We start from the raw sequence: 55,675 nt of genomic DNA, 5'->3' as shown, positions 1-55,675 counted from the left end.
CCGACGACGACGCGGTGCAACGGACCGTGCCGGTCTGGGAGGGCGACCGGCGGCGGGACGCGCCCCCCGTGGTCTGGCGGACCGGGCCCCGCTCCACCGAGCCCCACCTGCTCGCCGTCGGCCGGCCCGGCAGCGGCACCACCTCGCTGCTGCGCTCCATCGCGCTCCAGGCCCTGCAACACGGTGACGTGCTGATCGTCGACGGCAGCGGAACCGGTGAGTACGCCTGTCTCACCGGGCGCGCCGGTGTGCTGTCCGTCGAATGCGGGCTCTCGGGGGCCCTGTCGAGCCTGGAGTGGGCGGCCCACGAGACCGAACGGCGGCTGATCGCGGCCAACCGCGCCCGGCAGGCGGGGCGACCGGTGCCCGACGACACCAAGCGGCCGCTGTGGATCCTCGTGGACCGGCCCTGCGTCTTCGGGCACCTGGCGGCGGCCGACGGGCGCATGGACCCGCAGGAACTGCTCCAGGTGCCGCTGCGGCACGGCCGGGCCGCCCAGGTGACGGTCGTCGTGGCCGAGCAGTTCGACAGCGTGGACGCGCTCAGCGAGGCCGTACGCGCGCACACGCGCGCCCGTGTCGTCCTCGGGCCGGTCACCCCGGCGCAGGCGGAGGCGATCCTCGGGACCGCCCCCCACACGACACCCACGCCGACGATGCCGCCGGGGCGCGGGTACGCACGACTCGGCACGGGGCCGGTGCTCAGGCTCCAGGTACCGGTGACGCCGGACCCGTACGACGAGGAGGCGGCCGAGGCGCACCGGCAGGCCGTGCTCGACCTGCTCCCCGAGCCGCAGACGGCGGCGGACACGCAGCGCCTGGACCGCGCGACGGCCACGCGCCGGCCGACGGCGACCGGCGGCGGGCAGCTCGCCCCGGGCTGACGACCGGTGCCCGGGCGCGGGTGCCACCCATGAGCGGGGGCCGGGCGCTCCGGGCACGGGTGCGTGTGCGGCGCGTGGTCGTCGGGCGGAGTTACGCCACGAACGTCCGCGGCGTCTCCGTGCCCGTGCCCGTCCCCCCGGTCGTGCCGGACTCCACCAGGCGGGCCGCCGCGGCGAGGCGGACCGCGGCCTCGTCGGCCACCGGGCCGCCGACGGTGAACGGCAGCCGTACGTACCCCTCGAAGGCGCCGTCCACGCCGAAGCGGGGGCCCGAGGGCACCCGTACGCCCACCCGTTCGCCCACTTCGGCGAGGCGCGAGCCGGACAGCCCGCCCGTGCGCACCCACAGGGTGAGGCCGCCGCGCGGGACCTCGAACTCCCAGCCGGGCAGCTCCCGGCGCACCGCCGCGACGAGGGCGTCACGGTTCTCGCGGGCCTGGGCGCGCCGCAGACCGACCGCCTCCTCCCAGCCGCCCGTGCTCATGAGCCAGTTGACGGCGAGCTGTTCCAGCACCGGCGTGCCGAGATCGGCGTACGCGCGGGCGGCGACGAGGGAGCGGATCACGTCGGGCGCCGCGCGGACCCAGCCGATGCGCATGCCGGCCCAGAAGGCCTTGCTGGCGGAGCCGACGGTGATGACGGTGCTGCCGGCCGGGTCGAAGGCGCACACCCGCCGGGGCATCTCCAGGTCGTCGTCCAGGTACAGCTCGGTCATGGTCTCGTCGACGACGAGCACGGTCCCGGCCGAGCGGGCGGCGTCCACCAGCTGCCGGCGCTGGTCCTCGTCCGCCAGCGCGCCGGTCGGGTTGTGGAAGTCGGCGACGACGTACGCGAGCCGGGGTCCGGCGTCGCGGAACACCTGCCGCCAGCGGGGCAGGTCCCAGCCGGTCAGCCCCTCGGCCATCGCGATGGGCACCAGCCGGGCGCCGGCCTCGCGCATCAGCTGCAGGATGTTGGCGTACGAGGGCGACTCGACGGCGATCCGCTCGCCGCGCCCGGCGAACAGGTGGCAGATGGCGTCGATCGCGCCCATCGCCCCGGTCGTCACCATGATCTGTTCCGGCATCGTCGGGATGCCGCACGCCGTGTACCGGTCGGCGAGCATCTGCCGCAGCGCGGGCAGCCCGGCCGGGTAGTCGCCGTGCGTGTGGGCGTAGGGCGGCAGCTCCACCAGCGCGCCCTGGACGGCCCGGGTGAGCCAGGGTTCGGGTGCCGGGAGGGAGGCGCAACCGAGGTCGATCATGGAGCCGAGGGACTCGGGCGGCAGCGGTTCGAGGCCGCGGGCGGGCAGCGGGTTGCCCGCGGGCACGGCGGTCCAGCTCCCGGCGCCGCGCCGGGACTCCAGAAAGCCCTCGGCGCGCAGCGCCTCGTACGCCGCCGCGACGGTCGTGCGGCTCACGGAGAGCGCCAGGGCCAGTTCGCGCTCGGCGGGCAGGCGGGCGGCGACCGGGACGCGGCCCTCGAGTACCAGGACCCGGATGCCGTCGGCGAGCGCGCGGTAGGCGGGCGGCTTGCGGGTGCCGGGGCCGGCCGGCCGGGGCTGCTGGGTGTTCAGCTGCCGGGCCAGCTGGGCCGCACCGACCGCGGAAGTCCACTCGGTCATGGAAATCGGTCCACCTTCCTGGAATTGGCCATGGTTGAAGTCCAATTCCCCGCCCCAGAGTGACATGAGCCAGTCCACCACCACCACATCGGGGGGCACAACTTGTCCATCACTTCGGATGGCTCCGGATCCCGGCGCCGGCTGAGTCGCCGCCTGCTCCAGCTGTACGTGGGCCTGGCCCTGTACGGCGTGAGCTCCGCCCTGCTCGTGCGCGGTGGACTCGGCCTGGAACCGTGGGGCGTCCTGCACCAGGGTCTCGCGGAGCTGTCCGGACTCACGATCGGCGTCGTGTCGATCATCGTCGGCGCGGTCGTGCTCCTGCTGTGGATCCCGCTCAGGCAGAAGCCGGGCCTGGGCACCGTCTCCAACGTCTTCGTGGTCGGAGTCGCGATGGACGGCACCCTGGCCGTTGTCCCGGACGCCCCCGGCCTGGCGGCGCAGATCCCGGTCATGGTCGCCGGCATCGTGCTCAACGGCGTCGCCACCGGCCTCTACATCGCGGCCCGGTTCGGCCCCGGCCCCAGGGACGGCCTGATGACGGGTCTGCACCGCGTGACGGGCCGGTCCATCCGGCTCGTGCGGACGGCGATCGAGGTGGCCGTCGTCCTCACCGGCTTCCTGCTGGGCGGCTCCCTGGGTGTCGGCACGGTGGTCTACGCCCTGTCGATCGGGCCGCTCGCCCAGCTCTTCCTGAGGGTCTTCGCCATCCCCGCTCCCGGCGAGGGAAGCACGGTGGTCGCCGGGCGGACACCGGAGCAGGCGATACTTCGCCGGTGACTCGCGTACGCCACCCCTACCTGGACCACCCCGCCCTCATACCCTTCGCCCACCGCGGCGGGGCGGCGGACGGGCTGGAGAACACCGTGGCGGCCTTCCGGCGCGCCGCCACAGCCGGTTACCGCTACTTCGAGACCGATGTACACGCCACCGCCGACGGCCGGCTGGTCGCCTTCCACGACGCGACGCTGGACCGGGTGACCGACGCGCGGGGGCGGATCGGGGCGCTGCCCTGGAGCGTGGTGCGCGAGGCGCGCGTGGCGGGCGAGGAGCCGCTGCCGCTCTTCGAGGAGTTGCTGGAGGAGTTCCCGGAGGCGCGCTGGAACGTGGACATCAAGGCGGAGGCCGCGCTGGCTCCGCTGGTGGAGCTGGTCCGCAGGACGGGCGCCTGGCACCGGGTGTGCGTCGGTTCCTTCAACGAGGGCCGGGTCATCAGGGCGCTGCGCCTGGCGGGGCCGCGCCTGGCCACGTCCTACGGGGTGCGCGGGGTGCTGGGGCTGCGGCTGCGCTCGTACGGCATCCCGGCGGCGGTGCGCCGCGGTGCGGTGGCGGCACAGGTGCCGGAGAGCCGGAGCGGGGTGCGGGTGGTGGACCGCCGGTTCATCAGGGCCGCGCACCAGCGCGGCCTTCAGGTGCATGTGTGGACGGTGAACGACCCCGACCGGATGGCCGCTCTCCTCGATCTCGGGGTGGATGGCATCATGACCGATCATCTGGAGACGCTGCGCACGGTACTGACCGACCGGGGAGTGTGGGTCTGAGGCCGGCCGGGGAAGAACGAGGGGGCGGTCGTGACCGCGGAAACCGCCGGCCGGACCGCCGGGACACCGGAGCGCCGCCGCGAGCAACGGGGCTGGTATTTCTACGACTTCGCGTGCTCCGTCTACTCGACGAGTGTGCTGACGGTCTTCGTGGGCCCCTATCTGACGTCGGTCGCCAAGGCGGCGGCCGACGCCGACGGTTTCGTCCATCCGCTCGGTGTCCCGGTCCGCGCGGGTTCGGTCTTCGCGTACGCGGTGTCCCTCTCGGTCGTCCTGGCCCTCCTGGTGATGCCGCCGGCCGGTGCGGTGGCCGACCGTACGGGGCGGAAGAAGCCGCTGCTGGCCGTCTCCGCGTACGTGGGAGCGGCGGCGACGGCGGGGCTGTTCTTCCTGGAGGGCGAGCGCTATCTGCTGGGGGCGTTCCTGCTGATCGTGGCGAACGCCTCCCTGGCCGTCTCCATGATGCTCTACAACGCCTATCTGCCCCAGATAGCCGAGCCCAAGGAGCGGGACGCGGTCTCCTCCCGCGGGTGGGCCTTCGGCTACACGTCCGGCGCGCTGGTCCTGGTCCTCGACCTCGTCCTGTACACGGGCCACGACTCCTTCGGACTGTCGGAGGGGGAGGCGGTTCGGATCTGTCTGGCGTCGGCCGGTCTGTGGTGGGGGGCCTTCACCGTCGTGCCGCTGCGGAGGCTGCGCGACCGGGGCGTCACGCCGGGCGGCGAGGGCGCCGTCGGGTCGGGCCGGCGGCAGCTGATGGCGACCCTGCGGGACATGCGGCGCCACCCGCTGACGCTCTCCTTCCTGCTGGCGTACCTCGTGTACAACGACGGCGTGCAGACCGTGATCTCCCAGGCGTCGGTCTACGGCTCGGAGGAGCTGGGCCTGGACCAGACGACGCTGATCACGGCGGTCCTGCTGGTGCAGGTGCTGGCGGTGGCCGGGGCGCTGGGCATGGGGCGGCTGGCGCGTTCGTACGGGGCGAAACGGACCATTCTCGGCTCGCTGGCCGTGTGGACGCTGATCCTGACGGCCGGATACTTCCTTCCCGCCGGGGCGCCAGTCTGGTTCTTCGCGCTGGCCGCCGCGATCGGGCTGGTGCTCGGCGGCAGCCAGGCGCTGTCGCGCTCCCTCTTCTCGCATCTGGTGCCGCGCGGCAAGGAGGCCGAGTACTTCTCGGCGTACGAGATGAGCGACCGGGGGCTGAGCTGGCTCGGGCCGCTGGTGTTCGGGCTCGCGTACCAGCTGACCGGCAGTTATCGCGACGCGATCATCTCGTTGGCGATCTTCTTCGGGCTGGGTTTCGCGCTCCTGGCCCGGGTACCCGTACGGCGTGCGGTGGCAGCGGCGGGGAACCCCGTGCCGGACCGGATTTAGACGTGGAAGTCAAAGGCCGGTAGTGTACGCCTTTGGCCTGCCAGGCGGACCGTTACTGCGCGCCGAAGAAGTGAAGACGCTGGGTGACATCTTCTGCCAGATGTGACAAACCGGTCACTGGTGGGTACAACAAGGGGCGGCACGACGGGCGACGCATGACCCGCAACGGGAATCTTTACCGCCGACCGGACGTTGACCGGATGACGACGACAGCGACACCTGTCCTGTGGGCGACAAGCCCGGGAGGCACGATTCATGAGTGAGCGAGCTCTTCGCGGCACGCGCCTCGTGGTGACCAGCTACGAGACCGACCGCGGCATCGATCTGGCCCCGCGCCAGGCGGTGGAGTACGCATGCGAGAAGGGGCATCGTTTCGAGATGCCCTTCTCGGTGGAGGCGGAGATCCCGCCGGAGTGGGAGTGCAAGGTCTGCGGAAGCCAGGCACTTCTGGTGGACGGGGACGGCCCCGAGGAGAAGAAGGGCAAGCCGGCGCGTACGCACTGGGACATGCTCATGGAGCGGCGTACCCGTGAGGAGCTCGAGGAGGTGCTGGCCGAGAGGCTGGCGGTCCTGCGCTCCGGCGCCATGAACATCGCGGTGCACCCGCGCGACAGCCGGAAGTCCGCCTGAGCGCGTAACAGCGCCGGAGCCGATTCCGGAGCAATGAGCAAGAGCCGCGGGGCGGCGGTACATCACATGTGTACCGCCGCCCCGCGGCTCTTGGCGTCCGGCGACGGACGCCTACGGCGGCGGATCAGCGTGTCAGCGGCGGGCGCGGGCCCTCGTCGTCGTGCCGGCGCGAACGCTCCGGTGCGTCCTCTCGGATGACCTCGCCCTGCACCACCTTGCCGTCCGGGCGGTGGATGCGGGCCTGCTGGAAGGCGTCTCCCAGGGAGCCGTGCACGGCGGCCCTCATCCGGCGGTCCAGCGCCCGCTCCGCGTACCGGCCCACCGCCGCGCGCACGGGAGGAACGAGCAGCAGCAGGCCTACAACGTCCGAGGTGAACCCGGGCAGCATCAGCAGCAGGCCGCCGAGCATGAGGAAGCCGTTTCCGGGGCTCCCTGGGTCCGGGTCGGGAGCGGCGCCCGCCTGCTGCTGCTGGAGCGTCTCGGTGAGCGTCCGGAAGGCGCGGCGCCCGGCGCGCTTGACCACGGCGGCGCCGAGGACTCCGGCGCCGACCAGCAGGGCGAGCACGGTGAGTCCACCGGCCGCGCCGGCCACGAGGGTCAGCAGCCAGACCTCCAGCACCAGCCAGGCGACGATGCCGAGGGGCACGAGCGTACGGGCGCGTGAGCGCTTACGGGCGAGGGGAGGCGGTGCGCCGGTCGTCATGGTCCCAGTGTGCCCGGAGGCGTGCCAGGACGGCGTAAAGGGGTGGGCAGCCGGTGGTCAGGAGGGCTTGCGGCCGAGGAGACGCTCGGCCCGGGAGCCGACCCCCCACGCGGTGACCCGCCACAGCGCCTCGACGACGATGTCCCGGCTCATCTTGGAGTCGCCGTGCTCGCGCTCGACGAAGGTGATGGGCACCTCGACGACGTGGAACCCGGCGGCGACGGCCCGGCGGGCGAGGTCGACCTGGAAGCAGTATCCCTGCGAGGCCACGTCGTCCAGGCCGATGCCCTCCAGGGTCTCCCGGCGGAAGGCCCGGTAGCCACCGGTGACGTCGCGGAGGGGGACGTCGAGGAGGAGCCGCGAGTAGGTGCTGCCGCCGCGGGAGAGGAACTCCCGGGACTTGGGCCAGTTGACCACCCGGCCGCCGGGCACCCAGCGGGAGCCGAGCACCAGGTCGGCTCCCTTCAGGGCGGTGAGCAGGCGCGGGAGTTCCTCGGGCTGGTGGGAGCCGTCGGCGTCCATCTCGACGAGGACGCCGTAGTCGTGTTCGATGCCCCAGCGGAAGCCCGCCAGGTACGCCGCGCCCAGGCCTTCCTTGCCCTTGCGGTGCAGGACGTGGACGTGGTCGTCCCCGGCGGCCAGTTCGTCGGCCAGCTTGCCGGTGCCGTCCGGGCTGTTGTCGTCGGCGACGAGGACGTGGGCGTCGGGCACGGCGGCGCGGACCCGGGCGACGATCGACCGGATGTTCTCGGCCTCGTTGTAGGTCGGGATGATCACCAGGGCCTTGCCGAGCGGACCGTATCGCCGCTGACCGCTCCGACCACTCTGACCACCGTCGTTCACTGCTGCCCCTTACGTCCTGTGCGCTGGACCCCACCATAGCGAGCCGGGAGCGGGACAGGGATGCGGCAGGGGGCGCGGATCGGGACCCGGAGTCCTTCGGGCCGACCTTGGGGCCCGCTGGCTGCGGGTCGACCGAGAGCCGTTGTCTACTGAACGTCCGGGCCCCACCCGGGTCGCACTCCCCGACTCCCGGGGGAGCAGGGGGGACACCCGGCCGGGCGGACCTTCCCTCGTCCCCGAGGCGCGGACGCTGCATCTGGCTCCCAGTGGTGGTGCGCCGGTGCGGCACACCACCCCATGACCCAGCGGCCTTCGACGATGGCGGAGAGGTCGACCGGTCGGGCGTCCTGTGGTGGACCCGGCCGAACCTACCGGCCGCCGACCGTTCGCTGTCAACACCCCTTCGACCTGCGGCGTTTGAACGAACGGCCAGGTCAGCGACGAAGATCCGCAGGTGAAGGACGAGCGCGGCGGCGGGCGACCGGTGTACGAAATGTCCCTATGTCACTCGTTCGGTCGCACGAAGACCGTCCGGCCGGCGACGACCGTGCGCAGACAGAGCGGCAGCTCCACGCCGGGGGTCATGTCGGGCAGCCCGGGCGTCCCCGAGCGCGGGTCGGTCGACCAGCGGGCGACGCGGTCGTCGGGCGCCTGGACGACGAGGTTCTCGGTGCGCCAGACCGCGTAGTCGGCGGGCGCGCCCGGAACCAGCACCCCCGCGTCGTCCCGGCCCGTCGCCCGCCACCCGCCGCGTGTGTGGGCGGTGAAGGCGGCGCGCACCGAGATCCGGTGCTCGGGCGTGCGATGGAACGCGGCGGCGCGGACGGTGCCCCACGGGTCCAGCGGAGTGACCGGGCTGTCGGAGCCGAAGGCGAGCGGCACGCCGGCGCGCAGGAGCGCGGCGTACGGGTTGAGGGTACGGGCCCGCTCGGCCCCCAGGCGCTGGGCGTACATGCCGTCCTCGCCGCCCCAGGCCGCGTCGAAGGCCGGCTGCACGGAGGCGGTGAGACCGAGCTCGGCGAAGGCGGCGATGGTCTCGGGGGTGAGCATCTCGGCGTGCTCGACGCGGTGCCGGGCCGCACGCACGCGTGCCAGGCCCACCGCCTCGGAGGCCGCCCGTACGCCCTCGACCACGGCGCTGACGGCCGCGTCTCCGATGGCGTGGAACCCCGCCTGGAGGCCTGCCTCGGTGCAGGCGGTCACATGGGCGGCGACGGCGGCGGCGTCGAGGTGGGCGGTGCCCGTGTGGGCCGCATCGGCGTACGGCTCGTGGAGGCAGGCCGTGTGGGACCCCAGTGAGCCGTCGACGAAGAGGTCGCCGGCCGCTCCGACGGCGCCGAGTTCGCGTACGCGCCGGGCGTCCTTCTCGCCGCTCACGGCCTCGGCCCAGTACCCGACGACGCGGGGCCCCGGCTCGTCGGCGGCGAGCGCCAGCAGGGCCGTGAAGTCCTCCTCGTCGGAGATCTCGGGGCCCGCGCACTCGTGGACGGTGCCGATGCCGAGGGACGCGGCGTGGCGCAGTGCGGCGCGCTGTGCCCCGGCGCGCTGGCCGGGGGTGACGGCGGCGTGCGCGGCGGCGCGGACGGCGTGGTGGGCGGCGGCGGTGAGCGGCCGGTCGGGGTGGTAGCCGGCCAGATCGGTGACGCCGGGCACGAGGTCGAGCAACGCGCTTGTGACGACGGCCGAGTGGACGTCGACGCGCGGCAGGTACAGCGGGCGCCCGCCGGTGGCCTCGTCGAGTTCCCTGCGGGACGGGGGGCGCCGCTCGGGCCAGCGGGCGGCGTCCCATCCGTGGCCGAGGAGGACCCGGTCCTCGGGGCGTGCGGCGCTGTGCGCCCGTACGAGATCGAGGGCGTCGGCGAGCGTACGGGCGCCGGACAGGTCGAGGCCGGTGAGGGCGAGGCCGGTGGCCGTGGTGTGGACGTGCGCGTCGGTGAAGGCGGGGGTCACCAGGGCGCCTTCGAGGTCGATCACCTCGTCCACGCCGGAGGCGAAGGCGTCGGCGGCGCCCTCGGACCCCACCCAGGCGACATGCCCCCGTTCGACGACCATCGCGGTGGCGAAGGGGTCGGCGGGGCTGTGGACGTCTCCACCGCGCAGGAGCACGGTGCGGTGTTCGCTCTCGGTCATGGTGACCAGCCTAGAAGCGCGGTCACACGCGGGGCGGCCGGGCCTCGTACGGGGTGGAGAGGACCACGGTCGTACGGGTGGAGACGCCGGACTGGGAACGGATCCGGGTGAGGAGGTGCTCGAGTTCCAGCGGGGTCGAGACGCGCACCTTGAGGATGTAGTTCTCGTCGCCCGCGACGCTGTGGCAGGCCTCGATCTCCGGGATGTCGGAGAGCCGGTCCGCGATGTCGTCGGGGGCGCTGGGGTCGAAGGGTTTCACCGAGATGAACGCCGTGAGCGGCAGGCCGACCGCTTCGGGGTCGACGACCGCCGCGTAGCCGCGGATGACTCCGCGCTGCTCCAGACGGCGGACGCGCTGATGCACCGCCGAGGTGGACAGGCCGGTGGCCTTGCCCAGGTCGGTGTAGCTCATGCGCCCGTCCTTGACCAGCAACTCGACGATCTGACGATCCAGCTCCTCCATGCGGTCAACCTATTGCCCCGGGTGCCCTGCGGCACAGTCGGCGGCACCCCGGAAGGGCACCTGCGGGCGGCATGTGACGAAAGCCACAGGTTTGGGGTGCGGGTCGTTCGTGACCGGATGGTTATCCGGTTGCCCGGAAGGGAATTGGTTGCTGTGGTCGAGGCCGCAAGAGCCTGGTCGGCCCACCCAAGGGGGAGATTCTCCATGCAGGAGCCTGTTGATTCCGTTGAGCCCGAAGAGCTCGACGCCTATGACACTTTCGAGATGGTCCGGGTGATCTGCCAGGACTGCGCGCAGCCGATCGCGCTCCTGGCGGACGAGGACGTCCTGCCGGAGCACGCGCTGTGTCCCACACCCTGGAACCCGTTCGTCCTGTCGGTGTGTTCCGGTACGGGCCGGGCGGCGTCGGAGGCGCGTCCCGCCGATGAGTCGCTGGACCTCCAGGAGCAGGACACCGGTCTGCTGTTGACCCTGCCGCAGGGGCTGGACTGGCGGACGCAACCGTTCTCGCACGTGGGCGGCCCCGGCTCGCGTCCGATCAAGGTGCCGCCCAGGGCCGAGGTGCCGCAGATGCGGCGTGCCGCCTGACGTCCGCTCTCCGTTGCACCCGTACCGCTCCCGCACCATCGCCCCGAGCGCGGCGTGGTGCGGGAGCGGGCCGCCCCTCCTGGTCCGCGCGGGAGTTGACGACGCGGCAGCTGCGGCGCCCGGGGCGCGCCCCCACCGGCGGGTAGGCCGCGAACTGGCGCACGATTGCGTCCGGCGGTGACCGGGCCGGGCCGGGCCGCGTTGGCCGGGCATGACGCTGTACTCGACGTACCCCACGAGCGGCTACGGCGTGAGCCGATGGGCGACGCTGTCCGAAGAATCGGTTCCGCACCCGGCCGCCGACCCGCCCATCTACCGCGCCCTGGTCCGCCACTGGGCCGGCAGCGGCCGGACGGTGCCGGGCCGCCACGACCAGGAGTGGACGAGGCTCACGGCGGCGCCGGCCTGGCCCCTTCCCGGGAGCCCCGGCACGCCCGGCACGCCACGGTGACCCCTGGGGCCGGGACAGCGGGGCCGGGCGTACCCGGCGCCACGGGACTCAGCGGCTCTCGGGACCCGCGAGGTGCCGGGCGATGACCATGCGCTGGATCTGGTTGGTGCCCTCGACGATCTGGAGGACCTTGGCCTCGCGCATGTAGCGCTCGGCCGGGAAGTCGGCGGTGTAGCCGTAGCCGCCGAGCACCTGGACCGCGTCCGTGGTGACCCTCATCGCCGTGTCCGTGCAGAACAGCTTGGCCATCGCCGCCTCCCGCGAGAAGGGGCGGCCCGCGTCGCGCAGCCGTGCCGCGGCGAGGTACAGCGCCCGGCCGGCCTCGACACCGGTGGCCATGTCGGCGAGCAGGAACCGCAGGCCCTGGAAGTCCGCGATGGGGCGGCCGAACTGCTGCCGCTGCGTGGCGTACGCGACGGCCTCGTCCAGCGCCGCCTGCGCGACGCCGATGGCGCACGCCGCGATGCCCAGACGGCCGGAGTCCAGCGCGGACAGGGCGATGGCGAAACCCTGACCCTCCTCGCCGACGCGCCGCGCGTCCGGGACGCGTACGCCGTCGAAGTGGAGCTGGGCCGTGGGCGAACCCTTCATGCCCATCTTCTTCTCGGGCGCCGCCGCGCTCAGCCCCTCCGCGTCCCCGGGCACCAGGAACGCGGTGATGCCGCGCGCCCCCTCGCCCCCGGTGCGGGCCATGACCGTGTAGAAGTCGGCGACCCCGCCGTGGGTGATCCACGCCTTGGTGCCGGTGATGACCCAGTCGTCGCCGTCCCGGACCGCCTTGGTGCGCAGTGAGGCGGCGTCCGAGCCGGAGGACGGCTCGGAGAGGCAGTACGCCCCCAGGAGGCCGCCGCCGAGCATGGCGGGAAGGTGCTCGGTGCGCTGTTCCTTGGTGCCGTAGCAGGCAAGGGCGTGGCAGGAGAGCGAGTGCACGCTGACGCCGAGGCCGACGGTCAGCCGGGCGGCGGCGAGCTCTTCGAGCACCTGGAGGTAGACCTCGTACGGCTGGTCCCCGCCGCCGAAGTCGGAGTCGTACGCCAGGCCGAGCAGGCCGGACGCGGAGAGGAGGGAGAAGATCTCGCGCGGGAAGCGGCCGGCGTCCTCCTCCTCGGCCGCGCGGGGAGCGATCTCCCGCTGGACGATGTCGCGTACCAGGGCGATGAGATCCCTGGATTCCTCGGTGGGCAGCTGACGTTCCACCGGCTGCGGGGCGCGGTCGGGCATGGCGGCGCTCTCCTCCCTGTCGGGCGCTGCGGCGGGCGCGCGCGACTGGGTGGGCGGCGCCGCCGGATCTCACTGCCTCACCGATGCTGCCCTTCCGGGTCGCGGAAAGGGGCTGGCCAGCGGCTGTGGCGCGTTGAGTATGCCCGATCAGCGGCCTGGCGTCACGGGGTGGCAGAGATCATTCGGCTCGGCGGTCCCGGGGGTGTCCCGCGGCGCCCCGGGACGGGGGCGGGAAGGCCGGGACGCGCCGCGCGCCGGTCGGTGGCGCGGGGAGGTCGGGCGGTCCTGGGCGCCCGTGCGCGACGGTGGCGATCAGTGCCTCGCGCGCCGCGCGTCCCGGACGGCCCGCGCGGGGGCGTCCACCGACGGGCGTCGCGACAGTGGGCGGCGACGGCGGTCGATGTCCGGCGCGGCGGGGCGAGTTCGGTCCGGCGCCACCGCGGGCGCCGGATGCCGGATGCCGGAAGGGTGTGGCCGCGTGGTCCCGGGAGCGCCGCAGCGCCGCCGGTTCCGTACGCGGTGTCCGTCAGAAGAGGCCGGCCCGGGTGACGAGCATGGCGAAGACGACGACCAGCACCCAGCCCATGATGTGCTCGAACAGCTGGGGGCCGTCGTCCTTCGGTCCACCGGTACGGGCGCGGGAGGCGGCAGGGGCGGCAACGGCGGCAGCAGTGGTCATGGGTTCTCGCTCTGTGTCTGGTTTCGGTGCGGGTGTCCCCGGGTGACCAGACCACAGTGCCAGCACGGGCGGCCCGTGTGGTAGGAGATGTTCATCACGCCACCGGACCGCCCGTGAGCCCGCCGGGGACCCTCAGCGGATGCCGACCGCCGCGAGGGCCTTGCGCTGAGCGGCCGTGGGGTGGGCCGGCCAGTACAGGTAGCAGACGCCGCCTGTGCCGGACACCACGTTCCCCGAGGCGTTGTAGCGCTTGGTCCTCAACCAGATGTTCTCCCACTCGCGGCGCCGGTAGACCCGGCGCACGGCCTCATTGCTGGGGGACGCCGGGTCGTTGGCGATCACGTCGCCGCTCTCCGTGAAGCCGATCACGGTCATCAGATGTCCCGCCGTGCCGTATCCGGCGCCCGTGAGCTCCTCCTTCAGGAAGGACTGCGAGGTGATCGCCGGGATCCCCGCCCGGATCAGGGTCTCCAGCTCCGTGAGCGACCGCAGCCGGGTGACGACCGCGTTCATGTCGTCATACGTGGCGGCGTAGGCGGCGTTGAAGGGCCAGTTGCCGCAGCCGTCGTACTGGTAGTCGAAGGTGAAGCGGGCGGCGTGGCAGACCTGCGGGTCGGCGAAAGCGGGGTTCACCCACGCCAGTTGGGCCGCGGTGGGCTTGCGACCCCAGTACTCGATGATCATCTGCGAGGAGGTGGGGCTGCACCACGCCTCGCCGCCGTTGTCGTACTCCGGGTACTGCCCGATGTGCGTGTTCTGCGAGTAGCGGGGCACCACCAGTTCGCGGGCGAGCCCCGGCCGGGAGGCGGGCACCGTGAAGCGGTCCGGGAGGTCCGACGCCATCGCGCCGAGCCGCCACACCGTCGGCGTGGCCCGGCTGCCCGGCTTCCGGTGGAGGGTGAGCCGGAGGCGGTGGGAGACCAGGCGCGCCGTGGCGTCGTCGACCGCGAGGGTGTCGGTCCGGACGGTGCTCCTGCCGTCGCTCTGGCCGTCCACGGAGGCGCGCCGGATGTCGTCGTCTCCCGCCGCCCAGCGGCCCATGACGTACCAGGGGGTCTCGGCGCCGTCCGCGTACCGGCCGCCGAGCTCGACGGTGATCCAGGTGCCGGGCGGGGTGTGGGCGTTCCAGGAGGCGATGATCTCGGTGGCCGGGGCCGCGGAGGTGTGGCGCGGCGACGTCCAGGTGGCGTACTCCCAGGAGGCCGTGCGGCCGGTGTGGGGGTCGGTGTGGTCGCCGCGTCCGGCGGGGGCGCCGATCACCAGGCCGGGGCGGTGTCCGGCGACCGGGCTGGTGCCGCTGTGGGTGCCGGTGCACCAGTCGGTGTAGGAGGTCCAGAAGTGGTTGTCGACGAGACCGGGGTCCGGCGCGGTCGCCGGGGCGGGAGTGGCGCGAGGGGCGGAGGAGGGGGCCGGCCCCGAGGCGGACGCGGGGGCGGAGGACGTGGCCGCGCCGCCCGCGACGGCGAGGGCGGCGGCGAGCACGGCTCTGCGGGACGTGGAGGGTGACAGGGAACTGGTCATGGCGGTGACCCCCGGACGGGATGGAGGGATGGGGCGTCGAGTGCACGACAGGTGCGCCCACTATCCCGGTCCGGGGGCCGGGTCTGCCAGCAAGCGGCGCCGCGTCTCCCCCACCAATATTGGTCTCCACCGGTGGCTTTGTAGGGTGGCCGCATGGACTCCCCCGACCTGGGCCGGCTCGCCACCGAACTGGGCGCCCTGCCGCCCTCCTGCGGCCCGGTGCGCCTCGTCGCCGTCGACGGTCACGCCGGCTCGGGCAAGTCCACGTTCGCCGGGCGGCTCGCGGACGCGCTCGGCGGGGCCCCCGTCCTGCACCTGGACGACATCGCCACGCACGACGAACTCTTCGCCTGGACGGACCGGCTCCGGGCCGAGGTACTCGAACCACTGACCCGCGGCGAGGCCGCGCGCGTTCACCCGTACGACTGGAATCGGCGCCGCTTCGGCCGGTCCCGGCCGCTCGACCCGGCGCCCGTCGTGCTCGTCGAGGGAGTGGGCGCCGGGCGCCGCGCCCTGCGGCCGTACCTGGCGTGGCTGCTGTGGATGGAGCGGGGGGCCGAGGAGTCCTGGGCGCGCGGGCGTCACCGGGACGGACCGGCGCAGTCCGCGTTCTGGGACGGATGGACAGTGGCGGAGACCCGCCATTTCGCGGCGGACCCGTCGCGTCCTTTCGCCGACACGCTGGTACGGGAGTGTTCGGAGGGGTACGAGTTGCTTCCCGGGCCCTCTGAGACCGGATGCCCGCACCGTATCGTCACTGTGAGTGATCGACATTCGCCTCCATACTGAACAGTCGGGATTCGGCCGGGGCGAGTGCCTCAACTTCGCTTGACCGACGGGGCGTACAGGTCTTACGTTCTCAATGTGCGGCTTTCCGGAGCCGCCGCAGACGCGAAGCCCCCGGTTGTTCCCCCGTGATCGGGGGCTTCGTTCTGCCCTTCGCCCCTCCTCCACCGCCGTTCGAGCGGTTCTCGCTCACCGTGGGTCACCGGGGTCCGAACGCTCGCGGAGCCCTTAGTCGCACACGCGCTGCGCAGGTACGATGCCTCTCGGTACACCTCGGTGCACCTCGGTGCGGTGACATCCCGTTCACGAGAGGGCGATTGGGCAGGCTTCCGGCGGGTGAGCGCCCGGCGGGAGGAGGTACGGGGGCACGGTTTGTGGGGGACCCGATGGACTTCGGCACGCAGGGCGGCGCGCACGCCCCGGCCGACCTCGCCTGGCTGCGCGGCGTGGACGCCTACACCATGGGCGCGTATCCGCAGGCGGAGGAGGAGTTCCGCACAGCGGTGCGGATCGATCCCGGCATGGCCGACGGCTGGCTCGGACTGCACGCGTTACGCGTCGACACCACGACCGCGCTGCTGCGCATGTACCGCAACCGGGACCGCTTCGGCGAGCAGCGCGCCCGTCACCGGCGGACGCTGAACTCCTGGTATTGGCTGGGCTGGTGGGTCCAGCCGGTGCTGGAGTCCCCGCGCGATCTGCTGCTGGCGCACGCCTCCCACTGGCTGGACGGCCGCCACGTACCGGAGCTGGACCGGGCGCTGGCCGGGCTGCCGCCCGTGGACACCGATCCGCAGGTGCGGTTCCTGCACGCCTGCCGGGCGTACCTCGTCAAGGACTGGGACCAGCTCGTACGCCACACCGAACCGCTCGTCGACGACCCGCTGCTCGGCATCGAGGCGGGGCTGTTCGGCGGCATGGCCCGGGTCAGGCTGGAGATGTACGGGCAGGCCGAGCCGCTGCTGTCCGCCGCGCTGATGCGCTGCCGCAGCGAGCAGCCGCAGCGCAAGGAGCTGCGCTACTGGCTGGCCCGCGCGCACGAGGGCACCGGCCGCACCGCCGCGGCCCTGCCCCTGTACCGCGCCGTGCACCGGATCGACCCGGCCTTCATGGACACCGCCGCCCGGCTGGCCGCGATCGCCGAGTACGACGGGTTCGACGGCGCGGAGGAGGCGGCGGCCGGGCTGGCCACGGTGTCGCTGGCCGGCGCCGGACAGGACACCGCCGTGGACGGGCGGGAGGGCGGGGACCTGCCGGACGCCCCCGACGCGCAGCCCGGCGACGGTCCGCGCTTCGGCGGCGAGCCGCAGGGCCCGCAGCCGATCCTCGGCCCCGCGCCGCCCGCACCCGTGCACGGCGTACGGGAGAAGGCGGCCGGGCCCGGCCGGCCGGGGCCGCCGCCGTTCCCGGCGAGCCCCACCGACCCGGCGCTGCTCGCCGAGGCGCTTGCCGAGCTGGAGCGGATGGTGGGCCTGGATCCGGTGAAACGGCAGGTCAGGGCGTTGTCGGCGCAGTTGGAGATGGCGCGGCTGCGTGCGGGACAGGGACTTCCGGTGCAGCCGCCGAAACGTCACTTTGTCTTCTCCGGTCCCTCCGGCACCGGGAAGACCACCGTGGCCCGCATCCTCGGCCGGGTCTTCTACGCGCTCGGGCTGCTCGGGGGCGACCACCTCGTGGAGGCCCAGCGGAGCGATTTGGTGGGCGAGTTCCTGGGGCAGACGGCGGTGAAGGCCAACGAGCTGATCGACTCCGCGCTCGGCGGGGTGCTCTTCGTCGACGAGGCGTACTCACTGTCCAACTCCGGCTACAGCAAGGGCGACGCGTACGGCGACGAGGCCCTCCAGGTACTGCTCAAGCGCGCCGAGGACAACCGGGACCACCTGGTGGTGATCCTGGCCGGTTACCCGGAGGGCATGGACCGGCTGCTGGCCACCAACCCGGGCCTGTCGTCGCGGTTCACGACCCGCGTGGACTTCCCCTCGTACCGCCCGCTCGAACTGACCGCGATCGGCCGGGTGCTGGCCGCGGCCAACGACGACGTGTGGGACGAGGAGGCCCTGGAGGAGCTGCGCTCGATCAGCGTCCACGTGGTGGAACAGGGCTGGATCGACGAGCTGGGCAACGGCCGGTTCCTGCGCACGCTGTACGAGAAGTCGTGCGCCTACCGCGATCTGCGGCTGTCGGTTTGTGCGGCCACGCCGACCCGCGAGGACCTGGCCACCCTGCGCCTGCCGGATCTGATGCAGGCGTACGGCGAGGTGCTGTCGGGCCGCGGTCCGGTGAACCGCGGCCCGCAGGAGCCCCCCGGTTACTGAGGGGCGTCGCCGAGCGGTGTCACTGAGCGGCCAGCACACCCTCGGAAGCGGCCGGGCGCGACCGCGGCCCGGACGCCCCGGCGGTCTCACCGGCCTGGGTCGCGCCGGCGGTACCGGCCGGCCCGGGCGCCTCGGTGACGAGCGGCGCCAGGGGCGCGGCCGAGCGGTGCGCGGGGTCGCGCACCTCGCCGACCAGCATCTCCAGCACGTCCTCCAGCGCCACCAGCCCGAGCACCCGTCCGGAGGCGTCCGCGACCTGCGCCAGATGGGTCGCCGCGCGGCGCATCACGGTGAGGGCGTCGTCGAGCGGCAGCTCCGCCCGCAGCGTGGCCATCGGGCGCCACATGCGCTGCGGTACGGCCTTGTCGGCGTCCTCCAGATCGAGAACGTCCTTGACGTGCACGAACCCCATGAAGACACCGCTCCCGCCCTCCGCGCACACCGGGAAGCGGGAGTACCCGGTGCGTACGGTCAGCTCCTCGACCTCGGCCGGGGTCACCGACGGGGTGACCGTCACCAGCGTCGTACGCGGGATGAGGACGTCGGTGACCGGGCGGCTGCCCAGCTCCAGGGCGTCCTCCAGCCGCTCCTGCTCGGCCGGGTCGAGCAGCCCGGCCTGGCCGGAGTCCTCGACGAGCCGCCCGAGTTGGGCGCTGGTGAAGACGGCCTCCACCTCGTCCTTCGGCTCCACCCGGAACGCCCTGAGGACGAGCCGGGCGCAGGCGCCGAGCGCCACCGTCACCGGGCGGCACAGCCGGGCGAATCCGACCAGACCGGGGCTGAGCCACAGCGCGGTCTTCTCCGGCGCCGCCATGGCCAGGTTCTTCGGGACCATCTCGCCGATGACGAGGTGGAGGAAGACGACCACGGCGAGCGCGATGACGTACCCGAGGGGGTGGATCAGGCTCTCGGGCAGGTGGACGGCGTGGAAGACCGGCTCCAGCAGGTGGGCCACCGTCGGTTCGGCGACGGCGCCGAGGGTGAGCGAGCAGATGGTGATGCCGAACTGCGCGGCGGCCATCATCCGCGGCAGGTTCTCCAGGCCGTACAGGACCTGGCGGGCCCGCTTGGAGCTGGGCCCCAGCGCCTCGATCTGACTGCGGCGCACGGACACGAGGGCGAACTCGGCACCCACGAAGAAGCCGTTCGCGAGAACCAGCAGGCCCGCGAAGAGCAGTTGCAACACGCTCATCGGGCGGCCTCCGCCAGCTCCGCGGCGACGTCCGCGGTACGCACGAGCCGGACCCGTTCGGCGCGGTAGCGGTCGACCTGGCGCACCGAGAGCCGCCAGCCGGGCAGGTCGGCGCGGTCGCCCGGGGCCGGGATGCGGCCGAGCAGGTCGGCGACGAGCCCGGCGACGGTCTCGTACGGCCCCTCGGGGACGTCGAGGCCTATCCGCTGCAGCGTGTGGACGCGGCAGCTGCCGTCGGCCTCCCACGCGGGGTGGCCGTCCTCGGCGGCGACGGCGGCCAGCTCGGGCAGGTCGTCGCCCTCGGAGTCGTGCTCGTCGCGGACCTCGCCCACGAGCTCCTCGACGATGTCCTCCAGGGTGACCACGCCTGCCGTGCCGCCGTACTCGTCCACGACCACGGCTATCGGCTGCTCGTTGCGCAGCCGCTCCAGCAGCGCCTGGACGGGCAGCGTCTCCGGGACGAGCAGCGGCGGCAGGGCCACATCGGCCACGGCGGTGCGCAGCCGTTCCGTCATGGGCACGGCGAGCGCGTCCTTCAGGTGCACCATGCCGATGATCTCGTCGATGCGGTCCCGGTAGACCGGGAAGCGCGACAGGCCGGTGGCCCGGGTGAGGTTGAGGACGTCCGCCGCGGTGGCGTCCGACCGCAGGGCGCTGACCTTCACGCGCGGCGTCATCAGATGCTGCGCCGTGAGCCCGCCCAGCGCGAGTGTGCGGACGAAGAGGTCGGCGGTGTCCTGTTCGAGGGCGCCGGCCCGCGCCGAGTGCCGGGCGAGCGAGACCAGTTCGCCGGGCGTGCGGGCGGAGGCCAGCTCCTCGGTGGGCTCGACACCCAGCAGCCGCACCAGCCGGTTGGCGACGGTGTTGAGCAGCGCGATCACCGGCCGGAAGACGGACGAGAACAGGTACTGCGGGCCGGCGACGAACCGCGCGACCTGCAGGGGGCGGGAGACCGCCCAGTTCTTGGGAACGAGCTCGCCGATCACCATCTGCACGGCGGACGCGCCCAGCATGCCGATCATGACGGCGACGCCGGAGACCACGCCTTCGGGCAGTCCGGTCGCGGTGAGCGGCCCGTCGAGGAGCCGCGCGAGCGCGGGCTGGGCGAGCATGCCGACGACGAGCGAGGTGATGGTGATGCCGAGCTGGGTGCCGGACAGCTGGAACGACAGCTCGCGCAGCGCCCGTACGACGGTCCCGGCGCGCCGGTCGCCCTCGGCGGCGGCGCGTTCGGCGTCCGCCCGCTCCACGGTGACGAGGCCGAACTCGGCCGCCACGAAGAAGCCGTTGGCGAGGATCAGGAGGAATGCCGCGGCGAGCAGCAGAAGGGGGATGATCATGCCGCCGCCTCGTCGAAGGGGGCGGCGCGGGTACTACCGGACGATCCGTCCATTGCTGGAGGGAGTCACTCCTCGGGTCGTAGGTGCCCCGCCGGCGAATCGTGCTGCCGTACGCGCGAGGCGGTGGCGCGCTCGGCGCCACCGCCACAAGAGTAAACACGCGAGCCGCTGGTGGGGCAGGGGGTGGGCGCCCGTACGGGCGACAGGGCGGGGCTCCGCGGGGTCCCGCTTCGGCGCCGGGCCGGGCCGGAGGCGGGACAGGCGGGGTCCGGTGCCGGGTCAGGCGTCGAGAGGGCCCGTGCCGCGCGCTTCCGCCAGGGCCCGCAGGGCGCGCGCGTCGCGCAGGGCCTGCTGCTTGCCGATCCCCGGCTGGATGCCGAGCGCCGGCATGCTGGTGCCGTCGCTGAGGTCGAGGAACACCCAGGGGTCGCCCTCGCGCAGGTTGACCCGCAGGATCTCGGCCCAGTCCAGGCGGCGGGTCCGGGTCAGGTTGACCACGGTGACCCCGGTGTCGTCGGCGACGACCTTGGGGCGGCTGAGCAGCGCGAGGACGCCGAAGAAGAGCGCGGCGACGAAGATGAAGCTCGCGCGCTCCCCCGGGCCGAGCTTCTCCAGCATCAGGGCGACGGCCGTGATCACGGCGAACATCACCGTGCCCACGGTGAGCAGGACCGCCCGGGTTCGGGTGGGCCGGAAGGTGACCGGGAGGTCGGGGAGTGAGGTGGTGGACATGTCCGTGTCGTCAGCGTTCGTCGGGCGGATCAGAGGCGGCAGGCGTGGATCTCGGTCGTCAGGATGGCGCGGGCCCCGAGGTCGTAGAGGTCGTCCATGATGCGCTGGGCCTCCTTGGCGGGGACCATGGCGCGAACCGCGACCCAGCCCTCGTGGTGCAGCGGGGAGACGGTCGGCGACTCCAGGCCCGGAGTGAGGGCGACGGCCTGCTCCAGGTGCTCGACCCGGCAGTCGTAGTCCATCATCACGTACGAGCGGGCCACCAGGACGCCCTGGAGGCGGCGCAGGAACTGCTGGACCTTCGGGTCGTCGGCGGGGGCGCCGGTGCGGCGGATGACGACCGCCTCGGAGGTGAGGATCGGCTCGCCGATGACCTCCAGGCCCGCGTTGCGCAGCGAGGTGCCGGTCTCCACGACGTCCGCGATGACCTGGGCGACGCCGAGCTCGATGGCGGTCTCGACCGCGCCGTCGAGGTGGACGACGGAGGCGTCGATGCCCTGGTCCGCGAGGTGCTTGGCGACGATGCCCTCGTAGGAGGTGGCGATCGTCATGCCGCCGAAGTCGGCGGGGCCGCTCGCGGTGCCGGGCCGGGTGGCGTACCGGAAGGTGGAGCGGGCGAAGCCGAGCTGGAGGATCTCCTCGGCGTTGGCGCCGGAGTCGAGCAGCAGGTCGCGGCCGGTGATGCCGATGTCCAGCTTGCCGGAGCTGACGTAGATGGCGATGTCCCGGGGGCGGAGGTAGAAGAACTCCACCTCGTTCAGCGGGTCGACCATCACGAGCTCTTTGGACTCCTTGCGCTGCTGGTAGCCGGCCTCATGGAGCATCGCCGACGCAGGTCCGGACAGTGAACCCTTGTTGGGGACGGCGATGCGCAGCATGGGGTGAGCTTCCTAACTGTGGAGTGTGTGACGCGTGAACGGAGCGATCAGAGGTGGGCGTAGACGTCGTCGAGGGAGATCCCGCGCGCCACCATCATCACCTGGACGTGGTACAGCAGCTGCGAGATCTCCTCGGCGGCGGCTTCCTTGCCCTCGTACTCGGCGGCCATCCAGACCTCGGCGGCCTCCTCGACGACCTTCTTGCCGATGGCATGGACGCCCTTGTCCACCAGCTCGGCGGTGCGGGAGGTGGCGGGGTCGCCGGTCTTGGCCTTGAGCTCCAGCTCGGCGAAGAGCTCTTCGAAGGTTTTGTTCGCCATGATGGTCCTAAGAGTACGGGGTGAGGCCGCCCACTCAGCGCCAGGGTTCGCTGACGGTGCGCAGTGTGGTGGCGGTGGCGACGGCGGCGGTGACCGCCTCGTGGCCCTTGTCCTCGTTCGAGCCCTCCAGGCCGGCCCGGTCCAGGGCCTGCTCCTCGGTGTCGCAGGTCAGTACGCCGAAGCCGACCGGGACGCCGGTGTCGACGGAGACCTGGACGAGGCCCTGGGTGACGCCCTGGCACACGTAGTCGAAGTGGGGCGTGCCGCCCCGGATGACGACGCCGAGCGCGACGATCGCGTCGTAACCGCGGCCGGCGAGGACCTTGGCGACGACGGGGAGCTCGAAGCTGCCGGGGACCCGCAGGAGGGTCGGCTCGTCGATGCCGAGCTCGTGCAGGGCGCGCAGGGCGCCGTCGACGAGGCCGTCCATGATCTTCTCGTGCCACTGTGCCGCGATCACGGCGACCCGGAGGTCGCCGCAGTTCTTCACGCTCAGTTCGGGTGCGCCCTTGCCGCTCACGTACGTACTCTCCTCGTGCTCTGTTCGGGACTCGTGGGTCTTACTGGTTGTTGCAGGCGGACGCGGTGGCGGCGGCGTCCAGCCAGGGCAGGTCGTGGCCCATGCGGTCGCGCTTGGTGCGCAGGTACCGCAGGTTGTGCTCGCCGGCCTGGACGGGCATGGGTTCGCGTCCCTTGACGGTGAGGCCGTGCCGGGCGAGGGCGGCGATCTTGTCGGGGTTGTTGGTCATCAGCCGCAGGCTGCGTACGCCGAGGTCGGCGAGCATCTGGGCGCCCGCGGCGTAGTCACGGGCGTCGGCGGGCAGGCCGAGCTCCAGGTTGGCGTCGAGGGTGTCACGGCCGCGCTCCTGGAGCTCGTACGCGCGGAGCTTGGACAGCAGGCCGATGCCGCGTCCCTCGTGGCCGCGCAGGTAGACGACGACGCCGCGGCCCGCCGCGGTGACGCGCTCCATGGAGGCCTCCAGCTGGGGGCCGCAGTCGCAGCGCTGCGAGTGGAAGATGTCACCGGTCAGGCACTCGGAGTGGACGCGGACGAGGACGTCCTCGCCGTCGCCGATGGCGCCGTGGACGAGGGCGATGTGCTCGACGCCGTCGACGGTGGAGCGGTAGCCGTACGCGGTGAACTCGCCGTGCGCGGTCGGCAGCCGGACCTCGGCCTCGCGGCGGACGGTCGGCTCGCTGCTGCGGCGGTAGGCGATGAGGTCCTCGATCGAGATGATCGTCAGGCCGTGCTTGCGGGCGAACGGGACCAGCTCGGGCAGGCGCAGCATGACTCCGTCCTCGCCGGCGATCTCGACGATCGTGCCGGCGGGGCGCAGTCCGGCGAGCCGGGCGAGGTCGACGGCGGCCTCGGTGTGGCCGTTGCGGACGAGGACGCCGCCGGGCTGGGCGCGCAGCGGGAAGACGTGGCCGGGGCGGACGAAGTCGGACGGCTCGCAGACGCCGCTCGCCAGCAGCTGGAGGGTGGTGGCGCGGTCGGCGGCGGAGATGCCGGTGGTGACGCCGTGGACGGGGGCCGCGTCGACGGAGACGGTGAAGGCGGTCTTCATCGACTCGGTGTTGTCGGTCACCATCTGCGGAAGCTGGAGGCGGTCCAGCTCGTCGGCCTCCATGGGGGCGCAGATCAGGCCGCGGCACTCGCTCATCATAAAGGCGATGATCTCGGGCGTGGCCTTCTCGGCCGCGATGACGAGGTCGCCCTCGTTCTCGCGGTCCTCGTCGTCGACGACCACGACGGGCCGGCCGGCGGCGATGTCGCGGATGGCCTGCTCGACGGGGTCGAGGGCGAGGTCGGTGGCGTCCCAGACGCTCAGGGCTGTCATGCCGGTGCTCCTTCCAGAGCCGGAGTGCGGGTGCGGAGCCACCAGTCGCGCATGCCCCAGAGGACGAGGGCGAAGTAGATCACGTACACCAGGCCGGAGAAGGCGAGACCGCTGCTGAAGGCCAGCGGGACGCCGACCAGGTCGACGAGGAGCCAGGCGAACCAGAACTCGACCAGGCCGCGCGCCTGGGCGACCATCGCGACCAGCGTCCCGACGAAGATGTACGCGTCGGCCCAGGGGCTCCAGGACAGCGACGGGTACAGCGTGAAGAGGCCCCCGACGGCGAGGGTGCCGGCGATCGCGCCGGCCAGCAGCAGTCCGCGCTCCTTCCAGGAGGCGAACCGGACGGCGATGGAGCCGTCCTGGGCCTGCTGCCTGCCCCGGTGCCACTGCCGCCAGCCCCACAGGGCGACGCCGATGACCAGCAGCTGCTTGCCGACGCCGCCGCTGAGCTGGGCGGAGGCGTAGGCGGCGATCAGGATGACGCCGGAGAGGAACTGGGCGGGCCAGGTCCATATGGAGCGGCGCCAGCCGAGGGCGAGGGCGATCAGGCCGATGGTGTTGCCGATCATGTCGGACCACAGGATGTGCTGGCCGACGGCGGTGAACGCCTCGGAGTGCAGCCAGTTCACCGGGCGTTCCCCTCGATCGTGTGGGTGGTCAGCCGCTCGACGTACTTGGCGATCACGTCGACCTCCAGGTTGACCGGGTCGCCGGGCTGCTTGATGCCGAGCGTGGTCAGGGCGAGCGTGGTGGGGATGAGGCTGATGGTGAAGTGGTCGGCGCCCGCGTCGACGACGGTGAGGCTGACGCCGTCCACCGTGATGGAGCCCTTCTCGACGACGTACCGGCTGAGGGGGGCCGGGAGGGAGACCTTGACGATCTCCCAGTTCTCGGAGGGGGTGCGCTCCAGGATGGTGCCGGTGCCGTCGACGTGGCCCTGGACGATGTGGCCGCCGAGCCGGTCGCCGAGCGCCATGGGCCGCTCCAGGTTGACGCGGGAGCCGGTGGTCAGCGCGCCGAGGCCGGAACGGTTGAGCGTCTCGGCCATCACGTCGGCGGTGAACTCGCCGTCGGCGGTCTCGACGACGGTGAGGCAGACGCCGTTGACGGCGATCGAGTCGCCGTGCTTGGCGTCCTCGGTGACGAGGGGGCCGCGCAGGCGGAAGCGGGAGGCGTCGCCGAGGTTCTCGACGGCGGTGACCTCACCCAGTTCTTCGACGATTCCGGTGAACACGCTCAGCGCTCCTTGGGTGCGACGGTGGCGGTGATACGAAGATCGGGGCCGATGCGGACGGTCTCGGTGACGTCGAGCCGCAAAGCTTCGGTGAGGGTGGTGATTCCGGCGTCCGTGAGGGCGGCGGGGCCCCCGCCGAGGAGGACCGGGGCGAGGTAGCCGACGACCTTGTCGATAGCGCCCGCGGCGATGAAGGAACCGGCGAGGGTCGGGCCGCCTTCGAGGAGGACGGAGCGGACACCGCGCTCCTGCAGGGCGTCGAGGAGGGCCGGTACGGACAGGCCCTTGCCCGCCCTGGGGAGCCGGACGACGTCGGTCAGGGCGCTCTCGGCGTCCTCGGCGACCGCGATCAGCGTGGGAGCGGCGTCGTCGAGGACCCGGGCGCCGGGCGTGACGGCGGTGGCCTCGGTGTCGACGACCACGCGCAGCGGCTGGACGGCGCCTTCGACGCCGCGTACGGCGAGGTGGGGGTCGTCCGCCCGGGCGGTGCCGGAGCCGACGACCACGGCGTCGGCCTCGGCGCGCAGCCGGTGGACGTCGGCGCGGGACTCGGGCGAGCTGATCCAGCGGCTGGTGCCGTCCTGGGCGGCGACGCGGCCGTCGAGGCTGGCGGCGTACTTCCACAGGACGTAGGGGCGGCCGAGGCGTACGGAGGTGAGCCAGGCGGTGTTGCCGGCCTCGGCCTCGGCCTCCAGGACCCCGGCGACGACCTCGACGCCGGCCGCGCGCAGGGTGTCCGCGCCACCGGTGGCCCGCGGGTTCGGGTCGCCGACGGCGTAGACGACGCGGGCGATGCCGGCCTCGATGAGTGCCTGGGCGCAGGGACCGGTGCGGCCCGTGTGGTCGCAGGGTTCGAGGGTGACGTAGGCGGTGCCGCCGCGGGCGAGGACCCCGGCCTGGCGCAGGGCGTGGACCTCGGCGTGCGGTCCGCCGGCGCGCTGGTGCCAGCCCTCACCGACCTGGTGGCCGGAGACGTCGAGGATGACGCAGCCGACGACCGGGTTGGGGCTGGTGGAGCCGAGGCCGCGGGCGGCGAGCGCGATGGCTCGGCGCATGGCGGCGGTGTCGGCGTCGGCCGTGCCGGCCGTGTGGGCGTCCGCTGCGGTGGCCACCGGGTCCTCCTGCCTCTTCGGGCGCGGACTCCGGGGCCTGTCGATGAGGACAGGGAGCGGGAAACACCATCGCACGGGGTACGCCGGGGGCCGCGCGTACCGCCGGGTCGCCGGGACGGCGACCAGCGGACGTACGGCCGGCACACCCCTGAGGGTCACCCGCCGCGCACTGCCTCCCATCCGGACTTTCACCGTCGGTCCAGGAATTTCACCTGGTCAACCGGCCACTGGATGCGGCCGGGTCGCGGACTGTAACCGCCGGTTCGGAATTGCACCGACCCCGGAGTGCGCTGCTGCTGATACAGGGCCAGTCTGCCATGACGGGTCACCCCCCATGCGGGTGATCGATGTGGCGTGACTCACAGACGCGCGGGCGGGCGCCACCGCCCGATCTGGTCCAGACCTATTGACGCTCTGGTCTAGTCCTTTTAATGTCTGCGTCACCTCCACGGAGACGGCCCGCCGGTGTGCGCACGCCAGGGCTCAACACGACCCACCCTTTCGCCAGTTGTGTGCCCTACCTCCCCAGGAGGAACCGACCGTGCTGACCCCCACACACAGACGAGCCACGCTGCTCGCGTCCGGCGCCGCCGTCGCCGGACTGCTGCTCGGCTCGCTCTCCGGCGGCGTCTCCCACGCCGCCACCGACCACGCGTCCTGTCGGCCGGACGGCCTCCACGCGACGCCCGGTGTCGACGTCCCGTACTGCTCGGTCTACGACACCGAGGGCCGCGAGAAGATGGGCGCCGACCACCAGCGCCGCGTCATCGGCTACTTCACCGGCTGGCGTACCGGCAAGGACGGAACCCCCGCCTATCTCGCCTCCGACATCCCGTGGGACAAGGTCACCCACATCAACTACGCCTTCGGGCACATCGACTCCGCCAACAGGCTGTCCGTCGGCGCGGACGGCGCGAACAACGCCGCCACCGGGATGACCTGGCCGGGCGTCGCGGGCGCCGCGATGGACCCCTCGTACACGTACAAGGGGCATTTCAACCTGCTCAACAAGTTCAAGAAGCAGCACCCGAACGTCAAGACGCTGATCTCCGTGGGCGGCTGGGCCGAGACCGGCGGGTACTTCGGCGACGACGGCAAGCGCGTCAACTCCGGCGGCTTCTACTCGATGGCCACCAACGCCGACGGCTCGGTGAACCAGGCCGGCATCGACACCTTCGCCGACTCGGCGGTCGCCTTCGTCAAGAAGTACGGGTTCAACGGCGTCGACATCGACTACGAGTACCCGACCTCCATGAAGGACGCGGGCAACCCGCTCGACTACGCGGTCTCCAACGCCCGCCGCGGCGGCCTGGTCAAGGGCTACGCGGCGCTGATGAAGACCCTGCGCGAGAAGCTGGACCGGGCGGGGGCGGCCGACGGCAGGCACTACCTGCTCACGGTCGCGGCCCCCTCCTCCGGCTATCTGCTGCGCGGTATGGAGACGTTCCAGGTCCAGAGGTACCTGGACTACGTCAACATCATGTCCTACGACCTCCACGGCGCCTGGAACGAGTACGTCGGCCCGAACGCCTCGCTCTTCGACGACGGCAAGGACGCGGAGCTGGCGGCGGCGGGCGTCTACGGCAGCCAGCAGTACGGCGGCATCGGCTACCTCAACACCGACTGGGCGTACCACTACTTCCGCGGCTCGATGCCCGCCGGGCGCATCAACATCGGTCTGCCGTACTACACGCGCGGCTTCAAGAACGTGCAGGGCGGCACCGACGGCCTGTGGGGCAAGGCCGCGGCGACCACCTGCCCGGCCGGTTCCGGGCTGACCAAGTGCGGTGACGGCGCCGTCGGCATCGACAACCTGTGGCACGACAAGGACGACAACGGCAAGGAGTCGCCGGCCGGCTCGAACCCGATGTGGCACGCCAAGAACCTGGAGAAGGGCGTCCTCGGCGACTACCTGAAGAGCTACGGATTCCCCGCCGACACCAGGCTGGCCGGGACCTACGCCCGCAAGTACGACGCGACGCTCGTCGCGCCGTGGCTGTGGAACGCCGACAAGAAGGTCTTCCTGTCCACGGAGGACGAGCAGTCCGTCGCGCGCAAGGCCGACTACGTGGTCGACAAGGGCATCGGCGGCACGATGGTGTGGGAGCTGGCCGGTGACTACGGCTGGAACGCGGCCAAGGGCCAGTACGAGCCCGGCTCCACGCTGACCTCCCTGATGTACGACAAGTTCAAGGCGGCCACGCCGTACGGCGCGAAGGTCTCGAACAAGGCGCTGCCCACGAAGGCGGTGAACATCGGCGTGGAGTTCGGCGACTTCAAGCTGGGCGACTCGAACTACCCGATCACGCCTAAGGTGAAGATCACCAACCACACGAAGACGACGCTGCCGGGCGGTACGGAGTTCCAGTTCGACTACTCCACGGCGGCGCCGGGCAACGCCTCCGACCAGTCGGGCTTCGGTACCAAGGTGATCAGCAGTGACCACACGGGCGGCAACGTGGGCGGCCTGAAGGGCGACTTCCACCGCGTCTCGCTGAAGCTGCCGGCCTGGCAGACGCTGGCGCCCGGCGCGACGGTGGAGCTGTCCTTCAACTACTACCTGCCGGTCTCGACCCCGTGGAACTGGACGGTGATCATCGGCGGCACGACGTACGCGCTCGCCGGTGACCTGGCGCGCGGTACGACGGTCGTGGAGCCCGGCTCCGGCACGGGTCCGACGCCCACACCGACTCCCACACCGACACCGACGCCCACTCCCACCCCGACGCCGACCCCGACTCCCACGCCGGGCGCGTGCACGGCGCCCGCGTGGAGCGCGACGGCCGAGTACGGCGGCGGCACCACGGTGTCCCACGCGTCCCACACCTGGAAGGCGAGGTGGTGGACGAAGGGCGAGGTGCCCGGCACCACCGGCGAGTGGGGTGTCTGGCAGGACCTCGGCGCCTGCTGACCAGGTCACCGGGGCGGAGCCCGGCGGCGTACGCACGGCCCTTGCCGCCGCCGGGCCTCTTCATGATCCGTGGCAAGCTGGTCGCGTGACCAGAGCGCATGCCGACGAGTTCGAGACGCACCGCCCGCGCATGTTCGGCCTCGCCTACCGGATGCTCGGCTCCGCCGAGGAGGCAGAGGACACCGTCCAGGACGCGTATCTGCGCTGGAGCGGCGCGGACCGGGAGCAGATCCGGCACCCCGGCGCCTGGCTCGCCAAGGTCGTCACCCACCTGTGCCTTAACCGCCTCACCTCCGCGCGCGTCACGCGGGAGGAGTACCCGGGGCCGTGGCTGCCGGAGCCGGTGGTGACGGCCGACGGGGCGCTCGGGCCGCTGGAGTCGGCCGAGCGGCGCGACGCCGTGTCGATGGCGCTGCTGGTGCTGCTGGAGCGGCTCACCCCGACGGAGCGCGCGGTGTACGTGCTGCGCGAGGCGTTCGCGTACAGCCACCGCGAGATCGCCGGGGTGCTGGAGATCGGCGAGGCGAACTGCCGCCAGCTGTACAGGCGGGCGGCGGCGCGGGTGGCCGCGCCCGAGGGGCGGTTCCGGGCCGGGCGCGAGGAGCACCGGGGGCTCGTGGAGTCGTTCATCACGGCCGCCCGGGAGGGCGATCTGGCCGGGCTGGAGAAGCTGCTGGCGGCCGACGTGACCTGGTCGGGCGACGGCGGTGGCGTGGTGACAGCGGCTCGCAGGCCGATTCTGGGGCGGGAGAAGGTACTTCGGTTCCTGGCGGGTGCGTCGCAGGGGTTCGCGGCCGGCCTGGACCTCACCGTCGTGGAGGTCAACGGAGCGCCCGCGCTGGCCGCGTGGGACGGGGGCACGCTCCTGGCCATCGCCTCGTTCGAGATCCGGGACGGGGCGATCGCGCACGTACGGGCCGTGGTGAATCCGCACAAACTCGCGTTCGCGGCGCGCCAGCTGTCACATTCCCGGTAGGTCACCGGTTCCTCACTGATGACTGTCGATGACGTCAGAAGGAGCTGAGGATGACCACGATTCTGGTGACCGGCGGGACCGGCACGCTGGGCAGGCATGTCGTCGAGCTGCTGCGCGCGGACGGGCACGCGGTGCGGGTGCTGAGCCGTCACTCGGAGCCGTACGCCGTCGATCTGCGCGAGGGCGGCGCGGAGCTGGACGCGGCGCTCGCGGGTGTCGACACGGTCGTGCACTGCGCGTCCTCGCCGCGCGGCGACGAGAAGGCGGCGCGGAACCTGATCGGGGCGGCGCGGCGGGCCGGGGTCGGCCACCTGGCGTACATCTCGATCGTGGGCGTGGACCGGGTGCCGCTCGGCTACTACCGGACGAAGCTCGCGGTGGAGCGGCTGATCGAGGAGTCGGGGCTCGGCTGGACGGTGCTGCGTACGACGCAGTTCCACGACCTGGTGCTGTCGCTGCTCCAGGCGGTGGCCAAGGTTCCGGTGATGCTGCTCCCGGCGGGCGTGAGCGACCAGCCCGTCGAGGTCGCGGAGGTCGCCGTCCGGCTCGCCGAGCTGGCGTCGGGGGCGCCCGCGGGCCGGGTGCCGGACATGGGCGGCCCCGAGGTGCGGACGTTCCCGGACCTGGCCCGCGCCTACCTGCGGGTGTCCGGGCGCCGCCGTCCGGTGGTGAACGTGCCGCTGGCGGGCAAGGCCTACCGGGGTATGCGGGCGGGCGGCCACCTGGCGCCCGGGAACGCGGTGGGCACGGGCACGTTCGAGGAGTTCCTGGAGCGCCGGCTCACCTCATAGGGGCGAACAGCTCGTCCTGCGCCGCGTCGCGGACCGTCAGGAGGGCGCCGCGCAGGACCGCCGCACCACCCAGCGCGCTCGCCCGCACCCCGGTGCGCAGCGGGGACAGCTCGGCGAGCCGGGCCTCGACGCGGGCGGCCAGCTCGGGGCCGCCCGCGTGGCCGACCTCGCCGCCCAGGACCACGCAGCCCGGGTCCAGTACGGCGCTGACGGCTGCGGCGCCGAGGGCGACGCGGTCGGCGAGGGCGTCCAGGAAGGGCTCCCCTCCGCCGCCGGCCAGGGCCGTCCGCACGGCCACCGCGCCGGCCGGCTCACCGTCCCGGTCGGCGGCCTCGATGCCGTACTCCCCCGCCAGTGACCGGATCGCGGCCGACCCGGCCAGCGCGTGGAAACCGCCGTCGCAGCCGGTGGCCGAGGGCAGGCCGCCCGTACCCGGCACGGGCAGGAACCCGATCTCGCCGGCGCCGCCCGACGCGCCGCGCCGCAGCCTGCCGTCCAGGAGGACGGCCGCGCCGACGCCGTGGCCGAGCCACAGCAGCACGAACGTGTCGCGGTCACGGGCCGCCCCCTCGCGCTGTTCCGCCACGGCCGCGAGATTGGTCTCGTTCTCGACGAGGACGGTCGCGGGCAGCCGCTCCTGGAGGACGGTGACGAGCCGCCGGTGCCAGGCCGGGAGGCCGGTCGAGTCGCGGAGCTCACCCGTGGCCGGATCGATCAGGCCGGGGGCCCCGATGCCGACGGTGTGCAGCCGCCGTACTCCGCCCACGCCTCCGGCGTGGGGGTGGCCGCATTCGGCCACCGTCCGCTCCAGCAGCGCCACCGCGCGGTCCACCGCGGGCTCGGGGTCGCCGGTGGCGTGGGCGTCCATCGGCATGGACGCCTCGGCGAGTGTGGCGCCCAGCAGGTCGGTGACGACGACGGAGACGCTGGTGGTGCGTACGTCGAGGGCGGCGAGGTGGGCGCGGTCGGCGACGATCCCGTACAGCCGTGCGTTGGGGCCGCGCCGGTCGGCACCGGCCTCCCCGACCACCTGGATCAGGCCGGAGCCCTGGAGCCGTTCGACGAGATCGGCGATGGTGGGGCGGGACAGGCCGGTCAGGCTCTTGAGCTGGCCGGCCGTGAGCGGGCCTTCGTCCTGGAGGAGCCGGAGCGCGAGCCGGTCGTTGATGGCCCGGGCGGTGCTGGGCGATGCGGGCATGCCGGGATCCTCTCAGGACTCATCACTCGTCTCTGCCACCTTACTATCAGGCAGGGTTCCTGATAATTTACCGTTCCACCGCTGGGGAAAGCACTGGAACCACCGACCGGGGAGGGCCCGTGGCACAGGACGCGACGTTCAGCAGGGAAGGGCTGAGGCGGGCCCGGTTCGCCGTGGCCGCCGTGTTCTGTGTGCACGGTGCCGTGACCGGCAGCTTCGCCACCCGCGTCCCGTGGATCCAGGACCACGCGGGCGTCAGCGCGGGCCAGCTCGGCCTCGCGCTCGCCTTCCCCGCGCTCGGCGCGTCGGCGGCGATGCCGCTGGCGGGCGCGATCAGCCACCGCTTCGGCGCCCGCGCGGCGCTGCGCGGGCTGCTCGCGCTGTGGACGCTGTCGCTGACCCTGCCGTCGCTGGCGCCCAACATCTACGGACTCTGCGGCGCCCTCTTCGTCTTCGGCGCCACGGCCGGCATGTCCGATGTGGCGATGAACGCCCTGGGCGTCGAGGTGGAGAACCGGCTCGACAAGTCGATCATGTCGAGCCTGCACGGCATGTGGAGCGTGGGCGCCCTGCTCGGCTCGGCGGCCGGCACCCTCGCCGCGCACCTGGGCAGTGACGCCCGGCTGCACCACCTCGTCGCGGCGCTCGCGCTCACCACGCTGGGCGCGGTCTTCTGCCAGGGCGTCCTGGACCTGCGCAGCGCGCCGGACGAGGAGCCGCCGCCGCGGTTCACCCTGCCGCCCCGGTCGGCCCTGGTGATCGGTGCCATCGGCTTCTGCGGCGTGTTCGCGGAGGGCGCGAGCCTGGACTGGTCGGCGGTCTACCTGCGTGACCGGTTGGGTGCGTCGGCGGGTCTCGCGGCCGCCTCGACCACCGCGTTCGCGCTGACCATGGCGGTGGCGCGGCTGGTCGGCGACAAGGTGGTCGACCGGTTCGGCGCGGTGCGCACGGTACGGGTCGGGGGCCTGGCGGCGACGGCCGGCGGTGCCCTGGTGGTCGCCGCGCCGCACCCGGGGGCCGCGCTGGCCGGGTTCGGGCTGCTCGGGCTGGGCGTGGCCGTCGTCGTGCCGCTGGCGTTCGCGGCGGCCGGGCGCAGTGGGCCGAACCCCAGCCAGGCGATCGCGGGCGTCGCCACGATCACGTACACCTCGGGGCTGATCGCGCCGTCGGCGATCGGCGCGGTGGCCGACGTGACGTCACTGACGGTGTCGTTCGGGCTGGTCACCCTGCTGGCTTTCGGTCTGGTGCTGGGCGCGGGGGTGCTGCGCACGGGCGACCGGACGTCGCGTACGCCGGCGGGCGGCGCGGCGGACAGGAGCTCGGCGGCGGAGAAGAACCCGCGCTGAGCCGTGCGCTGAGCCGCGCCGACGCGCACCCGGCGCCGGGTGAGCCGCGCTGAGCCGCATCTCGGGGAGACCCGGTCGCACGGGCGTCGGATTACCATGGCGGCTGGTCTTTTTCGGCCACGCCCCGGCCGGGACCCGGCCGTGCGGCGGCGGCCCCCCGAACCGGAGAACTGGAGCCATCCCCCATGAACCTCGGCGTGCGCTGGACCCTGCACGGCGACGGGCGCACACCCGCCCCCGGCGCCGTCGTCCGACCCGACGAGCGGCTCTCCTGGCCCCGTACGGTCGGACTCGGCGCACAGCACGTGGTGGCCATGTTCGGCGCGTCGTTCGTCGCGCCGGTCCTGATGGGGCTCGACCCCAACCTCGCGATCATGATGTCCGGCGTCGCGACGGTGGTGTTCCTGCTCGCCACGCGCGGCAGGGTCCCCAGCTACCTCGGCTGTTCACTGTCCTTCGTGGGCGTGGCCGCCACCATCCGGGCCACCGGCGGGGACAGCGCCACCGTCACCGGCGCGGTGCTGGTGGTCGGTGCGGCGCTGTTCCTGGCGGGGCTGGCGGTACGGACGTTCGGTGCCCGGATCATCCACGCCGCGATGCCGCCCGTCGTCACGGGCGCCGTGGTGATGCTGATCGGCTTCAACCTGGCGCCGGTGACGGCGTCGACGTACTGGCCGCAGGACCAGTGGACGGCCCTGCTCGTCATGCTGTTCACCGGGCTGGCCGTGGTGTGCCTGCGCGGGTTCTGGTCCCGGGTGGCGATCTTCCTGGGCCTGGTCTTCGGGTACGCCCTCTCCTGGGTGCTCGACCTGGTCTTCGGCAAGATCCACTCGCCGCTCGGCGGCGCCGAGGCCGTCGACCACTGGCGCCTGGACCTGTCCGGCGTGGCCAGGGCCGACTGGCTCGGGCTGCCGTCCTTCCACGCTCCCGCCTTCGAGTGGTCCGCGATCCTCGTCGCCCTCCCGGTCGTCATCGCGCTCATCGCCGAGAACGCCGGGCACGTCAAGGCCGTCGGCGAGATGACCGGCGAACCGCTCGACGACAAGCTGGGCACCGCCATCGCCGCCGACGGCGCCGCCTCCGTCCTCTCCACCGCCCTGGGCGGCCCGCCGAACACCACGTACTCCGAGAACATCGGCGTCATGGCGGCCACCCGGGTCTACTCGACCGCCGCGTACTGGGCCGCCGCGGGCTTCGCGCTGCTCTTCGGCCTGTGCCCCAAGTTCGGCGCGGTCGTCGCCGCCATCCCCGGCGGCGTACTGGGCGGCATCACCGTCATCCTGTACGGCATGATCGGCCTGCTCGGCGCGCAGATCTGGATCAACGCGAAGGTCGACCTGCGCAACCCGCTGAACCTCGTCCCGGCCGCCGCGGGCATCATCATCGGTGTCGGCGGCGTCAACCTGAGGATCAGCGACACCTTCGAGCTGGGCGGCATCGCGCTCGGCACGATCGTCGTCATCACCGGCTACCACGTGCTGCGCGCCTTCGCCCCGGCCCATATGAAGGAGCGCCCGGAAGAGCCCCTGCTGGACGCGGGCACGTCGGCGTACGACAGCGGCGAGGGCGATCAGCCGGTCGCCAGGGCGTAGGGCCGGTCCGGCCCGGGCCGGCCGTTCGTCCGTTTCGGGGAAGCCCGGCTCGGTGACGCCACCGGGGGCACACGTCCTGGGACGCTGCCCCCATGGCGCAGATCGAACAGTTCCCGCCGGCCCCGCCGGCGGTCGACGCGGTGGACGCGGTGGACGCGGTCATGGCGCGGATGCGCGCGTTCCGCTCCGTGTGGCCGGAGACGGACGGGGTGGCGGTCTTCAACCGGGTCTACCTGACGGTGACGGAGGAGATCGACCGGCGTATCGACGCGGGCCTCTTCACCGACCGCCGGGCCGCCGTCACGCTGGACGTGCGCTTCGCCGAGCGGTACCTGGCGGCGGTGGACGCGGTCGCCGCCGGCGGGCGGCCACCGGCGTGCTGGCAGCCGCTGTTCCAGTACCGGCGCCATCCCGGTGTACGGCCGCTGCAGTTCGCGCTGGCCGGGATCAACGCGCACATCGGGCACGACCTGGCGCTGGCGGTGGTGGACACCTGCCGTACGCTCGGCTGCGAACCGGCCGATGTGGAGGGCGAGTTCGAGCAGGTGGGCGACATCCTCACGCTGCTGGAGGAGCGCATCCGCGAAGAGCTGATGCCGGGTCCCGATCTGCTGGAGATCGCGGACCCGCTGACGCATCTGCTGGGCTGCTGGAGCCTGGAGCGGGCCCGCGACGGGGCGTGGCTCACGGCCCGCTCGCTGTGGCAGCTGCGGCGGCTGGCGCCCCGGCTGCCGGAGCTGGCCGAGGAGTTCACCGAACGCCTCGACCGCTCCGTCGGCCTGGTGGGCCGGATGCTGCTGACCCCCCTGGACCGGTGCCCGGCTCAGTCCTCCGGGAGCTCGACCGGCGCGATCTCGTCGTAGACGTCGCCCGGCCCCGGGTTCGACGCGTCGGTCTCACCGCCGAAGTGGCGCATGACGCCCCACACCGCGTTCAGCGCGGTCTGCACGGCTCCCTCGGCCCAACCCGCCGTCCAGGAGATGTCGTCGCCCGCGAGGAAGACGCCCCGCTTGTCCTCGGGCAGCCGGTCCTGCATGAAGTGCGTGAACAGGCGGCGCTGGTAGCGGTAGTGCCCGGGCAGGTTGGCCTTGAAGGCGCCCATGAAGTACGGCTCGTTCTCCCACGACACGGTCACCGGGTTGCCGATGATGTGCTTGCGGATGTCGACCTTCGGGTAGATCTCGCCGAGCGACTTGAGCATGACCTCCATGCGCTCCTGCGCGGACAGCGGCAGCCACTTCAGGCTGTCGTCGCACCACGTGTACGAGAGGCAGATGACGGCCGGCTTGTCGGGACCGTCGTCCAGCAGGTACGTGCCGCGGGTCATCCGGTCGGTAAGCGTCATCGACATGACGTCACGGCCGGTCTCCTCGTCCTTGTCCAGCCAGAAGGGGCGGTCCACCGGCACGAAGAGCTTGGACGACTCCATGTAGTGGGTGCGCTCCATCGCCGTCCAGTGGTCGATGGGGAACAGCGAGTCGTCGCAGGCGATCTTGGAGAGCAGCAGCCAGGACTGGGCGGTGAAGATCGCCGCCTGGTACGTGCGGATGTCACCGTTCGCGTCCGTGACGGTGATGCGGTTGCCGGCGGTGCGGTGCAGGCGCGTCACGGCGGGCTTGGGCTCGCCGCCCTCGTGCAGCGTCTTCAGCGACGTACCGTACGGCCAGTGGACGATCTTCTCCGGCTCGCGCTCCCACAGGCGCAGCGGCAGCTGCTGCGAGCCGCCGACGATGCCGCGGTGGTGGTCGTCGGCCTCGGTGTAGACGACGCGGAGGATCTCCAGGATGGAGTTGGGGAAGTCGGTGTCCCAGCCGCCCGTGCCGAAGCCGACCTGGCCGAAGATCTCGCGGTGCCGGAAGGACTTGAACGCCTCGGAGTCGCACAGGAAGCCGTAGAAGGTCTGGTTGTCCAGCTTCTCGACGAGCCGGGACCAGATCTCCCGGATGCGCGGGACGTCGCGCTCACGCATGGCGCGGTTCATGTCGGAGAAGTCCGCGCCCTCCTCCAGGCAGTCGCTCCAGGCCTTCGCCACGTCGCGGTAGACCTGCGGCAGGTCCTCGACGGTCTCGGCGTAGTGCGACTCGCCCTTGAGGTCGACGACGGTCGACGGGGTGCACTCGGCCAGCGGGTTCGGGAACGGCCGGGTCTCCAGGCCCACCAGGTCGATGTAGTGCTGGAGCGCGGTGGAGGAAGGCGGGAAGCGCATGGCGCCCATCTCGGCCGTCAGGCCTTCCGTACCGGTGCCCTCGAAGCCGACGGTGCGCAGCCGGCCGCCGATCTGGTCGGCCTCGTACACGACGGGCTTGAGGCCCATCTTCATCAGCTCGTACGCGGCGATGATGCCGGAGAGCCCGCCGCCGATGACGGCGACCTCGGTGCCGTGCTCGGTCGCGGGTATCTGGCCGAGCCCGGCCGGGTGGGCCAGGTAGTCGTCGTAGGCGTACGGGAAGTCCGGGCCGAACATGGTGATCGGCGGCTGGGCGTCGGTGTGCTGGACGGCGGTGGGCACCGTGGACGTCATGGGGTACGGACTCCTTGCACGGGTGAAGAAGGGGTGGAGCGGGAGGAAGGTCAGAGCAGCGACGTGTAGAGGCCGGGGCGGCGGTCGCGCAGATAGGGGTTGGCCTCGCGCGAGGCGGTCAGGAGCTCCGGGTCGACGTCACCGGTGATCAGCTCCTCGGCGCGGCCCGCGCGGGAGCGGGCGGTGCCGTCGGGGCCGGCCAGGGCGGACAGGCCGACGAACTCGAAGTCGCCCTCCTGTCCGACGCGGTTGGCGTACGCGATGTACAGCTGGTTCTCGAAGGCGCGCACCGGGACGACGGACTCGGCGACGACCTCGGCGGGGTGCATCAGCGCGGTGGGCACCAGGAGGAGGTCGGTGCCGGCGAGCGCGTGCGCCCGGACGTTCTCGGGGAACTCCACGTCGTAGCAGATGATCAGGCCGACCCGCAGTCCGCCGAGGTCGGCCTGGACGACGGGGCGGTCGCCGGTCGTGAAGGAGCCGGTCTCGAAGTCGCCGTAGAGGTGGGTCTTGCGGTAGTTCAGGAGCCGGACGCCGTCGGGGCCGATCAGCTGCGCGGAGTTGTACACGGCGCCGCCGTCCCGCTCCGGGTAGCCGTAGGCGATGCCCAGGCCGTGGCGGACGGCGATGTCGGCGATCGCCCGCGCGGACGGGCCGTCGGCGGCCTCGGCCAGCCGCTCCACGCCGTCGCCGATCGCGTACCCCGTCAGGAACATCTCGGGCGCGACGAGCAGTCCGGCACCGGTGGCGGCGGCGCGGGCGGCGGCCTCGTCGAGGATCTTCAGATTGGCGGCGACGTCACCGGGCTGACCGGAGCTCTGGAGCAGGGCGGTGCGCAGCGGCGGCATCGGCAGACCTCTGTCGGGGTGCGGGACGGGGATGGCGTACGAGACGTGTCGAGAAGACGTTCAAAACGGTACGGTCCGGCCTTCTCCCCCGACAAGGCGTGACCGTTGCGGACCGACCGTCGATCCATTGCGCGGACCGGTCCGCCGCGGTGATTCATTGCGCGCGTCCCCGGAGGGGGTCGTACGGGGCTCTCCGCCGCCCGGCGGAGGAGGGTCGCGACCTCCGCGCGATGTGGCCGGAGGGGCCCGGGCGGAACAGTGGGGGCATCCGGTCACCAGCCGAAAGGGATCCCGTCATGAACCGCGTCGCACACCGCCGTACCAAGATCGCCGCCCTCGCCACGGCCCTGCTGATCAGCGCCGGAGCGGCGGGCTCCGCCGTCGCCTCCGGGGACGGGGCGGGCACCGGCCCGCGGGAGGCGGCCGCGCTCACCGGGACCGCCAAGCTGTACCGGTCGGCCGGGGACGACATCTCCTTCACCTTCGACGCGCATCTCGCGGCCGAGGACACCATGGACCCGGAGGCGGCGACCGGCACCTTCAGCTTCCGGCACGTCTTCCCGGACGGAAGGTCGGCCTGGGCGAAGGCCCGGGTCGACTGCCTGGTGACGGGCGGCAGGGTGGCGGTCGTGACAGGTGTCGTCACCGACAGCGACACGCCGTTCAAGGGCAAGCGGGTCGGGATCTCGGTCCACGACCAGGGCCGGCACGACCGGCTGGGCTACAGCTGGATCGGGTCCGAGCCCGAGGAGACGAAGAAACTGCCGAAGTGCGTGAGCGCGGCCCCCTTCGAGAAGGTCAAGGCGGGCACGGGCGACTTCCGCGTACTGCCCTGGCAGCCGAAGCTCTGAGAACGGCGGGGCCCGCCCGGTCGATCGCTCCGGATCAGTGAGCGCGTCCGGGGGTGCCCCCGGGCGAGTGGGGGGCCTCCCGTCCGAAGGGCTACGGGGGATCACCGGCGGCCGATGACAACGCCGCAGACGCGCGTGCCCCGGCGCGCGAGCCCGGCGGGACCGGCCGGACAGGACCTCAGGCGGGCGAACCCGACGAGAAGCGCCGCAGCAGCGGGGAGAGCACCAGCACCGACTTGGTGCGCTCCACGAACGGCTCCCCCGCGATGCGCTCCAGCACGCGCTCGAAGTGGCGCATGTCGGACGCGAAGACCTGGACGATCGCGTCCGCCTCCCCGGTGACGGTGGAGGCGGACGCGACTTCCGGGTACCGCTCGAGACCGCGCTGGATGGTCTCGGGCGAGGTGTTGCCCCGTGCGTAGATCTCGATGAACCCCTCGGTCTCCCAGCCGAGCGCCGCCGGGTCCACCCGGACCGTGAAGCCGGTGATCGCTCCCTCGGCCCGCAGCCGGTCCACCCGGCGCTTCACGGCGGGGGCGGAGAGCCCGACCATGGAACCGATGTCGGCGTAGGAACGGCGGGCGTCTTCGGCGAGGGCGTGGACGATGCGTTCGTCGAGATCGTTCAGTCGCACGGGGGGTGGGTCACTTCTCTGCTGTGGCCAGTCTGGAGCGGCGCATGCCGTACACGAAGTAGAACACGAGCCCGACGGCCATCCAGACACCGAAGACGACCCACGTCACGGAGTCGAGACTGAACATGTTGTACGCGCAGAAGACGAAGCCCAGCACCGGGAAGAGCCAGCCGAGCGGCACCCGGAAGGTGCGCGGCATGTCCGGGCGGGTCCGGCGCAGCACGATCACCGCGATGTTGACGAGCGCGAAGGCGAAGAGCGTGCCGATGCTGGTCGCGTCGACGAGCTTGCCCAGCGGGATGACGGAGGCGAGGGCGCCGCAGAACAGCGACACGATGACCGTGTTGACGCGGGGCGTGCCGGTCTTGGCGCTGACCTTGCCGAACGCCTTGGGGACCAGGCCGTCGCGGGACATGGCGAACAGGACGCGGGTCTGGCCGTAGAGGACGGTGAGGACGACGCTGGCGATGGAGATGACGGCGCCGGCGGCGAGGAGCGTGCCCCAGACGGTCTGACCGCTGACGTCGTTCATGATCGCGGTCAGGGAGGCCTCGGAGCCCTCGAAGTCCTTCCAGTTCCAGGCGCCGACGGCGACGGCGGCGACCAGGACGTAGAGCGCCGTGACGATGACCAGCGACAGCATGATCGCGCGAGGCAGGTCGCGCTGCGGGTTCTTCGCCTCCTCACCGGCGGTGGAGGCGGCGTCGAAGCCGATGTACGAGAAGAAGAGGCTGGCGCCGGCGGCGCTGACACCGGCCACGCCGAGGGGCATGAAGTCGGCGTAGTTGCCGGACTTGAATCCCGTGAAGCCGATGGCGCAGAAGAGGACCAGCGCGGCGATCTTCACCGCGACCATGATCGTGTTGGCGCGGGCGGACTCCTTGGCACCACCGAGCAGGAAGACCATGGCGAGCATCACGACGATCAGACCGGGCAGGTTGATGATGCCGCCCTCGCCGGGCGCCGAGGAGAGGACGTCCGGGATGGTGACGCCGATCGTGCCGTTGAGGAGCTCGTTGAGGTACTCACCCCAGCCGACGGCCACGGCGGCGACGGAGACGCCGTACTCCAGGACCAGGCACCAGCCGCACACCCAGGCGACCAGCTCGCCCATCGTTGCGTACGCGTACGAGTACGAGGAGCCGGCGACCGGGATGGAGCCGGCCAGCTCGGCGTACGAGAGCGCCGAGAAGAGAGCGGTGAGCCCCGCGAACACGAAGGCCAGGGTGACGGCCGGACCGGCCTTGGGCACGCTGTCGCCGAGGACGACGAAAATGCCGGTGCCGAGCGTGGCACCGATGCTGATCATGGTCAGCTGCCACATGGAGAGCGAGCGGCGGAGCGTGCCGCCCTCGCCCTTTCCACCCTCTGCGACCAGCACATCCACCGACTTGCGCCGGGTGAGAGCGGAGAGCATGGACGCCTTGGGCGCGGACGGCTCGGTGGCGGGAGGGGCTGTGCCTTGGTCCAGCACTGCGGAGGCTCCTTCATCGCTGCGGGTCGAAGGACGGCGACTCGCGGCGGCTCGCGGGGCGTGCTGCGCCACCCGCGGGGGAAGGGGACCGCCGAGCAGGCGGTCGCCGCCACTCCTGGTACGAGGCACGAGCCTAATCGGACGTGCTTCGCGCTCGTAATGCATCGTTGTTGCGCATCGGCGCGTGATCATTGCGCGATCGGGGCACAGACGGGGAAACATTGCGCCCTGCCGCACGAATCGACACATTGGGGCCGGGAGCAGGCAGAACGCCGACACGTATCGCCGCCGGGCGCCGGCGGGCCTCGTCGGCCGCGACACCGGTCACATCGCCGGTCCCGCGCGCACCGGAGCCCGGTCACCGCACCGGACCCCGGTCACCGGCACCGGCGCACATCGTCGATCGGAGGAACCCGTATGAGCTGGCAGGACCCGGCACCCTTCCTGCGCGGTACGGCATGGTTCGACCACGGTCGGCCGGTACGCGCCGATCCCGCCGCTCTGGCCCGCCTGCCGTGGGACACCGCCGAGCGGGCCGCGCTGCCCATCGGCGTACGGGTGGAGTTCACCGCCTCCCCCGGGACGCGCGCCGTCGAGGTCCGCTACCGCGCGTCGGTACCGGACGAGGCCGGCGCGCTGCGTGAGCTCGCCCACTGCTTCGCGCTCTGGCAGGGCAACCGGTGCGTACACGAGACGGTCACCGAGCCGGCCGAGGAGGCCACCGTCACACTGTCGCTGCCGTCCGCCACCGGCCCGTTCACCATCCACCCGCCCGAGGGCCAGGCCCCGGTGATCCTCGGGCTGCGGCCCCTCGGCGGCGCCATCGAGCCCGTGCCGCCGCGCCCGCGCTGGGTCGTGCACGGTGATTCGATCACCGAGGGCTGGTGGTCCACGCGCCCGGCGCACGCCTGGCCCGCCGTCGCAGGGCGGGCGCTGGGCGTGGACGCGGTGAACCTCGGCTACGCGGGCTCGGCGCGGGGCGAGCTGCCGGTGGCCGAACAGCTGGCGGTCCTCCCCGCCGACCTGCTGACACTGGCCTTCGGCACGAACTGCTGGTCGGGCATTCCGTTCTCGGCGCCGCTGCTCTACGAGACGGTGCGGGCGTTCATCGCGCTCGTACGGCGCGGCCACCCGGACACCCCGCTGCTGCTGCTCTCGCCGGTGCTGCGGCCGGACGCCGAGGACACGCCCAACGCGCTCGGCGCGACCCTCTCCGAGCTGCGGGTGGCCATGGAGGAGGCCGTCAGGGACCTGATCGCCGCCGGTGACGCGCGGCTGTCCCTGGTGCCGGGCCGGGGGCTGCTGGGGCCCGAGCACCTGGTCGACGGGCTGCACCCCGACGACGCGGGGCACGCCCGGATCGCGGCGGCGGTCGCCGGAGCCGTCGCCGAGGCCGTCGCCGGGGCGGTCGCGGAGCCGGGGCGCGGGGGCGACGCACCGGCGTGATGTCACCCCGGCCGGGTCGGACGGACTCGGCGGAATGACCTGCTCGACTCGGGGTAGGGGCGCCTTCGGTCGGCGGTGTTCTCCGGGTGCGTTTCTCTCGGGTTCCACAAGCCATTACCATCCAACGGCCGTTGAACACGAGAAGCGGGCCGGGCAGCCACCTCGTTTCCGGCACCTCGATCCGGAAACGCCGCCCATCCCGTTTCCGATTGCGAGAGGTGCTTGTGAACACGAGCGAATCGAGCGCGCGGGATCGCCTGTGCGAGGCCCTGCGGGAGCGCGGGGAGGAGATCGCGGACCGCTGGGTCCGGCTTCAGCTCCAACAGGCGGTACTGGGCTCCGAGATGAGCGAGCAGGAGGTCCGTGAAGAGGCCGACCTGCTCATCTCCGCGCTGGCCGCGGGGCTGGCCGGCGACACGCCGGTGGAACGGCTGGTCACGTCCCGTAACGAGCTGCGCCGGACGGTGATAGAGCTGTCCCTGCGGCGGGCGCGGGCGGGCGTGTCACCGACCGCCACGTCGATGGCCGTTCTGTCCCTGAAGGAGGCGCTGCTCTCCGCCGTCCAGCACACCACCCGCGAGTCGGACGAGCTGTTCTCCGCCGCGATCCTGATCAACCGGCTGCTGGACGCGGCCGGGGTGCTGTCGTTCGAGACGTACGTGGAGGGGCGCGAGGAGATCATCCAGCGGCAGAGCCGCCAGCTCCTGGAGATCTCGACACCGGTCGTCCGGCTGTGGCGGCATGTGCTGGCCGTGCCGCTGATCGGCACGCTGGACACGGCGCGCACGCAGGTGGTGATGGAGAGCCTGTTGCAGGCGATCCAGGACCACGAGGCCCAGGTCGCCATCATCGACATCACCGGCGTACCGGCCGTGGACACCGCGGTGGCGCAGCACCTGATGCACACCGTCAACGCCGTCCGCCTGATGGGAGCCGACTGCGTCATCAGCGGGATCCGGCCGCCCATCGCCCAGACCATCGCACAATTGGGTATCGATTTGTCGACCATCCTGACGCGGGCCACGCTGGCGGACGCGCTGGCCGCCGCGATCCAGCTCACCGACGAGCCCGCGTTCGATGCGGGCACGGTTCGGCCGGTGACGGCATGACGCCCACCCGCGCCGCCGGCGTTCCCATCCTCCGGCTCGGCGACGTCCTGATCACCGGCCTGCTCAACGAACTGGACGACCAGTCGGCGCTGGCCTTCACCGACGAGCTCACCGAACGGATCGCCGCCGACGGCGCCCGTGGGGTGCTGATCGACATCTCCCGCCTGGAGATCATCGACTCGTTCGTGGCGCGCACGCTGATGGAACTGACCACCATGGCCCGGCTCCTCGGAGCGCGGGTGATCGTCGCCGGCATGCGCCCGGCGGTGGCCATCACCCTGGTCGAGCTGGGGCTGCAGCTGACCGGCGTGGAGACGGCGCTCAACGCGGAGCAGGGGCTCGTCGCCCTCGGCTGGCACCGCATGCCCCACCCGGCGGGGGAGGTCCGGCGTGACTCTGCACGGTGAACGGCTGTCGCGGAGAGTGGAGCTCCTTCCCCAGCGCGGCCCGGTGGCCACGGACGGCACAGGACGGCGCGCGGGCGCGACCGGTGACGCCGCGGACGACGACAGCCCCCACGACGGCGCGCGCGGGTTCGCGGGCGGTGTCGGACGGGGCCCCACGTCCCCGGAGAGCGCCGCGCGCTACGACGTCGCCTCCGAGGAGGACCTCCTGACGGCCCGCCACGCCGTGCGCGCCGCGACGGTCGCGGCCGGGTTCGGCCTCGTCGACCAGACGAGGATCGTCACCGCCGCCAGCGAACTCGCCCGCAACGCCTACGTGCACGGAGGCGGTGGTTCCCTGGAGATCCAGCCCGTCACCATGTCCGGCCGGCGCGGGCTGCGCCTGATCGTGCGCGACGACGGCCCCGGCATCCCCGACGTGGAGAAGGCGCTCACCGACGGCTTCACCACGGGCTCCGGCCTCGGTCACGGGCTGGGCGGCGCCCGCCGGCTGATGCACGAGTTCCACGTGGACAGCGCCCCCGGCCGGGGCACCACGGTGATCGTCATCCGCTGGAACGACCGCTGATGTCCCTCACCACCCACATCCGCGTCGACCACTACAGCGCCGTCCAGCTCGCGGCATCGGCGGCGCGCCGTACGGCGCTCGCCGCGGGGCTCACGGGCCCCCTGCCGGACCGGGCCGCCGTGCTGGCGAGCGAGCTCGCCTCCAACGTGGCCAGGTACGCCCTGCACGGCTCGCTGTACGTCCAGCCGTTGCCGCTGCGCCGGGGCGTGGAGGTGCTGGCGGTGGACCGCGGCCCGGGCATGGCCGACGCCGAACAGTGCCTGACCGACGGATACACCACGGGCGGCTCCCTGGGCTCGGGCCTGGGAGCCGTGCGCAGGATCGCCGACCAGTTCGCCATCCGTACGAAGGAGGGCACCGGGACCCTGGTGTGCGCCCGGCTCGGGGAACCGGGTGACACCTCGCCGGACCGGGCACCGGCCGTCGGGGCGGTACGGGTGCCCGCCGACGGGGAGGTGTCCTGCGGGGACTCGTGGGGCGTGGCCGTCACCGAGGGCGCCCAGACGGCCATGGTCGTCGACGGCCTGGGGCACGGAGACCCCGCCGCCGAGGCGGCGGAGCTCGCCGTACGGACGTTCCACCGCGACCCCGGGCAGCCCCTGCCGGAGCTGATGCGGGCGATGAACCGTGCGCTGCGCCACAGCCGGGGCGCCGCGGTGGCCCTGCTGCGCCGGACGCGGGACACGATGGAGGCGACCTCCGTCGGTAATGTGCGCAGCCTGCTGGTGGCGCCGGGTGGCGTGCGGCAGCGCTTCGGCGGTCAGCCGGGTGTCGTCGGCTGGAACATGCCCGAGCCCCGGGTGCAGCGCGTCCCCGCCCAGCCCGGCATCATCTCCCTGCTGCACAGCGACGGCATCGACACCCGCTGGGCCGACGCCCCCTCGGCCTTCCTCACCGCCTTGCCCGCTCCGCTGCTCGCCGCCGCCCTGGTCCACGAGCACCGGCGCAGCCGCGACGACGCGACCGTCCTGACCCTCGGCCCGCCGCGGAGAGACGCATGAATCGGCAGACCACCACGCACCACTCCCTCGCGGGTCTGCGCAGTACGCTTCGCCGCCTGGCGCACCGGGCCGGTCTGCCCGTCGAGACGCGCTACCGGCTCGCGCTGTCGGCGACCAGGGTCGCCGCCGCCGAACTGGCGGCGGGCCGGCCCGTGTTCCTGGAGACGGTCAGGGCGCCGTCGAAGGACGCCGCCCTGACCGTACGGCTCCATCTGCCGTACGCGCCGGACCAGCCGCCCCTGGAGGGGCTTCCGCTGCCCGCGGAGCGGCACCCGGGCCCGGCGGCCGTGTGGCGGGTGCCCGTGCCCCCGCGCGGGCCCGGCGCGGTGGGACCGCGCGGTGACGATCCGCCGGGGCTGGTCGAGCTGCTGGAGGAGGAGCTGAGCGCTGCGGTCGACCGCATGGACGCCCTGGCGGGGGACCACCAGCGGCTGAAACAGGAGCTCGCGGAGACGAACAGTGGCGTGCTGGCCCTCTACGTACAGCTGGAGGAGCGCGACGAGCAACTGCGCCAGGCGCACGGGCGGATACTGCGCCAGCTGGAGGACGCCCTGCGCCCGCCGCCGGTGCGGGTGCCCGGCCTGGAGCTGGCCGTGCACTACGAACCGGCGGAGAAGCACGCGCCGACGGGCGGTGATCTGTACGACTGGTTCGTGCTGCCGGACGGCACGGTGCACATCACGGTGGTCGACGCACTGGGGCACGGGCTGACGAGTACGCGCAGCGCGCTCAACGTCACGCACGCCGTGCGGACGCTGGCCCTGGAGGGGCACCCCGTCGAGTCGATCATCGCCCGGACGGACGAGGTGCTGGCCACGTTCGACCACGAGCTGATGGCCACGGTGCAGCTGGTCAGGCTCGGTCCGGGGAGCGGGGATCTGGTGGTGGCGAACGGCAGCCACCCGCCCGCCCTGCTCGTCCGGGCCGACGGGGACACCCGGCTGCTGGAGGCACGCGGCCGGGGCATCGGCTTCCCCCTGCCGGGAAGCGAGCGGCTGCTACGGGACCGCCTGGCCCCCGGCGACCTGCTGGTGCTCTACACCGACGGGCTCACCGAGAGCCGCCGCGACCCCCGGGAGGGCGAGCAGCGGCTGGCACGGGCCGCGCGCCGCCACCGGCACCGGCCGATAGAGGAGATCCCGGCCGCCATCGCGGAGGACATGCACACGGTCATCCTGCACCCCGACGACACGGTCGCCCTCACCGTCCGGCGCGTCGCCGACTGAAGCCCGGACCGGTCGGCGGCGGCACGGCGGGTAAGCGGCGCGACAGCAGGCGTACGCCGGTCGAATGCGTGGTTAACCCACGGGGGCGGGGTAAGCGAGCCGAAGAGACGGAGGAGCCGCCCGTGTATGTCATCGAGTCGCCGCCCGGCGACAGCGCCTCGGTCCGCGCTGTGACCGCCGGTTTCCTGACCGAGCACTGTCCCTGGGCCGATACGGCGGCCGTGCAGCTCGTCGTGACGGAGCTGACGGCGAACGCGCTCCGCCACACCGACGGCTGGTGGCGGCTGCGGCTGCGTACCGAGGGCGATGAGCTGTGGGTGGAGCTGGACGACTCGAGCCCGCGTCTCCCCCGGACCCGGGAACCCGACTTCAGTGGTGGCGGCGGCTTCGGCTGGCCGATGGTGCAGAACCTGGCGGGCCGGGTGGAGGTCCGTCGCCACGCGGAGGGCAAGACGGTCCGCGCGGTGTGGGGCCGCCCCCGGGTCTCCGCCCGGTTCGACTGACCCCCGGGGACCGCGCACCCGTTGTGCGCCGAAGGAGCCGGGCAGCCGTCGTACGACGCAGGCCCGGGCAGCGCACCACGGTCCGGGGCCCTTCCGCTCACTCCACCGCCAGGAGCCCCTCGCGGAGCCGCGCGGTGATCCGCGCGAGCAGCCGGGACACATGCATCTGGGACACGCCGAGCTCGGCGCCGATCTGGGCCTGCGTCATCTCCTCCACGTACCGCATGCGCAGGATCTCGCGGTCCCGCTCGTCGCACTCCTCGATGAGGGGCTTGAGCGCCTGCACGTTCTCCACGATCTCCAGCTCACGGTCGGGCTCGCCCAGCCGGTCGACGAGGGTCTCCGACGCGGCGTCCCCCGCGTCGTCCAGCGGCAGGTCGAGCGATCCGGCCGAGTAGCCGTTGGCCGCCACGAGCCCCTCGATGACCTCGTCCTCCGAGAGGCCGAGGTGGGCGGCGAGCTCGGCGGGGGTCGGCGAGCGGTCCAGCTCCTGGAAGAGGACGTCGGTGGCGCGGGCCAGGTCGATGCGGAGCTCCTGGAGCCGCCGCGGCACGTGCACGGACCAGCTGGTGTCCCGGAAGAAGCGCTTGATCTCGCCCACGACGCAGGGCATCGCGAAGGTCGTGAATTCGACCTCGCGGCTCAGTTCGAAGCGGTCGATGGCCTTGATCAGGCCGATCGTGCCGACCTGGACGATGTCCTCCATCTGGTCGGAGCGGCTGCGGAAGCGCGCCGCCGCGTACTTCACCAGGGAGAGGTTGAGCTCGATGAGGGTGTTACGGACGTACTGGTACTCCTCCGTACCCTCCTCCAGCACGGCCAGCCGTTCGAAGAACCGCTTCGACAGTTCCTTCGCGTCCTTCGGGGCCACCTCGGCCGGGTTCCGTACCTCCGGCAGGTGCTCCTGTACGCCGGTACCGGTCGAGATCGTGGTCGCCATGGACACGGTGCCCCTCCCCTTTCACTTTTCGGGTCTTCGGCCGCGAGGCGCGTGTACCCCGTCTTTCCCGGTTCACACGCCCGGGATACGAAGAAGCCGCCCCCGGGAAGGGGCGGCTCCTCTATGTCCGGCCATGTCGTCCGGCCGTACCGTCAGCTCCAGCTGGCGTGCAGCGGCTTGCCCTCGGCGTAACCGGCGGCGCTCTGGATGCCGACGATGGCCTTCTCGGCGAACTCCTCCAGGGAGCTGGCACCGGCGTACGTGCAGGACGAGCGGACGCCGGCGATGATCGAGTCGATCAGGTCCTCGACGCCCGGGCGGGCCGGGTCCAGGAACATCCGCGAGTGGGAGATGCCCTCCTCGAAGAGCGCCTTGCGGGCCCGGTCGTACGCGGACTCCTCGCTGGTGCGGTTGCGGACGGCCCGCGCGGAGGCCATGCCGAACGACTCCTTGTACAGGCGCCCGTTCGCGTCCTGCTGGAGGTCGCCCGGGGACTCGTACGTGCCGGCGAACCAGGAGCCGATCATGACGTTGGACGCGCCTGCGGCGAGCGCCATGGCGACGTCGCGCGGGTGACGGACACCGCCGTCGGCCCAGACGTGCTTGCCGTACTTCTTCGCCTCGGCGGCACACTCCAGCACGGCGGAGAACTGCGGCCGGCCCACGCCGGTCATCATCCGGGTGGTGCACATGGCGCCGGGGCCCACACCGACCTTGATGATGTCGGCGCCGGCCTCGATGAGGTCGCGCACGCCCTCGGCGGCGACGATGTTGCCCGCGACGATCGGGACCTGCGGGTCCAGGCCGCGCACGGTCCGGATCGCGCTGATCATCGACTCCTGGTGGCCGTGCGCCGTGTCGATGACGAGCGTGTCGACGCCCGCGTCGAGCAGCTGCTTGGCCTTGCCCGCCACGTCGCCGTTGATGCCGACGGCGGCGGCGATGCGCAGTTTGCCGTTGGCGTCGACGGCCGGCGTGTAGAGCGTCGCGCGCAGGGCGCCCTTGCGGGTCAGGATGCCGGCGAGGCGGCCGTCGCCGTCCACGGCGGGGGCGTAGCGGCGGTTGTGGTGGTCCAGGGTGTTGAAGGCCTCGCGCGGGTCCATGTCGGCGTCGAGGAGCAGCAGGTCCGTGGACATGACCTCGGACAGCTGGGTGAAGCGGTCCACACCGTTCAGGTCCGTGTCGGTGACGACACCGATGGGCCGCTGGTCGGCGTCGACGACGACGCCGGCGTTGTGCGCCCGCTTGGTGAGCAGCGACAGGGCGTCGGCGACGGTCTGGTGCGGGTCGAGCACGATCGGGGTGTCGAGCACGTGGTGGCGGCTCTTGACCCAGGAGACGACGTCGGTGACGACCTCGATCGGAATGTCCTGCGGGATGACGACGAGACCGCCCCGGCGGGCGACCGTCTCGGCCATCCGGCGGCCGGCGATCGCGGTCATGTTGGCGACGACCAGCGGGATGGTGGTCCCGGTGCCGTCGGGCGATGCGAGGTCCACGCCCTGGCGAGAGCCCACGGCCGAGCGGCTAGGCACCATGAATACGTCGTCGTACGTGAGGTCGTACGGCGGCTTCAGGTCATTGAGGAAACGCACGTGCTGAACATCCCAGTCGTTCGGAGTTGGCCCCCGGGCATTTCAGCCGGGGGGAAAACGCACGTACTTCATTGTCCCATGGCACCGGCCGTACGGACCCCGGGCGAAAGCTCCAGGCCGCGCGGGGCGCCCTGGTGCGTTTCTCCGAATCGCGTCCTATTCGTCCGGGTCGGCGCGGTCCAGGGCGGGCCGCGGCCCGGGGGTGAACTCCGTCAGCAGATGGTCGGCGGCGGCCGTGTCCGTGACCAGGCTGGTGACCAGCCCGGAGCGGAGTACGGCGCCGATGGCGGCGGCCTTGCGCTGCCCGCCCGCGATCGCGACGACCTCGGGGATACGGCGCAGCCGGTCGGCCTCGACGGTGATGCACCGCTCGCCGAGGTCCCGGCCGACGCGACGGCCGGCGGAGTCGAAGAGGTGGGCGGACATCTCGGCCGCGACGCCGAGCGAGGCGTAGTGGGCGCGCTCCTCGTCGGTGAGCATGTCGTGGACGGTGGAGATGCCGGGCTCCCACGAGCCGATGGACACCGCGGCGACGGTGACCTTGTCGAAGTACTCGAAGGCGCGGGCGATACCGGTCTGGCTGCGCAGCGCGGCGGCGGTGGCCGGGTCGGGCAGCAGCATCGGCGCGTAGATGGGATGGGCCTCGCCGCCGGAGACCTGGGCGGCGCGGCGCACCGCCTCGACCGAGCCGCGTTCGGCGGTGCCGGCGTCGTACACGCCGGTGAGCTGGACGACCGTGCAGGGCGGCAGCCGGTCGAGGGCGGCCGCCATGTGGATGGTGGACCGGCCCCAGGCCAGGCCGAGGACGTCGCCCTCGGCCACCAGTTCGCCGAGCAGGTCGGCCGCGACCTCGCCGAGGTTCTCCGGGTCGGGCGAGGAGTCCTCGCCCTCGGGCGGGGACTCGACGACGACCGCGTGGCGCAGTCCGTAGCGGGCGCGGAGCGCGTCGGAGCGCTCCGCGTCGAGCTCGGCGGGCACGCGGATCTCGATCCGTACGAGATCGCGCTCCAGGGCGGTCTCCAGGACCCGGGCCACCTTGAAGCGGCTGACGCCGAACTCCTCCGCGATCTGGATCTTGGATTTGCCCTCGAGGTAGAAGCGACGGGCCATGGCCGCCGCCTGCACGAGCTCCGCGGGTCCCATCCGCAGGGCTGGTCGTCCCGCCGACATTGCAGACACCGCGATCTCCTCACTGCTGTTCACACTCCGGATCGCCATCCTCGCAGATCCGGTGTTCCTTGATCAGGCTTGTCGATTTGCGTTCATCTACCCGTGGCCTCGGCCCGTGTTCCCCGCCCACGGGCCGAGGCCACGGGGCTCAGTGGGCGCAGGCCCAGCCGGCCGACGCGGTGACCCGCTCCGCCTTGTCGCGCAGCGATCGCACCGCGGCGGCGGGGTCCTCCGCGCCGTACACCGCGGAACCGGCCACGAAGACGTCGGCGCCGGCCTCCGCGCACCGCTCGATGGTGGAGTCCGAGACGCCGCCGTCTACCTGGAGCCACAGCTCCAGGCCGTGCTTGGAGATCAGCTCCCGGGTGCGGCGGATCTTCGGCAGCATGATGTCGAGGAACGCCTGGCCGCCGAAGCCCGGCTCCACGGTCATGATCAGCAGCATGTCGAGCTCGGGGAGCAGGTCCTCGTACGGCTCGATGGGCGTGGCGGGCTTCAGCGCCATCGAGGCCCGTGCGCCCTTGGCGCGGATCTCCCGCGCCAGCCGCACCGGCGCGGCGGCCGCCTCGACGTGGAAGGTGACGGACCCGGCCCCGGCCTCCACGTACTGCGGGGCCCAGCGGTCGGGGTCCTCGATCATCAGATGGCAGTCCAGCGGGGTGTCCGTCGCCCGGCGCAGCGACTCGACGACCGGCACGCCCAGGGTGAGGTTGGGCACGAAGTGGTTGTCCATGACATCGACATGGAGCCAGTCGGCGCCTTCCACGGCCTTCGCCTCCTCGGCGAGACGGGCGAAGTCGGCGGACAGGATGCTGGGGTTGATCTGGGCCATGTGCCAAGCCTGCCATGTCTCATGGGGTTTCTTTTACCCGATGCCCGGCCGGGTCCTTCTCGGCTCGGCGCACTTGGCACATTCCCGGCGTATCGGTGTCCTTACGCGGTACGGCGCAGCAGCGCCAGGTACATCGCGTCCGTACCGTGGACATGCGGCCACAGCTGGACGTCGGGGCCGTCGCCCAGGGCCGGGACGCCGGGCATGCAGGGCCGCGCGTCGATCAGCTCGGCGCCGCCCTCCCTCTTCAGTACGTCGTCCACGACCACCCGCGTCTCCGCGAGGTGCGGCGAGCAGGTCGCGTACCCGACCACGCCGCCGACCCGTACCGCCTTCAACGCCTCGGTGAGCAGGGCTCGTTGCAGGGGGGCGAAGCCCTCCAGGTCCTCCGGTCGGCGCCGCCAGCGGGCCTCGGGACGGCGGCGCAGGGCGCCCAGGCCCGAGCACGGCACGTCCACGAGGACACGGTCGAAGGAGCCGGGGCGCCACGGCGGGCGGGTGCCGTCGGCCGCGATGACCTGGTACGGGCCGGGATTCCCGGCCAGCGCCCGCTCCACCAGGCGCGCCCGGTGCGGCTGCTTCTCGGAGGCGAGCAGGGCGGCCCCGCGCCCGGCGGCGAGCGCGCCCAGCAGGGCCGCCTTGCCGCCGGGGCCCGCGCAGCCGTCGAGCCAGCGGGCGTCGGGGCCGTCCAGCGGGGCGTTCGCCAGGGCGATGGCCACGAGCTGGCTGCCCTCGTCCTGGACACCGGCGCGCCCGTCGCGTACCGCGTCGATCGCGCCCGGCTCGCCGCCCTCGGCCAGCCGCACGGCGTACGGCGACCAGCGCCCGGGCAGCCCGGCCTCCTCACCCAGCACATCGAGCAGTTCGGCCGTGGTGGACCGCCCGGGGCGGGCCACCAGCGTGACCTCGGGCCGTTCGTTGTCGGCCTCCAGGAGGTCCTCGATCCCGGCCCGCCCGCCGCCCAGCGCGTCCCACAGCGCCGAGACGACCCAGCGGGGGTGCGAGTGGACGACGGCGAGATGGTCCTCCGCGTCCTCTTCGTACGGCGGGGCCACCCGCTCCAGCCAGCTGTCCAGGTCGTCCTGAGCGATCTTCCGCAGCACGGCGTTGACGAACTTCGCCCGCCCGTCGCCCAGCACCACCCGCGCCAGCTCCACACTCGCCGACACCGCCGCGTGCGTGGGGATGCGGGTGCCCAGCAACTGGTGCGCGCCCAGCGCGAGCACGTCCAGCACGGGCGGGTCGACCTCGCGCAGCGGCCGGTCGATGCACGCCGCGATGATCGCGTCGTACGTCCCCTGGCGGCGCAGCGTCCCGTACACCAGCTCGGTGGCGAGCGCCGCGTCCCGCCCGTCGAACCCGTCCTTCTCACGCGCCTTCTTCAGCAGCGGCGGCAGGACGAGGTTGGCGTACGCGTCCCGCTCGTCGACGGCGCGCAGCGCCTCGAACGCCAGGATCCGCACCGGATCCTTCTTGGGGCGGCGGTACGGCTTGGAGGGACGGCGACGGGACTGCTCGCTCAAAAGGTGCTCCGCGTTTCGGTGAGGCTCGAACCCTTTCAGCCTACGTCCGCCCCGCCCACCCGTCTCCCACCACCACCCTTGCACGACGGCGCTACGCGCCGACCCCTGCCTTCTCCCCCGGGGCGATCCGGACGCCCCGCGCCCAGTCGGCGCCGCGCATCGGCTTCTTGCCCTGCGGCTGGACCCACAGCAGCTCGACGGCGTGGGAGCCGGTCCCGACGTACACGTTGTTCTTCGTGGCCGACAGCTCACCGGGGGCCAGGTCCGCGCGGTCGGGCACCGGGGCCGCCTGGATGACCTTGAGCCGCTCCCCCCGGAAGACCGTCCAGGCACCCGGCGCGGGGGTGCAGCCGCGTACGACGCGGTCGACGCGGAGCGCCGGAGCGGTCCAGTCGACGCGCGCGTCCTCCACGGTGATCTTGGGGGCCAGGGTGACGCCGTCGGCCGGCTGCGGTACGGCCTGAAGGGTGCCGTCCTCGATGCCGTCCATGGTCGCGGCGAGCAGCCCGGCGCCGGCGAAGGCGAGCCGGGTGAGCACGTCGCCGCTGGTGTCGGTGGGTCGCACGTCCTCGGTGATCACGCCGTACACCGGGCCCGAGTCGAGGCCTTCCTCGATAAGGAAGGTGGACGCGCCGGTGACCTCGTCCCCGGCCATGACCGCGTGCTGCACGGGCGCGGCGCCGCGCCACGCGGGCAGCAGCGAGAAGTGCAGGTTGACCCAGCCGTGGGCCGGGATGTCGAGCGCCACCTTGGGCAGCAGGGCGCCGTAGGCGACGACGGGGCAGCAGTCGGGCCCGATCTCCCGCAGCCGCGCGAGGAACGCCTCCTCGCGGGGCCTGGCCGGCTTGAGGACCTCGATGCCCGCCTCCTCCGCGCGCTGCGCGACGGGGCTGGCGACCAGTCGGCGGCCTCGCCCGGCCGGAGCGTCGGGGCGGGTGACGACGGCGGCCACCTCGTGCCGGTCCGAGGCGATCAGGGCGTCCAGGGCGGGTACGGCGACCTCGGGGGTGCCTGCGAAGACGAGCTTCATCGGTGGCTGACTGCCTGTCTGTCTCGGGGCGGTGGCGGGCGACGCACCAGTTTAGGGGCCGGGGCGACAGGGGGCGTACGTGTGTCTTCGCGCCCTCGGCATATGCGGATACGCCCCCGCAGCGTGACCCCGACCACCGGTGGAGCGTTGGTCAAGCAGAGATTGACCGAAACGGGCCGCCCCCCGGTGCGGCCCACCCCTTTCCAACGCCGGTTCGAGAGGCTTGTAAATGGCCGACCACGCAACCCACGACGCCCAAGCCCGGGCCAGCCTGCACCTGCTGGTGCGGGACATCGAGCGGGTCCGGCGGCAGGTGGACGCACTGCGCACGCTCACGGCCCAGCTGGGCAATGTGTACCGCCCGCGGCGATCGGGCCCGTCCGCGGGCTTCGTCGTCTACGGCAGGGCCCCGGCCCCCACCGTCAGGCTCGCCCAGGAGCTGCGGGACAGCGTCGAGACGCTGGTGACCGCCGCGGTCGACTTCGACCGGTCACTGGGCTTCTCGTGGGACGCGGTGGGCTCGGCGCTCGGCGTCACCAAGCAGGCGGTCCACCGCCGGTACGGCTCGCGGCGCCAGCAGGCCGCCGCGGCGGACGCCGAACGCCCCGCGGAGCCCGGGACGACCCGCACGATGCCGGTCGTCCCGCCGGCCGTCCCGTCGGTCCCGGCGGCGCGCTCGATGCCGCCGCAGCCGACGTCCGGCTCCCAGTCGCTCCGCGAGGAGGTCCGCCCGAGCGCCTTCCCCGGCCCGCGCAACGGCTGACCCCACCCCCGGCCGCCCCACCCCCCAGGGGGGTGGGGC

Annotated in this window: 53 protein-coding genes and 1 riboswitch (1 of these 54 cut by a window edge); of the genes, 24 read left to right on the top strand and 29 right to left on the bottom strand. The window is 72.7% G+C overall.

Going from position 1 to position 55,675, the window contains the following annotated elements; genetic code table 11:
• Positions 1-884, top strand: the 3' portion of a protein-coding gene (locus tag ABZZ38_RS19065; protein WP_356741115.1) for a hypothetical protein. The gene continues 706 nt to the left of window position 1, outside the view; the window shows 884 of its 1,590 coding nt (coding positions 707-1,590); its start codon lies beyond the left edge, outside the window; its stop codon occupies positions 882-884.
• A 91-nt stretch (positions 885-975) separates the two neighbouring features.
• Here ABZZ38_RS19065 and ABZZ38_RS19060 read toward each other — a convergent pair whose 3' ends face one another.
• Entirely contained in the window at positions 976-2,487 is a 1,512-nt protein-coding gene (locus ABZZ38_RS19060) for a PLP-dependent aminotransferase family protein (RefSeq protein ID WP_356741113.1), read from the bottom strand.
• 102 nt (positions 2,488-2,589) lie between these two features.
• On the opposite strand from ABZZ38_RS19060, the gene ABZZ38_RS19055 reads away from it, so the two are divergent.
• The 4 genes from ABZZ38_RS19055 to ABZZ38_RS19040 all read left to right on the top strand — a co-directional run bounded on the left by ABZZ38_RS19055 (position 2,590) and on the right by ABZZ38_RS19040 (position 6,032).
• Entirely contained in the window at positions 2,590-3,264 is a 675-nt protein-coding gene (locus tag ABZZ38_RS19055) for a hypothetical protein (RefSeq protein ID WP_356741111.1), read from the top strand.
• Positions 3,261-4,025, top strand: a complete 765-nt coding sequence (locus ABZZ38_RS19050) for a glycerophosphodiester phosphodiesterase family protein (protein ID WP_356741108.1) — start codon at positions 3,261-3,263, stop codon at positions 4,023-4,025. Before ABZZ38_RS19055 ends, ABZZ38_RS19050 begins: the two co-directional genes overlap by 4 nt.
• A gap of 30 nt (positions 4,026-4,055) precedes the next feature.
• The gene (locus ABZZ38_RS19045; protein WP_356741106.1) at positions 4,056-5,402 is read left to right on the top strand and encodes an MFS transporter; all 1,347 of its coding nucleotides are present in this window, start codon (positions 4,056-4,058) and stop codon (positions 5,400-5,402) included.
• Positions 5,403-5,657: 255 nt separating this feature from the next.
• A complete protein-coding gene (locus tag ABZZ38_RS19040) occupies positions 5,658-6,032 on the top strand; it encodes an RNA polymerase-binding protein RbpA (RefSeq protein ID WP_026278069.1) in 375 nt (124 codons plus the stop codon).
• 124 nt (positions 6,033-6,156) lie between these two features.
• On the opposite strand, the gene fxsA is transcribed toward ABZZ38_RS19040, so the two are convergent.
• From fxsA to ABZZ38_RS19020, 4 genes are all read right to left on the bottom strand, one after another.
• Positions 6,157-6,735: an FxsA family membrane protein gene (gene fxsA, locus ABZZ38_RS19035; RefSeq protein ID WP_356741103.1), complete on the bottom strand. Its 579-nt coding sequence runs from the start codon at positions 6,733-6,735 to the stop codon at positions 6,157-6,159.
• A 57-nt stretch (positions 6,736-6,792) separates the two neighbouring features.
• On the bottom strand, positions 6,793-7,578 hold the full coding sequence (locus ABZZ38_RS19030) for a polyprenol monophosphomannose synthase (protein WP_356741099.1): 786 nt from the start codon (positions 7,576-7,578) through the stop codon (positions 6,793-6,795).
• A gap of 504 nt (positions 7,579-8,082) precedes the next feature.
• Positions 8,083-9,708 (bottom strand): amidohydrolase, encoded by a 1,626-nt coding sequence (locus tag ABZZ38_RS19025; RefSeq protein WP_356741094.1) that lies wholly within the window; start codon positions 9,706-9,708, stop codon positions 8,083-8,085.
• Positions 9,709-9,730: 22 nt separating this feature from the next.
• A complete protein-coding gene (locus ABZZ38_RS19020) occupies positions 9,731-10,171 on the bottom strand; it encodes an Lrp/AsnC family transcriptional regulator (protein WP_356741090.1) in 441 nt (146 codons plus the stop codon).
• A gap of 204 nt (positions 10,172-10,375) precedes the next feature.
• On the opposite strand from ABZZ38_RS19020, the gene ABZZ38_RS19015 reads away from it, so the two are divergent.
• Together ABZZ38_RS19015 and ABZZ38_RS19010 are read left to right on the top strand one after the other, a co-directional pair.
• Entirely contained in the window at positions 10,376-10,759 is a 384-nt protein-coding gene (locus ABZZ38_RS19015) for a hypothetical protein (RefSeq protein ID WP_356741088.1), read from the top strand.
• Between the two features lie 211 nt (positions 10,760-10,970).
• Positions 10,971-11,210: a hypothetical protein gene (locus tag ABZZ38_RS19010; protein ID WP_356741086.1), complete on the top strand. Its 240-nt coding sequence runs from the start codon at positions 10,971-10,973 to the stop codon at positions 11,208-11,210.
• A 48-nt stretch (positions 11,211-11,258) separates the two neighbouring features.
• Here ABZZ38_RS19010 and ABZZ38_RS19005 read toward each other — a convergent pair whose 3' ends face one another.
• The 3 genes from ABZZ38_RS19005 to ABZZ38_RS18995 all read right to left on the bottom strand — a co-directional run bounded on the left by ABZZ38_RS19005 (position 11,259) and on the right by ABZZ38_RS18995 (position 14,631).
• The gene (locus ABZZ38_RS19005) at positions 11,259-12,431 is read right to left on the bottom strand and encodes an acyl-CoA dehydrogenase family protein (protein ID WP_356741084.1); all 1,173 of its coding nucleotides are present in this window, start codon (positions 12,429-12,431) and stop codon (positions 11,259-11,261) included.
• 526 nt (positions 12,432-12,957) lie between these two features.
• Entirely contained in the window at positions 12,958-13,110 is a 153-nt protein-coding gene (locus tag ABZZ38_RS19000; protein ID WP_356741080.1) for an SCO1431 family membrane protein, read from the bottom strand.
• A 132-nt stretch (positions 13,111-13,242) separates the two neighbouring features.
• A complete protein-coding gene (locus tag ABZZ38_RS18995; RefSeq protein WP_356741078.1) occupies positions 13,243-14,631 on the bottom strand; it encodes a peptidase C39 family protein in 1,389 nt (462 codons plus the stop codon).
• A gap of 153 nt (positions 14,632-14,784) precedes the next feature.
• Here ABZZ38_RS18995 and ABZZ38_RS18990 point away from each other — a divergent pair, with 153 nt between their 5' ends.
• On the top strand, positions 14,785-15,420 hold the full coding sequence (locus tag ABZZ38_RS18990; RefSeq protein ID WP_356741076.1) for a hypothetical protein: 636 nt from the start codon (positions 14,785-14,787) through the stop codon (positions 15,418-15,420).
• Between the two features lie 383 nt (positions 15,421-15,803).
• Complete coding sequence (locus ABZZ38_RS18985; protein ID WP_356741074.1) at positions 15,804-17,732, top strand: AAA family ATPase; 1,929 nt, start codon at positions 15,804-15,806, stop codon at positions 17,730-17,732.
• A gap of 19 nt (positions 17,733-17,751) precedes the next feature.
• Here ABZZ38_RS18985 and ABZZ38_RS18980 read toward each other — a convergent pair whose 3' ends face one another.
• The 10 genes from ABZZ38_RS18980 to ribD form a co-directional block, all read right to left on the bottom strand.
• Positions 17,752-18,924 carry a hemolysin family protein gene (locus tag ABZZ38_RS18980; protein ID WP_356741072.1) on the bottom strand — a complete coding sequence of 391 codons (1,173 nt, stop codon included), beginning with the start codon at positions 18,922-18,924 and terminating at the stop codon, positions 17,752-17,754.
• A complete protein-coding gene (locus ABZZ38_RS18975; protein WP_356741070.1) occupies positions 18,921-20,264 on the bottom strand; it encodes a hemolysin family protein in 1,344 nt (447 codons plus the stop codon). The genes ABZZ38_RS18980 and ABZZ38_RS18975 overlap by 4 nt, the downstream gene beginning before the upstream one ends.
• A 279-nt stretch (positions 20,265-20,543) precedes the next feature.
• Positions 20,544-20,996 carry a PH domain-containing protein gene (locus ABZZ38_RS18970; protein ID WP_356741068.1) on the bottom strand — a complete coding sequence of 151 codons (453 nt, stop codon included), beginning with the start codon at positions 20,994-20,996 and terminating at the stop codon, positions 20,544-20,546.
• Between the two features lie 29 nt (positions 20,997-21,025).
• Entirely contained in the window at positions 21,026-21,874 is an 849-nt protein-coding gene (hisG, locus tag ABZZ38_RS18965) for an ATP phosphoribosyltransferase (protein ID WP_356741066.1), read from the bottom strand.
• 47 nt (positions 21,875-21,921) lie between these two features.
• Positions 21,922-22,194, bottom strand: coding sequence for a phosphoribosyl-ATP diphosphatase (locus ABZZ38_RS18960; RefSeq protein WP_031078175.1), 273 nt, complete (start codon positions 22,192-22,194; stop codon positions 21,922-21,924).
• Positions 22,195-22,228: 34 nt separating this feature from the next.
• Entirely contained in the window at positions 22,229-22,714 is a 486-nt protein-coding gene (gene ribH / locus ABZZ38_RS18955; RefSeq protein ID WP_356741063.1) for a 6,7-dimethyl-8-ribityllumazine synthase, read from the bottom strand.
• Between the two features lie 40 nt (positions 22,715-22,754).
• Entirely contained in the window at positions 22,755-24,035 is a 1,281-nt protein-coding gene (locus tag ABZZ38_RS18950; protein ID WP_356741061.1) for a bifunctional 3,4-dihydroxy-2-butanone-4-phosphate synthase/GTP cyclohydrolase II, read from the bottom strand.
• Complete coding sequence (locus ABZZ38_RS18945; protein WP_356741179.1) at positions 24,032-24,607, bottom strand: nicotinamide mononucleotide transporter family protein; 576 nt, start codon at positions 24,605-24,607, stop codon at positions 24,032-24,034. Before ABZZ38_RS18945 ends, ABZZ38_RS18950 begins: the two co-directional genes overlap by 4 nt.
• A gap of 56 nt (positions 24,608-24,663) precedes the next feature.
• On the bottom strand, positions 24,664-25,272 hold the full coding sequence (locus tag ABZZ38_RS18940; protein WP_356741059.1) for a riboflavin synthase: 609 nt from the start codon (positions 25,270-25,272) through the stop codon (positions 24,664-24,666).
• 2 nt (positions 25,273-25,274) lie between these two features.
• Positions 25,275-26,327 (bottom strand): bifunctional diaminohydroxyphosphoribosylaminopyrimidine deaminase/5-amino-6-(5-phosphoribosylamino)uracil reductase RibD, encoded by a 1,053-nt coding sequence (gene ribD, locus ABZZ38_RS18935; protein ID WP_356741175.1) that lies wholly within the window; start codon positions 26,325-26,327, stop codon positions 25,275-25,277.
• Between the two features lie 219 nt (positions 26,328-26,546).
• A riboswitch (FMN riboswitch) is annotated at positions 26,547-26,677 on the bottom strand.
• 248 nt (positions 26,678-26,925) lie between these two features.
• Between ribD and ABZZ38_RS18930 the strand changes: the two genes are divergently transcribed.
• From ABZZ38_RS18930 to ABZZ38_RS18920, 3 genes are all read left to right on the top strand, one after another.
• On the top strand, positions 26,926-29,295 hold the full coding sequence (locus ABZZ38_RS18930) for a chitinase C-terminal domain-containing protein (protein WP_356741057.1): 2,370 nt from the start codon (positions 26,926-26,928) through the stop codon (positions 29,293-29,295).
• Between the two features lie 85 nt (positions 29,296-29,380).
• Positions 29,381-30,271, top strand: coding sequence for an RNA polymerase sigma-70 factor (locus ABZZ38_RS18925; RefSeq protein WP_356741055.1), 891 nt, complete (start codon positions 29,381-29,383; stop codon positions 30,269-30,271).
• A 50-nt stretch (positions 30,272-30,321) separates the two neighbouring features.
• Complete coding sequence (locus ABZZ38_RS18920; protein WP_356741053.1) at positions 30,322-31,062, top strand: NAD(P)H-binding protein; 741 nt, start codon at positions 30,322-30,324, stop codon at positions 31,060-31,062.
• Here ABZZ38_RS18920 and ABZZ38_RS18915 read toward each other — a convergent pair.
• Entirely contained in the window at positions 31,052-32,260 is a 1,209-nt protein-coding gene (locus tag ABZZ38_RS18915) for an ROK family transcriptional regulator (protein WP_356741051.1), read from the bottom strand. The two genes, ABZZ38_RS18920 and ABZZ38_RS18915, sit on opposite strands and share 11 nt — an antisense overlap.
• 119 nt (positions 32,261-32,379) lie before the next feature.
• Here ABZZ38_RS18915 and ABZZ38_RS18910 point away from each other — a divergent pair, with 119 nt between their 5' ends.
• The 3 genes from ABZZ38_RS18910 (at position 32,380) to ABZZ38_RS18900 (ending at position 36,061) form a co-directional block, all read left to right on the top strand.
• Positions 32,380-33,606, top strand: coding sequence for an MFS transporter (locus ABZZ38_RS18910; RefSeq protein WP_356741049.1), 1,227 nt, complete (start codon positions 32,380-32,382; stop codon positions 33,604-33,606).
• Between the two features lie 185 nt (positions 33,607-33,791).
• Positions 33,792-35,198, top strand: coding sequence for a solute carrier family 23 protein (locus ABZZ38_RS18905; RefSeq protein ID WP_356741047.1), 1,407 nt, complete (start codon positions 33,792-33,794; stop codon positions 35,196-35,198).
• Positions 35,199-35,290: 92 nt separating this feature from the next.
• Complete coding sequence (locus tag ABZZ38_RS18900; protein WP_356741045.1) at positions 35,291-36,061, top strand: DUF5995 family protein; 771 nt, start codon at positions 35,291-35,293, stop codon at positions 36,059-36,061.
• Here ABZZ38_RS18900 and ABZZ38_RS18895 read toward each other — a convergent pair.
• On the bottom strand, positions 36,022-37,719 hold the full coding sequence (locus ABZZ38_RS18895) for an NAD(P)/FAD-dependent oxidoreductase (protein WP_356741043.1): 1,698 nt from the start codon (positions 37,717-37,719) through the stop codon (positions 36,022-36,024). The two genes, ABZZ38_RS18900 and ABZZ38_RS18895, sit on opposite strands and share 40 nt — an antisense overlap.
• Before the next feature lie 50 nt (positions 37,720-37,769).
• The gene (locus ABZZ38_RS18890) at positions 37,770-38,567 is read right to left on the bottom strand and encodes a carbon-nitrogen hydrolase family protein (protein ID WP_356741041.1); all 798 of its coding nucleotides are present in this window, start codon (positions 38,565-38,567) and stop codon (positions 37,770-37,772) included.
• 296 nt (positions 38,568-38,863) lie between these two features.
• On the opposite strand from ABZZ38_RS18890, the gene ABZZ38_RS18885 reads away from it, so the two are divergent.
• On the top strand, positions 38,864-39,418 hold the full coding sequence (locus ABZZ38_RS18885) for a Repetin (protein ID WP_356741039.1): 555 nt from the start codon (positions 38,864-38,866) through the stop codon (positions 39,416-39,418).
• 178 nt (positions 39,419-39,596) lie between these two features.
• Here ABZZ38_RS18885 and ABZZ38_RS18880 read toward each other — a convergent pair whose 3' ends face one another.
• Both ABZZ38_RS18880 and ABZZ38_RS18875 read right to left on the bottom strand, forming a co-directional pair.
• The gene (locus ABZZ38_RS18880) at positions 39,597-40,052 is read right to left on the bottom strand and encodes an Lrp/AsnC family transcriptional regulator (protein WP_356741037.1); all 456 of its coding nucleotides are present in this window, start codon (positions 40,050-40,052) and stop codon (positions 39,597-39,599) included.
• Positions 40,053-40,062: 10 nt separating this feature from the next.
• Positions 40,063-41,526: an amino acid permease gene (locus ABZZ38_RS18875; protein WP_356741035.1), complete on the bottom strand. Its 1,464-nt coding sequence runs from the start codon at positions 41,524-41,526 to the stop codon at positions 40,063-40,065.
• Positions 41,527-41,943: 417 nt separating this feature from the next.
• Here ABZZ38_RS18875 and ABZZ38_RS18870 point away from each other — a divergent pair, with 417 nt between their 5' ends.
• From ABZZ38_RS18870 to ABZZ38_RS18840, 7 genes are all read left to right on the top strand, one after another.
• Positions 41,944-42,972 (top strand): GDSL-type esterase/lipase family protein, encoded by a 1,029-nt coding sequence (locus tag ABZZ38_RS18870; protein ID WP_356741033.1) that lies wholly within the window; start codon positions 41,944-41,946, stop codon positions 42,970-42,972.
• Between the two features lie 224 nt (positions 42,973-43,196).
• Positions 43,197-44,081 (top strand): STAS domain-containing protein, encoded by an 885-nt coding sequence (locus ABZZ38_RS18865; RefSeq protein WP_356741031.1) that lies wholly within the window; start codon positions 43,197-43,199, stop codon positions 44,079-44,081.
• Positions 44,078-44,488, top strand: coding sequence for an STAS domain-containing protein (locus tag ABZZ38_RS18860; protein WP_356741029.1), 411 nt, complete (start codon positions 44,078-44,080; stop codon positions 44,486-44,488). The genes ABZZ38_RS18865 and ABZZ38_RS18860 overlap by 4 nt, the downstream gene beginning before the upstream one ends.
• Positions 44,489-44,693: 205 nt before the next feature.
• Complete coding sequence (locus tag ABZZ38_RS18855; RefSeq protein WP_356741171.1) at positions 44,694-45,053, top strand: anti-sigma regulatory factor; 360 nt, start codon at positions 44,694-44,696, stop codon at positions 45,051-45,053.
• A complete protein-coding gene (locus ABZZ38_RS18850) occupies positions 45,053-46,054 on the top strand; it encodes a SpoIIE family protein phosphatase (RefSeq protein ID WP_356741027.1) in 1,002 nt (333 codons plus the stop codon). Before ABZZ38_RS18855 ends, ABZZ38_RS18850 begins: the two co-directional genes overlap by 1 nt.
• Positions 46,051-47,280 (top strand): PP2C family protein-serine/threonine phosphatase, encoded by a 1,230-nt coding sequence (locus ABZZ38_RS18845; RefSeq protein WP_356741025.1) that lies wholly within the window; start codon positions 46,051-46,053, stop codon positions 47,278-47,280. The genes ABZZ38_RS18850 and ABZZ38_RS18845 overlap by 4 nt, the downstream gene beginning before the upstream one ends.
• 122 nt (positions 47,281-47,402) lie before the next feature.
• Complete coding sequence (locus ABZZ38_RS18840; protein ID WP_356741023.1) at positions 47,403-47,783, top strand: ATP-binding protein; 381 nt, start codon at positions 47,403-47,405, stop codon at positions 47,781-47,783.
• Positions 47,784-47,880: 97 nt separating this feature from the next.
• On the opposite strand, the gene ABZZ38_RS18835 is transcribed toward ABZZ38_RS18840, so the two are convergent.
• The 6 genes from ABZZ38_RS18835 to fmt form a co-directional block, all read right to left on the bottom strand.
• Positions 47,881-48,723 carry an RNA polymerase sigma factor SigF gene (locus tag ABZZ38_RS18835; RefSeq protein ID WP_356741020.1) on the bottom strand — a complete coding sequence of 281 codons (843 nt, stop codon included), beginning with the start codon at positions 48,721-48,723 and terminating at the stop codon, positions 47,881-47,883.
• A gap of 152 nt (positions 48,724-48,875) precedes the next feature.
• Positions 48,876-50,318 carry a GuaB1 family IMP dehydrogenase-related protein gene (locus ABZZ38_RS18830; RefSeq protein ID WP_356741018.1) on the bottom strand — a complete coding sequence of 481 codons (1,443 nt, stop codon included), beginning with the start codon at positions 50,316-50,318 and terminating at the stop codon, positions 48,876-48,878.
• Positions 50,319-50,474: 156 nt separating this feature from the next.
• Complete coding sequence (locus ABZZ38_RS18825) at positions 50,475-51,521, bottom strand: sugar-binding domain-containing protein (RefSeq protein ID WP_356741016.1); 1,047 nt, start codon at positions 51,519-51,521, stop codon at positions 50,475-50,477.
• Between the two features lie 115 nt (positions 51,522-51,636).
• Positions 51,637-52,320, bottom strand: a complete 684-nt coding sequence (gene rpe, locus ABZZ38_RS18820; protein WP_356741014.1) for a ribulose-phosphate 3-epimerase — start codon at positions 52,318-52,320, stop codon at positions 51,637-51,639.
• 101 nt (positions 52,321-52,421) lie between these two features.
• Positions 52,422-53,843, bottom strand: a complete 1,422-nt coding sequence (locus ABZZ38_RS18815) for a transcription antitermination factor NusB (protein WP_356741012.1) — start codon at positions 53,841-53,843, stop codon at positions 52,422-52,424.
• Positions 53,844-53,934: 91 nt separating this feature from the next.
• A complete protein-coding gene (gene fmt, locus ABZZ38_RS18810; RefSeq protein WP_356741009.1) occupies positions 53,935-54,873 on the bottom strand; it encodes a methionyl-tRNA formyltransferase in 939 nt (312 codons plus the stop codon).
• A 229-nt stretch (positions 54,874-55,102) separates the two neighbouring features.
• Between fmt and ABZZ38_RS18805 the strand changes: the two genes are divergently transcribed.
• Complete coding sequence (locus ABZZ38_RS18805; protein ID WP_356741006.1) at positions 55,103-55,636, top strand: hypothetical protein; 534 nt, start codon at positions 55,103-55,105, stop codon at positions 55,634-55,636.
• The last annotated feature ends 39 nt before the right edge of the window (positions 55,637-55,675 follow it).

Origin of the sequence: Streptomyces sp. NPDC006368 (assembly GCF_040612535.1) — a bacterium.
In the GTDB taxonomy this organism is placed as follows: domain Bacteria; phylum Actinomycetota; class Actinomycetes; order Streptomycetales; family Streptomycetaceae; genus Streptomyces.
This window is presented reverse-complemented; position numbering and strand designations above follow the sequence as displayed.

Coding starts and splice junctions, on each gene's coding strand:
- ABZZ38_RS19060 (WP_356741113.1), bottom strand. CDS start 2,487: ATGACCGAGTGGACTTCCGCGGTCGGTGCGGCCCAGCTGGCCCGGCAG.
- ABZZ38_RS19040 (WP_026278069.1), top strand. CDS start 5,658: ATGAGTGAGCGAGCTCTTCGCGGCACGCGCCTCGTGGTGACCAGCTAC.
- fxsA (WP_356741103.1), bottom strand. CDS start 6,735: ATGACGACCGGCGCACCGCCTCCCCTCGCCCGTAAGCGCTCACGCGCC.
- ABZZ38_RS19025 (WP_356741094.1), bottom strand. CDS start 9,708: ATGACCGAGAGCGAACACCGCACCGTGCTCCTGCGCGGTGGAGACGTC.
- ABZZ38_RS19020 (WP_356741090.1), bottom strand. CDS start 10,171: ATGGAGGAGCTGGATCGTCAGATCGTCGAGTTGCTGGTCAAGGACGGG.
- ABZZ38_RS19015 (WP_356741088.1), top strand. CDS start 10,376: ATGCAGGAGCCTGTTGATTCCGTTGAGCCCGAAGAGCTCGACGCCTAT.
- ABZZ38_RS19010 (WP_356741086.1), top strand. CDS start 10,971: ATGACGCTGTACTCGACGTACCCCACGAGCGGCTACGGCGTGAGCCGA.
- ABZZ38_RS19005 (WP_356741084.1), bottom strand. CDS start 12,431: ATGCCCGACCGCGCCCCGCAGCCGGTGGAACGTCAGCTGCCCACCGAG.
- ABZZ38_RS19000 (WP_356741080.1), bottom strand. CDS start 13,110: ATGACCACTGCTGCCGCCGTTGCCGCCCCTGCCGCCTCCCGCGCCCGT.
- ABZZ38_RS18995 (WP_356741078.1), bottom strand. CDS start 14,631: ATGACCAGTTCCCTGTCACCCTCCACGTCCCGCAGAGCCGTGCTCGCC.
- ABZZ38_RS18990 (WP_356741076.1), top strand. CDS start 14,785: ATGGACTCCCCCGACCTGGGCCGGCTCGCCACCGAACTGGGCGCCCTG.
- ABZZ38_RS18985 (WP_356741074.1), top strand. CDS start 15,804: ATGGACTTCGGCACGCAGGGCGGCGCGCACGCCCCGGCCGACCTCGCC.
- ABZZ38_RS18980 (WP_356741072.1), bottom strand. CDS start 18,924: ATGAGCGTGTTGCAACTGCTCTTCGCGGGCCTGCTGGTTCTCGCGAAC.
- ABZZ38_RS18975 (WP_356741070.1), bottom strand. CDS start 20,264: ATGATCATCCCCCTTCTGCTGCTCGCCGCGGCATTCCTCCTGATCCTC.
- ABZZ38_RS18970 (WP_356741068.1), bottom strand. CDS start 20,996: ATGTCCACCACCTCACTCCCCGACCTCCCGGTCACCTTCCGGCCCACC.
- hisG (WP_356741066.1), bottom strand. CDS start 21,874: ATGCTGCGCATCGCCGTCCCCAACAAGGGTTCACTGTCCGGACCTGCG.
- ABZZ38_RS18960 (WP_031078175.1), bottom strand. CDS start 22,194: ATGGCGAACAAAACCTTCGAAGAGCTCTTCGCCGAGCTGGAGCTCAAG.
- ABZZ38_RS18950 (WP_356741061.1), bottom strand. CDS start 24,035: ATGACAGCCCTGAGCGTCTGGGACGCCACCGACCTCGCCCTCGACCCC.
- ABZZ38_RS18945 (WP_356741179.1), bottom strand. CDS start 24,607: ATGATCGGCAACACCATCGGCCTGATCGCCCTCGCCCTCGGCTGGCGC.
- ribD (WP_356741175.1), bottom strand. CDS start 26,327: ATGCGCCGAGCCATCGCGCTCGCCGCCCGCGGCCTCGGCTCCACCAGC.
- ABZZ38_RS18920 (WP_356741053.1), top strand. CDS start 30,322: ATGACCACGATTCTGGTGACCGGCGGGACCGGCACGCTGGGCAGGCAT.
- ABZZ38_RS18915 (WP_356741051.1), bottom strand. CDS start 32,260: ATGCCCGCATCGCCCAGCACCGCCCGGGCCATCAACGACCGGCTCGCG.
- ABZZ38_RS18905 (WP_356741047.1), top strand. CDS start 33,792: ATGAACCTCGGCGTGCGCTGGACCCTGCACGGCGACGGGCGCACACCC.
- ABZZ38_RS18900 (WP_356741045.1), top strand. CDS start 35,291: ATGGCGCAGATCGAACAGTTCCCGCCGGCCCCGCCGGCGGTCGACGCG.
- ABZZ38_RS18895 (WP_356741043.1), bottom strand. CDS start 37,719: ATGACGTCCACGGTGCCCACCGCCGTCCAGCACACCGACGCCCAGCCG.
- ABZZ38_RS18890 (WP_356741041.1), bottom strand. CDS start 38,567: ATGCCGCCGCTGCGCACCGCCCTGCTCCAGAGCTCCGGTCAGCCCGGT.
- ABZZ38_RS18885 (WP_356741039.1), top strand. CDS start 38,864: ATGAACCGCGTCGCACACCGCCGTACCAAGATCGCCGCCCTCGCCACG.
- ABZZ38_RS18870 (WP_356741033.1), top strand. CDS start 41,944: ATGAGCTGGCAGGACCCGGCACCCTTCCTGCGCGGTACGGCATGGTTC.
- ABZZ38_RS18860 (WP_356741029.1), top strand. CDS start 44,078: ATGACGCCCACCCGCGCCGCCGGCGTTCCCATCCTCCGGCTCGGCGAC.
- ABZZ38_RS18850 (WP_356741027.1), top strand. CDS start 45,053: ATGTCCCTCACCACCCACATCCGCGTCGACCACTACAGCGCCGTCCAG.
- ABZZ38_RS18845 (WP_356741025.1), top strand. CDS start 46,051: ATGAATCGGCAGACCACCACGCACCACTCCCTCGCGGGTCTGCGCAGT.
- ABZZ38_RS18835 (WP_356741020.1), bottom strand. CDS start 48,723: ATGGCGACCACGATCTCGACCGGTACCGGCGTACAGGAGCACCTGCCG.
- rpe (WP_356741014.1), bottom strand. CDS start 52,320: ATGGCCCAGATCAACCCCAGCATCCTGTCCGCCGACTTCGCCCGTCTC.
- fmt (WP_356741009.1), bottom strand. CDS start 54,873: ATGAAGCTCGTCTTCGCAGGCACCCCCGAGGTCGCCGTACCCGCCCTG.
- ABZZ38_RS18805 (WP_356741006.1), top strand. CDS start 55,103: ATGGCCGACCACGCAACCCACGACGCCCAAGCCCGGGCCAGCCTGCAC.